This window comes from Arthrobacter sp. NPDC093125 (assembly GCF_044754225.1).
Lineage (GTDB): Bacteria > Actinomycetota > Actinomycetes > Actinomycetales > Micrococcaceae > Arthrobacter.
Genome location: NZ_JBIVOQ010000005.1, coordinates 55,397 through 113,067 on the forward strand (window position 1 = coordinate 55,397; position 57,671 = coordinate 113,067).

General features: G+C 63.1%; 50 protein-coding genes, 2 tRNA genes and 1 riboswitch (2 of these 53 running past the window's edge). Of the genes, 41 read left to right on the forward strand and 11 right to left on the reverse strand.

Annotated elements, in window-relative coordinates:
• Positions 1–18: the start of an endonuclease/exonuclease/phosphatase family protein gene (locus ACIP9X_RS11890; RefSeq protein ID WP_400479947.1), read on the reverse strand. 1,113 nt of this gene lie to the left of the window's left edge; 18 of the gene's 1,131 nt are visible here — the first part of the coding sequence; it begins with the start codon at positions 16–18; its stop codon lies beyond the left edge, outside the window.
• A 374-nt stretch (positions 19–392) separates the two neighbouring features.
• On the opposite strand from ACIP9X_RS11890, the gene ileS reads away from it, so the two are divergent.
• Genes ileS through ndk form a run of 4 tightly spaced genes read left to right on the forward strand, consistent with a single transcriptional unit; the run spans position 393 to position 6,001 of the window.
• Entirely contained in the window at positions 393–3,722 is a 3,330-nt protein-coding gene (gene ileS, locus ACIP9X_RS11895) for an isoleucine--tRNA ligase (protein WP_400479948.1), read from the forward strand.
• 3 nt (positions 3,723–3,725) lie between these two features.
• A complete protein-coding gene (locus ACIP9X_RS11900) occupies positions 3,726–5,087 on the forward strand; it encodes a bifunctional folylpolyglutamate synthase/dihydrofolate synthase (protein ID WP_400479949.1) in 1,362 nt (453 codons plus the stop codon).
• On the forward strand, positions 5,087–5,548 hold the full coding sequence (locus tag ACIP9X_RS11905) for a DUF4233 domain-containing protein (RefSeq protein ID WP_400479950.1): 462 nt from the start codon (positions 5,087–5,089) through the stop codon (positions 5,546–5,548). The genes ACIP9X_RS11900 and ACIP9X_RS11905 overlap by 1 nt, the downstream gene beginning before the upstream one ends.
• A gap of 39 nt (positions 5,549–5,587) precedes the next feature.
• The gene (ndk, locus tag ACIP9X_RS11910; protein ID WP_400479951.1) at positions 5,588–6,001 is read left to right on the forward strand and encodes a nucleoside-diphosphate kinase; all 414 of its coding nucleotides are present in this window, start codon (positions 5,588–5,590) and stop codon (positions 5,999–6,001) included.
• 136 nt (positions 6,002–6,137) lie between these two features.
• Here ndk and ACIP9X_RS11915 read toward each other — a convergent pair whose 3' ends face one another.
• Positions 6,138–6,821 carry a vitamin K epoxide reductase family protein gene (locus ACIP9X_RS11915; RefSeq protein ID WP_400479952.1) on the reverse strand — a complete coding sequence of 228 codons (684 nt, stop codon included), beginning with the start codon at positions 6,819–6,821 and terminating at the stop codon, positions 6,138–6,140.
• Positions 6,822–7,284: 463 nt separating this feature from the next.
• On the opposite strand from ACIP9X_RS11915, the gene ACIP9X_RS11920 reads away from it, so the two are divergent.
• The 12 genes from ACIP9X_RS11920 (at position 7,285) to ACIP9X_RS11975 (ending at position 20,836) form a co-directional block, all read left to right on the forward strand.
• Entirely contained in the window at positions 7,285–10,668 is a 3,384-nt protein-coding gene (locus tag ACIP9X_RS11920; protein ID WP_400479953.1) for an Rne/Rng family ribonuclease, read from the forward strand.
• Between the two features lie 175 nt (positions 10,669–10,843).
• A riboswitch (TPP riboswitch) is annotated at positions 10,844–10,941 on the forward strand.
• Between the two features lie 46 nt (positions 10,942–10,987).
• The gene (thiD, locus tag ACIP9X_RS11925) at positions 10,988–12,526 is read left to right on the forward strand and encodes a bifunctional hydroxymethylpyrimidine kinase/phosphomethylpyrimidine kinase (protein WP_400480151.1); all 1,539 of its coding nucleotides are present in this window, start codon (positions 10,988–10,990) and stop codon (positions 12,524–12,526) included.
• Between the two features lie 334 nt (positions 12,527–12,860).
• Complete coding sequence (rplU, locus tag ACIP9X_RS11930; RefSeq protein ID WP_079596325.1) at positions 12,861–13,169, forward strand: 50S ribosomal protein L21; 309 nt, start codon at positions 12,861–12,863, stop codon at positions 13,167–13,169.
• 59 nt (positions 13,170–13,228) lie between these two features.
• Positions 13,229–13,492, forward strand: a complete 264-nt coding sequence (gene rpmA / locus ACIP9X_RS11935) for a 50S ribosomal protein L27 (protein WP_003803426.1) — start codon at positions 13,229–13,231, stop codon at positions 13,490–13,492.
• Positions 13,493–13,609: 117 nt separating this feature from the next.
• The gene (gene obgE / locus ACIP9X_RS11940) at positions 13,610–15,199 is read left to right on the forward strand and encodes a GTPase ObgE (protein ID WP_400479954.1); all 1,590 of its coding nucleotides are present in this window, start codon (positions 13,610–13,612) and stop codon (positions 15,197–15,199) included.
• A gap of 64 nt (positions 15,200–15,263) precedes the next feature.
• The gene (proB, locus tag ACIP9X_RS11945; RefSeq protein ID WP_400480152.1) at positions 15,264–16,361 is read left to right on the forward strand and encodes a glutamate 5-kinase; all 1,098 of its coding nucleotides are present in this window, start codon (positions 15,264–15,266) and stop codon (positions 16,359–16,361) included.
• Between the two features lie 26 nt (positions 16,362–16,387).
• Positions 16,388–17,737: a glutamate-5-semialdehyde dehydrogenase gene (locus tag ACIP9X_RS11950; protein WP_400479955.1), complete on the forward strand. Its 1,350-nt coding sequence runs from the start codon at positions 16,388–16,390 to the stop codon at positions 17,735–17,737.
• Between the two features lie 103 nt (positions 17,738–17,840).
• The gene (locus ACIP9X_RS11955; RefSeq protein ID WP_400479956.1) at positions 17,841–18,065 is read left to right on the forward strand and encodes a hypothetical protein; all 225 of its coding nucleotides are present in this window, start codon (positions 17,841–17,843) and stop codon (positions 18,063–18,065) included.
• 13 nt (positions 18,066–18,078) lie between these two features.
• On the forward strand, positions 18,079–18,738 hold the full coding sequence (gene nadD / locus ACIP9X_RS11960; protein WP_400479957.1) for a nicotinate-nucleotide adenylyltransferase: 660 nt from the start codon (positions 18,079–18,081) through the stop codon (positions 18,736–18,738).
• 7 nt (positions 18,739–18,745) lie between these two features.
• Positions 18,746–20,158 carry a hypothetical protein gene (locus ACIP9X_RS11965; RefSeq protein ID WP_400479958.1) on the forward strand — a complete coding sequence of 471 codons (1,413 nt, stop codon included), beginning with the start codon at positions 18,746–18,748 and terminating at the stop codon, positions 20,156–20,158.
• A gap of 43 nt (positions 20,159–20,201) precedes the next feature.
• Positions 20,202–20,612, forward strand: a complete 411-nt coding sequence (gene rsfS, locus ACIP9X_RS11970; protein WP_400479959.1) for a ribosome silencing factor — start codon at positions 20,202–20,204, stop codon at positions 20,610–20,612.
• A 151-nt stretch (positions 20,613–20,763) separates the two neighbouring features.
• Positions 20,764–20,836, forward strand: a tRNA-Ala gene (locus tag ACIP9X_RS11975).
• A 57-nt stretch (positions 20,837–20,893) separates the two neighbouring features.
• Here the strand turns inward: ACIP9X_RS11975 and ACIP9X_RS11980 are convergent.
• Complete coding sequence (locus ACIP9X_RS11980) at positions 20,894–21,283, reverse strand: hypothetical protein (protein ID WP_400479960.1); 390 nt, start codon at positions 21,281–21,283, stop codon at positions 20,894–20,896.
• 242 nt (positions 21,284–21,525) lie between these two features.
• Here ACIP9X_RS11980 and ACIP9X_RS11985 point away from each other — a divergent pair.
• The 4 genes from ACIP9X_RS11985 (at position 21,526) to ACIP9X_RS12000 (ending at position 25,485) form a co-directional block, all read left to right on the forward strand.
• Positions 21,526–21,601 (forward strand) — tRNA-Ala (locus ACIP9X_RS11985).
• A 130-nt stretch (positions 21,602–21,731) separates the two neighbouring features.
• Complete coding sequence (locus tag ACIP9X_RS11990) at positions 21,732–22,889, forward strand: NAD(P)-binding domain-containing protein (protein WP_400479961.1); 1,158 nt, start codon at positions 21,732–21,734, stop codon at positions 22,887–22,889.
• A gap of 75 nt (positions 22,890–22,964) precedes the next feature.
• The gene (locus ACIP9X_RS11995) at positions 22,965–24,107 is read left to right on the forward strand and encodes a class I SAM-dependent methyltransferase (RefSeq protein ID WP_400479962.1); all 1,143 of its coding nucleotides are present in this window, start codon (positions 22,965–22,967) and stop codon (positions 24,105–24,107) included.
• Positions 24,108–24,285: 178 nt separating this feature from the next.
• Positions 24,286–25,485 carry an ROK family protein gene (locus ACIP9X_RS12000; RefSeq protein WP_400479963.1) on the forward strand — a complete coding sequence of 400 codons (1,200 nt, stop codon included), beginning with the start codon at positions 24,286–24,288 and terminating at the stop codon, positions 25,483–25,485.
• Positions 25,486–25,518: 33 nt separating this feature from the next.
• On the opposite strand, the gene ACIP9X_RS12005 is transcribed toward ACIP9X_RS12000, so the two are convergent.
• Positions 25,519–25,716 (reverse strand): hypothetical protein, encoded by a 198-nt coding sequence (locus tag ACIP9X_RS12005; protein ID WP_400479964.1) that lies wholly within the window; start codon positions 25,714–25,716, stop codon positions 25,519–25,521.
• Positions 25,717–26,124: 408 nt separating this feature from the next.
• Here ACIP9X_RS12005 and ACIP9X_RS12010 point away from each other — a divergent pair, with 408 nt between their 5' ends.
• Positions 26,125–27,090, forward strand: coding sequence for a methylenetetrahydrofolate reductase (locus ACIP9X_RS12010; RefSeq protein ID WP_400479965.1), 966 nt, complete (start codon positions 26,125–26,127; stop codon positions 27,088–27,090).
• Between the two features lie 76 nt (positions 27,091–27,166).
• Positions 27,167–29,497 carry a 5-methyltetrahydropteroyltriglutamate--homocysteine S-methyltransferase gene (gene metE / locus ACIP9X_RS12015; protein WP_400479966.1) on the forward strand — a complete coding sequence of 777 codons (2,331 nt, stop codon included), beginning with the start codon at positions 27,167–27,169 and terminating at the stop codon, positions 29,495–29,497.
• Between the two features lie 106 nt (positions 29,498–29,603).
• Here metE and ACIP9X_RS12020 read toward each other — a convergent pair whose 3' ends face one another.
• Both ACIP9X_RS12020 and ACIP9X_RS12025 read right to left on the reverse strand, forming a co-directional pair.
• Positions 29,604–30,110, reverse strand: coding sequence for a DUF2004 domain-containing protein (locus tag ACIP9X_RS12020; protein ID WP_400479967.1), 507 nt, complete (start codon positions 30,108–30,110; stop codon positions 29,604–29,606).
• Positions 30,111–30,155: 45 nt separating this feature from the next.
• Entirely contained in the window at positions 30,156–31,073 is a 918-nt protein-coding gene (locus ACIP9X_RS12025; RefSeq protein WP_400479968.1) for a LysR family transcriptional regulator, read from the reverse strand.
• A gap of 505 nt (positions 31,074–31,578) precedes the next feature.
• Here ACIP9X_RS12025 and nrdH point away from each other — a divergent pair.
• The 5 genes from nrdH (at position 31,579) to ACIP9X_RS12050 (ending at position 36,936) form a co-directional block, all read left to right on the forward strand.
• Complete coding sequence (gene nrdH / locus ACIP9X_RS12030; protein WP_076802586.1) at positions 31,579–31,824, forward strand: glutaredoxin-like protein NrdH; 246 nt, start codon at positions 31,579–31,581, stop codon at positions 31,822–31,824.
• A 54-nt stretch (positions 31,825–31,878) separates the two neighbouring features.
• Positions 31,879–32,397, forward strand: coding sequence for a class Ib ribonucleoside-diphosphate reductase assembly flavoprotein NrdI (gene nrdI, locus ACIP9X_RS12035; protein WP_400479969.1), 519 nt, complete (start codon positions 31,879–31,881; stop codon positions 32,395–32,397).
• A gap of 26 nt (positions 32,398–32,423) precedes the next feature.
• Positions 32,424–34,580 carry a class 1b ribonucleoside-diphosphate reductase subunit alpha gene (gene nrdE / locus ACIP9X_RS12040; protein ID WP_400479970.1) on the forward strand — a complete coding sequence of 719 codons (2,157 nt, stop codon included), beginning with the start codon at positions 32,424–32,426 and terminating at the stop codon, positions 34,578–34,580.
• A 91-nt stretch (positions 34,581–34,671) separates the two neighbouring features.
• A complete protein-coding gene (gene nrdF, locus ACIP9X_RS12045) occupies positions 34,672–35,646 on the forward strand; it encodes a class 1b ribonucleoside-diphosphate reductase subunit beta (RefSeq protein ID WP_400479971.1) in 975 nt (324 codons plus the stop codon).
• Between the two features lie 183 nt (positions 35,647–35,829).
• Positions 35,830–36,936, forward strand: a complete 1,107-nt coding sequence (locus ACIP9X_RS12050; RefSeq protein ID WP_400479972.1) for a DUF3039 domain-containing protein — start codon at positions 35,830–35,832, stop codon at positions 36,934–36,936.
• Positions 36,937–37,037: 101 nt separating this feature from the next.
• Here the strand turns inward: ACIP9X_RS12050 and ACIP9X_RS12055 are convergent, their stop codons facing one another.
• Entirely contained in the window at positions 37,038–37,469 is a 432-nt protein-coding gene (locus tag ACIP9X_RS12055) for a helix-turn-helix domain-containing protein (RefSeq protein ID WP_400479973.1), read from the reverse strand.
• 626 nt (positions 37,470–38,095) lie between these two features.
• Between ACIP9X_RS12055 and ACIP9X_RS12060 the strand changes: the two genes are divergently transcribed.
• A complete protein-coding gene (locus ACIP9X_RS12060; protein ID WP_400480153.1) occupies positions 38,096–38,617 on the forward strand; it encodes an HNH endonuclease signature motif containing protein in 522 nt (173 codons plus the stop codon).
• Positions 38,618–38,862: 245 nt separating this feature from the next.
• Here ACIP9X_RS12060 and ACIP9X_RS12065 read toward each other — a convergent pair whose 3' ends face one another.
• Entirely contained in the window at positions 38,863–40,272 is a 1,410-nt protein-coding gene (locus ACIP9X_RS12065; RefSeq protein WP_400479974.1) for a competence protein CoiA, read from the reverse strand.
• A gap of 629 nt (positions 40,273–40,901) precedes the next feature.
• Between ACIP9X_RS12065 and ACIP9X_RS12070 the strand changes: the two genes are divergently transcribed.
• The 4 genes from ACIP9X_RS12070 to ACIP9X_RS12085 all read left to right on the forward strand — a co-directional run bounded on the left by ACIP9X_RS12070 (position 40,902) and on the right by ACIP9X_RS12085 (position 46,673).
• Positions 40,902–44,510, forward strand: coding sequence for a DEAD/DEAH box helicase (locus ACIP9X_RS12070; protein ID WP_400479975.1), 3,609 nt, complete (start codon positions 40,902–40,904; stop codon positions 44,508–44,510).
• An 88-nt stretch (positions 44,511–44,598) separates the two neighbouring features.
• Positions 44,599–45,726, forward strand: coding sequence for a type ISP restriction/modification enzyme (locus tag ACIP9X_RS12075; RefSeq protein ID WP_400479976.1), 1,128 nt, complete (start codon positions 44,599–44,601; stop codon positions 45,724–45,726).
• Between the two features lie 174 nt (positions 45,727–45,900).
• Positions 45,901–46,089, forward strand: a complete 189-nt coding sequence (locus tag ACIP9X_RS12080) for a YegP family protein (RefSeq protein ID WP_400479977.1) — start codon at positions 45,901–45,903, stop codon at positions 46,087–46,089.
• Positions 46,090–46,340: 251 nt separating this feature from the next.
• The gene (locus ACIP9X_RS12085; RefSeq protein ID WP_400479978.1) at positions 46,341–46,673 is read left to right on the forward strand and encodes an Lsr2 family protein; all 333 of its coding nucleotides are present in this window, start codon (positions 46,341–46,343) and stop codon (positions 46,671–46,673) included.
• A gap of 33 nt (positions 46,674–46,706) precedes the next feature.
• Here the strand turns inward: ACIP9X_RS12085 and ACIP9X_RS12090 are convergent, their stop codons facing one another.
• Positions 46,707–46,952 (reverse strand): hypothetical protein, encoded by a 246-nt coding sequence (locus tag ACIP9X_RS12090; protein ID WP_400479979.1) that lies wholly within the window; start codon positions 46,950–46,952, stop codon positions 46,707–46,709.
• Between the two features lie 107 nt (positions 46,953–47,059).
• Between ACIP9X_RS12090 and ACIP9X_RS12095 the strand changes: the two genes are divergently transcribed.
• The 5 genes from ACIP9X_RS12095 to ACIP9X_RS12115 all read left to right on the forward strand — a co-directional run bounded on the left by ACIP9X_RS12095 (position 47,060) and on the right by ACIP9X_RS12115 (position 52,381).
• Complete coding sequence (locus ACIP9X_RS12095) at positions 47,060–48,784, forward strand: hypothetical protein (RefSeq protein ID WP_400479980.1); 1,725 nt, start codon at positions 47,060–47,062, stop codon at positions 48,782–48,784.
• 583 nt (positions 48,785–49,367) lie between these two features.
• Positions 49,368–50,294: an ABC transporter ATP-binding protein gene (locus tag ACIP9X_RS12100; protein WP_400479981.1), complete on the forward strand. Its 927-nt coding sequence runs from the start codon at positions 49,368–49,370 to the stop codon at positions 50,292–50,294.
• Positions 50,295–50,296: 2 nt separating this feature from the next.
• Entirely contained in the window at positions 50,297–51,535 is a 1,239-nt protein-coding gene (locus tag ACIP9X_RS12105; protein WP_400479982.1) for an ABC transporter permease, read from the forward strand.
• Entirely contained in the window at positions 51,532–51,810 is a 279-nt protein-coding gene (locus ACIP9X_RS12110; protein ID WP_400479983.1) for a hypothetical protein, read from the forward strand. The genes ACIP9X_RS12105 and ACIP9X_RS12110 overlap by 4 nt, the downstream gene beginning before the upstream one ends.
• A complete protein-coding gene (locus ACIP9X_RS12115; protein WP_400479984.1) occupies positions 51,785–52,381 on the forward strand; it encodes a hypothetical protein in 597 nt (198 codons plus the stop codon). The genes ACIP9X_RS12110 and ACIP9X_RS12115 overlap by 26 nt, the downstream gene beginning before the upstream one ends.
• Before the next feature lie 45 nt (positions 52,382–52,426).
• On the opposite strand, the gene ACIP9X_RS12120 is transcribed toward ACIP9X_RS12115, so the two are convergent.
• Positions 52,427–53,191 carry a DUF4241 domain-containing protein gene (locus ACIP9X_RS12120; protein WP_400479985.1) on the reverse strand — a complete coding sequence of 255 codons (765 nt, stop codon included), beginning with the start codon at positions 53,189–53,191 and terminating at the stop codon, positions 52,427–52,429.
• 115 nt (positions 53,192–53,306) lie between these two features.
• Here ACIP9X_RS12120 and ACIP9X_RS12125 point away from each other — a divergent pair, with 115 nt between their 5' ends.
• Positions 53,307–54,035, forward strand: coding sequence for a PspA/IM30 family protein (locus ACIP9X_RS12125; RefSeq protein ID WP_400479986.1), 729 nt, complete (start codon positions 53,307–53,309; stop codon positions 54,033–54,035).
• A gap of 292 nt (positions 54,036–54,327) precedes the next feature.
• Here the strand turns inward: ACIP9X_RS12125 and ACIP9X_RS12130 are convergent, their stop codons facing one another.
• Complete coding sequence (locus tag ACIP9X_RS12130; protein WP_400479987.1) at positions 54,328–55,221, reverse strand: LysR family transcriptional regulator; 894 nt, start codon at positions 55,219–55,221, stop codon at positions 54,328–54,330.
• A gap of 280 nt (positions 55,222–55,501) precedes the next feature.
• On the opposite strand from ACIP9X_RS12130, the gene ACIP9X_RS12135 reads away from it, so the two are divergent.
• The 3 genes in view from ACIP9X_RS12135 to ACIP9X_RS12145 are tightly spaced (each overlapping or abutting the next) and all read left to right on the forward strand, a layout consistent with a single transcriptional unit that may run on beyond the window.
• Positions 55,502–56,926, forward strand: a complete 1,425-nt coding sequence (locus ACIP9X_RS12135; RefSeq protein ID WP_400479988.1) for an NAD-dependent succinate-semialdehyde dehydrogenase — start codon at positions 55,502–55,504, stop codon at positions 56,924–56,926.
• Positions 56,923–57,321 carry a 4-carboxymuconolactone decarboxylase gene (gene pcaC / locus ACIP9X_RS12140; RefSeq protein ID WP_400479989.1) on the forward strand — a complete coding sequence of 133 codons (399 nt, stop codon included), beginning with the start codon at positions 56,923–56,925 and terminating at the stop codon, positions 57,319–57,321. The genes ACIP9X_RS12135 and pcaC overlap by 4 nt, the downstream gene beginning before the upstream one ends.
• On the forward strand, positions 57,318–57,671 hold the start of the coding sequence (locus ACIP9X_RS12145) for an NAD(P)-dependent oxidoreductase (RefSeq protein WP_400479990.1). 549 nt of this gene lie beyond the right edge of the window; 354 of the gene's 903 nt are visible here — the first part of the coding sequence; the start codon lies at positions 57,318–57,320; its stop codon lies off the right edge, out of view. Before pcaC ends, ACIP9X_RS12145 begins: the two co-directional genes overlap by 4 nt.

The following is a 57,671-nucleotide window of genomic DNA, read 5'->3' on the forward strand; positions in this document are numbered from 1 at the left end:
GGAGCCGGGAACGTTCATGGGAATGAGTCTAGGCATGACGGGGGCTTGGAGGCCCGCTAAGGGGAGCCCATGGGTTAGGGAGTCCGGAACCACAGCCGTTAGACTGGTGCCAGCAGCTTTGACCCGGCCATCACCGGCGAGCTTCCGGAAGAACGCCCTGCCGCATCGGGAATGCAGGCAGCAGGGTCAGTAGAACCGGACGGGTAAGCCCGTCACAGCAGTCAATGAGCGGCCGGTGCCGGAACAGCTCCTTCGGGAGCCTGCTTCAGCGCCGGTAAGTGAGGTGGTACCGCGGTACCGGCGCGTTGGACGGCGAAAGCCGGGCAACAGAGCACGGGCCGTCCTCGCATCCTGAATGATCCTTGTTCACCAGCTCAACCCAGGATGTCGAGATGACCTATTATCCCAAGGCCTCTGCCGCCCCGTCAGGCGCCAACACCTCCGGCGTATCCACCTCCGTGAAGTTTCCGGAGATCGAGGAGCGCATCCTCAAGTACTGGGACGAGGACGGCACCTTCCAGGCGAGCATCGACCAGCGCAGCGCTGACCTTCCCGGCGGCACGCCCGGCAGCAACGAGTTCGTCTTCTACGACGGTCCGCCCTTCGCCAATGGCCTGCCCCACTACGGCCACCTGCTGACCGGCTACGCCAAGGACCTCGTGGGCCGCTACCAGACCCAGCGCGGCAAGCGCGTCGAACGCCGCTTCGGCTGGGACACCCACGGGCTGCCTGCCGAGCTGGAAGCCATGAAGCAGCTGGGCATGACGGACAAGACCCAGATCGAGGCCATGGGCATCGACAAGTTCAACGACGCCTGCCGCGCCTCGGTCATGAAGTACGCCAACGAGTGGAAGGCGTACGTCACCCGCCAGGCCCGCTGGGTAGACTTCGACAACGATTACAAGACCCTCAACGTCGAGTACATGGAGTCGGTGCTCTGGGCCTTCAAGCAGCTGCACGAGAAGGGCCTGACCTACAACGGCTACCGCGTGCTGCCGTACTGCTGGAAGGACGAGACGCCGCTGTCCAACCATGAGCTGCGCATGGACGACGACGTCTACAAGAACCGCCAGGACCAGACCGTCACGGTGACATTCCCCATCAAGGCAGGGGAGTCGGAGCTCTCCCGGCAGCTGGCCGGCGTCCAGGCGCTCGCCTGGACCACCACGCCCTGGACACTGCCCACCAACGCCGCGCTCGCCGTCGGGCCTTCCATCACGTACGCCGTGCTGCCCGCGGGGCCGAACGGCATCAAGGCTGCCTCGGCGGAGGCGCCGGTGGCCGGCAGATTCCTGCTCGCCGAAGACCTGCTGGGCACCTATGCGAAGGACCTGGGGTACGACGACCCCGCTGCCGCCGCCGCCGCTGTCACCTCCACGCACACCGGGGCAGAGCTTGCGGGCCTCAAGTACGAGCCCCTCTGGCACGACTTCGCCGACACGGAAAAGTACGGCACTCAGAACGCCTGGCAGATCCTCGTCGCCGACTACGTCACCACCACCGACGGCACCGGCATCGTCCACCAGGCGCCTGCCTACGGTGAGGACGACCAAGCGATCTGCGAGGAAGCCGGCATCCCGGTGGTTCTCTCCGTGGATGAGGGTGCCAAGTTCCTGCCGCTGTTCAAGCACGGGGACCTCCACGACATTGCCGGCCTGCAGGTCTTCGAGGCCAACAAGCCCATCACCCAGGTGCTCCGCGCCCAGGGCCGCCTGGTCCGCCAGGCCAGCTACGAGCACAGCTACCCGCACTGCTGGCGCTGCCGCAACCCGCTGATCTACCGCGCCGTCTCCTCCTGGTACGTCGAGGTCACCAAGTTCCGCGACCGCATGTCCGAACTGAACCAGGAGATCAACTGGATTCCCGGGAACGTCAAGGACGGCCAGTTCGGCAAGTGGCTGGAAAACGCCCGCGACTGGTCCATCAGCCGCAACCGCTACTGGGGCAGCCCCATCCCGGTCTGGCAGTCCAGCGACCCCGAGTACCCGCGCACCGACGTCTACGGCTCCCTCGCCGACATCGAAGCCGACTTCGGCCGCCTGCCGCGGAACAAGGACGGCCAGGTGGACCTGCACCGCCCGTTCATCGACGAGCTTACCCGGCCCAACCCGGACGACCCCCGCACCCCGGAAGAGGGCCAGTCCGTCATGCGCCGCGTCGAGGACGTGCTGGACGTCTGGTTCGATTCCGGTTCCATGCCGTACGGCCAGGTGCACTACCCGTTCGAAAACGAAGCCTGGTTCGACACCCACAACCCTGCCGACTTCATCGTGGAGTACATCGGCCAGACGCGCGGCTGGTTCTACATGCTGCACATCCTGTCCACGGCGCTCTTTGACCGCCCGGCCTTCCGGAACGTCATCAGCCACGGCATCGTGCTCGGCTCCGACGGGCAGAAGATGTCCAAGAGCCTCCGGAACTACCCCGACGTCTCAGAGGTGCTGGACCGCGACGGTTCCGACGCGATGCGCTGGTTCCTGATGTCGAGCCCCATCCTGCGCGGCGGCAACCTCGTGGTCACCGAGCAGGGCATCCGCGACGGCGTCCGCCAGGTCATCCTGCCGCTGTGGAACGTGTACAGCTTCTTCACGCTGTACACCAACGCCGCCAAGGGGGGTCAGGGCTACGACGCGCAGCTGCGGTACGACGGCTACACGGACACGCTGGACCAGTACCTGCTGGCCAACACCGGCGACCTGGTCCGCAACATGACGGCACAGCTGGACACCTACGACATTTCCGGAGCCTGCGACGAACTCCGCAGCTACCTGGACATGCTTACCAACTGGTACGTCCGCCGAAGCCGCCAGCGCTTCTTCGACGAGAGCGTCGATGCCTTCGACGCGCTCTACACCGCCCTTGAGGCCGTGTGCCGGGTGGCCGCTTCGCTGCTGCCGCTCGTCACCGAGGAAATCTGGCGCGGCCTGACCGGGGGCCGCTCCGTGCACCTTGCAGACTGGCCCGATGCCGCGCTGTTCCCTGCCAACGCCGAACTCGTCGAGGCCATGGACCGGGTCCAGCAGATCTGCTCCACCGGCTCCTCCCTGCGCAAGGCCGCGAACCTGCGGGTGCGCCTGCCGCTGCAGGAACTCACTGTGGTGGCACCCGGCGCGGACGCGCTGGAAGGGTTTGCCGCCGTCGTCGCCGATGAGCTGAACCTCCGCTCGGTGCGCATGCTCGACGCCGCCAGTGCCTCCCCGGAGGAGTTCGGCATCGAACAGAAGCTTGTGGTCAACGCCCGTGCCGCCGGACCGCGCCTGGGGAAGAATGTCCAGCAGGCCATCAAGGGGTCGAAGTCCGGCGACTGGTCCGTCTCAGAAGCCGGCGTTGTGACTGCCGGCGGCCTCGAGCTTGAGCCGCAGGAATACACACTGGAGACCGTTGTGGCAGCGTCCGACGGCGGCTCGGCAACTGCGTCTTCTGCTGCCGCAGTGTTGCCCACCGGCGGTTTCGTCGTGTTGAACACCGAGGTGACGCCCGAACTTGAGGCCGAGGGCCTGGCCAGGGACATGGTCCGCTCCATCCAGCAGGCGCGCAAGGACGCCGGGCTGAATGTCAGCGACCGGATCCGCACCACGATCTCGGCGCCCATGAACCTCGTCGATGCCCTCAAGGCCCATGAAAACCTCGTGGTGACCGAAACGCTTACGGTGGAACTCGGCTTGTCCTCCAGCGGGGACGACTCAGAACTGCAGATCGCCGTCGAAAAAGTGGAGGCCTAGGACATGAGTGACGAATTCTCTGTGGAGAGCGTCTACGCCGAGCTGCTGGGCAGGGCGCCGGAAAACAAGATGGAGCCGCGGCTGGCACCGCTGTTCCGCGCCATGGATGTGCTGGGGGAGCCGAACAAGGCCTTTCCGATCATCCACATCACCGGCACCAACGGAAAAACGTCCACTGCCCGGATGATCGAGGCCGGCCTGCGCGCCCACGGCCTCAGCACCGGCCGCTACACGAGCCCGCACCTATCCAAGGTCACAGAGCGCATCAGCGTGGACGGGGAGCCGGTGTCCGATGAGACGTTCGTGCGCATCTGGGACGAGATCCGGCCCTACCTGCAGATCGTGGACGACGAACTCACGGCCGAGGGCCAGCCCAGGCTCACGTACTTCGAGTGCCTGACCATCCTTGCCTTCGCCGTCTTCGCTGACCAGCCGGTCAATGTGGCCATCATGGAAGTGGGCCTTGGCGGCATCACCGACGCCACCAATGTCGGCGACGGCCAGGTGTCCGTCGTGACACCCATTTCCCTGGACCACACCGACCTGCTCGGGGACACCACCGAGGACATCGCGTACGAGAAGGCTGGCATCATCAAGCCCGGCGGCTTCCTCATCAGCGCCGCCCAGCCCGTGGACGCTGCACAGGTGCTGCTGGACAAGGCGAAAGAGGTGCAGGTGCCGTTCCGCTTCGAAGGGGTGGAATTCGGCGTCGAGTCCCGGCGGGTCGCCGTGGGCGGACAGATCGTGACCGTGCAGGGCATCGCCGGGCGCTACCCGGACCTCATGGTTCCGCTGCACGGAGCCCACCAGGCCGAGAACGCAGCCGTCGCGGTGGCCGCGCTGGAAGCGTTCCTGGGCGGCGGGGAGAAGGAGCTGTCCGCAGAGGTCCTGCAGGACGCCTTCGCCACCGTCTCCTCCCCGGGACGGCTGGAAGTGGTGCGGACGGCCCCCACCATCATCGTGGACGCGGCCCACAATCCGGACGGCATCCGTGCCTCCTCCGAAGCGATCCACGAGGCCTTCAGCTTCAGCAAACTGGTGGTGGTCGTCGGCGTCCTCAAGGAAAAGGACGCCGAGGAAATCCTGCGCCAGCTCAAGGAGTCGCTGGGCGATCTCGCGGAGGAATTCTGCTTCACCCAGTCCAACTCCCCGCGGGCGGTGCCTGCCGCGGAACTGGCGGAGATCGCCGTCGACCTCGGCTTTGGCGAGGAGAACATCCACATTGCTGAAAAGCTGGACGATGCCCTGGAGTGGGCCGTGGAACGCGCCGAAGCCAACGAGGACCTCGCGGGCGGCGTGCTCGTGACCGGCTCGATCACCCTGGTGGCTGATGCCCGCATTCTGCTCGGAAAGGCGGCTGCCTGATGGCACGGCTGACCAAGGCGCAGCGCGAATGGCGGCCGGGCATGCCGAAAAAGCGGCGCTCCACGAAGATCATGTTTGCCTCCACGGTACTGCTGCTGGAAGCGTTTGTGGTCTTCTTCGCCACGCTCGCCGTGTTCGGACTGCGCCGCAACGATGTGTCCCCGGTCCTGATTCTGTCCGTGGGCATCGCGCTGAGCATCGTCCTGGTGCTGGCCTGCGCTGTCCTGTCAAAGCCTTGGGGCGTGGGGCTCGGGTGGATTCTGCAGCTGGTGCTCATTCTGTGCGGCTTCGTTGAACCCATGATGTTCCTGGTCGGCGCCCTGTTTGCGCTGGCCTGGTGGTACGGGATCAGGACCGGCATCCGGATCGACCGGGAAGCAGCGCAGAGGGCCCGGGAGCAGGCCGAATGGGACGCCGCGCACCCGGACGGGCCGGGCAACGAAGCCGGCCAGACCCCGTAGACTTACCCTGAACCCAAAAACAACCGCATTGGAGCAGCTGTGAGCATTGAGCGCACCCTCGTCCTGATCAAGCCCGACGGCGTCGCACGGAACCTGACCGGCGAAATCATCAGCCGCGTCGAGTCCAAGGGGTACACCCTGGCCGACCTCAAGAAGGTCAGCGCCACCCGCGAGCTGCTCGAGCAGCACTATGAAGAGCACCTGGGCAAGGCGTTCTACGAGCCGCTCGTGGAATTCATGCTGAGCGGCCCGGTGGTCGCGGCGATCTTCGAAGGCCACCGGGTCATCGAGGGCTTCCGCTCCTTGGCCGGCACCACCGACCCGACGACGGCGGCCCCCGGCACCATCCGCGGTGACTTCGGCCGCGACTGGGGCGTGAAGGTCCAGCAGAACCTCGTCCACGGCTCCGACTCCGTGGACTCGGCTGAGCGCGAAATCAAGATCTGGTTCTAACCGCCCAACCGCGGCCTGCTTAAGCTCCCGCCGGTTAAGCGCGAACGTACACTTGTGGCCCCTGACTCCGCGGAGTCAGGGGCCACAAGTGTACGTTCGCGCTGTCTGCTGTGCGCTGTCCGAATGGGTGTTGGGGCTAGAAGCCGGAGGTGCCGATGAAGACCTGGATGAAGGCGAAGAAGATGCTGGCGATGACTGCCACGTAAAGCAGCGCGGTGATGATCCACCCGGAGTCGCCAAGGAGTCTGGCCACTCCGGCGGGTGCCGGGATAGCCCCGCGGACGACGTTGCGGACCGTGACCCAGACGAACAGCGGAATCATGGCGGCCCACACCACCATGCAGAACGGGCACAGAACGCGGATTTCATACAGCGCCTGGAACCAGAGCCACACGACGAAGGCGAACCCCAGCGTCACGCCGGTCTGCAGTCCGAGCCAGTACCAGCGGGCGAACTTGGCTCCGGAAAGCAGCGCCATTCCTGTGGTGATGATGACGGCGAAGGCCACGATGCCGATGAACATATTGGGGAAGCCGAACACCGAGCTCTGCGGGGTCTGCATCACCTGGCCGCAGGAAATCCACGGGTTCACGTCGCAGACGGTGGTGTGGTTCGGGTCCTTGAGGACCTCAAGCTTTTCCAGCACGAGGATGGCCGACGCCAGCCAACCCACCACGCCTGTGATCAGCAGCAGCCACCCGAACGGACGGTCGCGTGTCATGGCCGGCAAGGAAGCGCCGGAAGCGGCGGGAGTGCGCTCGGAGTCGTCGGCGAATGCGTGCTCGGAATCCGTGCCTGTGGATGGGGAAATGCTGGGCATGGCGGTGGCGTCCTTTGTCTGGGGTGCTCCTGCCCAGATTGTATCGCCGCAGGCTGGGTGTCAGCTTGGGACCGCCTTGCTGCCCGTGCCCGTTTGACCGTGTTTGTCACACAATGACGCCGTTTTTCAACAGCAGTATGAGAGAATGAACGTGGCTGGAGCACGAACCACATTCGGGTTCCGGTCCGGCGGCTTGTTCCCAAGACCGCCAATGAGAAGCAGTGCAGGCCCGGAAGACGGTCATCCGGCCTCCCGCATTCCATTGGACGGCACCTGGTTGTGACAGCAGAAACAACGGGTTCCAGTAACATCCCCGCCGGCCTTTCAGGGCTGCCGCACCCCAATGCCGGTGCGAACCTGAGGGTATCCAATTGACTTCTGTCAACGCCTGCGGGTTTTGACAATATGTGCCCCAATGGGTGCCGGATGTGGCGGCATATCAGGGGCAGGAGTGTTGCCACATATGGATAATGACCAGGTAGTAGCCGTTAATGAGGATCCGGCCGAGAAGGAAGAGCCGGTAGCCGCAGAAGCACCCAAGAAAGCCACCCGGACCAGGCGCAAGGCAGCGCCCAAGGCAGAAGAGCCGGAGGCCCAGGTTTCGCTGCCCGAGCCCGAAGTGCAGGAACCCGTCCTCGCCGCGCCTTCACTGTCGGCCGAGCCCGATGTGTCAGGCCCGGTCGGGGCTGCCCACTCTGAGGTAACAGAGGTGGAAGCTGCCGTGGCCGAGGCGAAAGCCCCGGTACGGCGCACTCGTGCCCGCAAGAAGGTCGCCGAGGAGCCGCTGCCCGCCTTTGCTGACACGGCCGAGGCTGAGCCGGCTCCGGCCGCTGCGGAGATTGCTGAACCTGAAGCCAAACCTGTGCGCCGCCGCCGCGTCGCCAAGGCGAAGACCGGCGAGACCGCAGAAGCGCAATCCGCGGATGCGGAGACAACAGACGCGCAGACAACAGTCGCGGAGACCACACCAGCAGAGCCCGCCCTGGCTCCTGAAGCACCTGCGGCTGCGCCGGCGGTGGAAACCCGGGTGGAAGAAACGCCGGTGGCAGACATCCGGGCTGAAGCAGCTGCCGCCGTCGAAAGCGCGGAGGCAGAGGCGGAGGCCGCCAAGGCTGAACAGACTGAGGAAGCGCCCGCGCCGGCCACTACGGCAGGACTGTTCCTTGAGCCGGCATCCGTGACCTCCATCATCTTCCAGGCTCCCGACCTCAACACCGTGATCCGTCCGGCCGCTCCTGCCGCCAGCGCGCAGGAAGCTGAAGCCGGCGATGGCGAGGACGAACAGGACGACGACGGCGGACGCCGCCGGCGCCGCAGCCGCGGACGCCGCGGACGGACCCGGAACGACCGTGAGGTCACCGAGGACTCAGACGAGGACACTGAAGGCATTGACGCTGCCGAGGACGGCGACGAGGAGACAGCAGGCCAGGTCGAGGAAGGCGTCACTTCGCGCCGCCGCCGCCGGCGCCGCCGCGGGGACCAGGACCTTGAGCTCACCGGCGGGGGAGACGACGATCCCCCCAACACCGTCACGCGGGTGCGCGCTCCGCGCACCCCCAGTGAACCGGCTGTCAGCAACCGGGTTACCAGCGTCAAGGGTTCCACCAGGCTCGAAGCGAAGAAGCAGCGCCGCCGCGAATCCCGCGACACAGGCCGCCGCCGCACCGTCATCACCGAGGCCGAGTTCCTGGCCCGGCGCGAATCTGTGGACCGCCAGATGATTGTGCGCCAGCGCGACGACAGAATTCAGATCGGCGTCCTGGAAGACGGCGTGCTGGCCGAGCACTTCGTGTCCAAGACGCAGCAGGATTCCCTGATCGGCAACGTCTACCTCGGCAAGGTCCAGAATGTGCTGCCCTCGATGGAGGCCGCCTTCGTCGACATCGGACGCGGACGCAATGCTGTGCTGTACGCCGGCGAAGTGAACTGGGAAGCAGTCAACCTCGAAGGCAAGCAGCGCCGGATCGAGAACGCCCTGAAGTCCGGCGATTCCGTCCTGGTGCAGGTCACCAAGGATCCCGTCGGCCACAAGGGCGCGCGCCTGACCAGCCAGATCTCCCTGCCCGGGCGTTACCTTGTGTACGTGCCCGGCGGTTCCATGACGGGCATCTCGCGCAAGCTTCCCGACGTCGAACGCAACCGGCTGAAGCGGATCCTCAAGGACCGCCTTCCGGAGGACGCGGGCGTCATCGTCCGCACCGCTGCCGAAGGCGCATCCGAGGAAGAGCTCACCCACGACATCAACCGCCTCCGGGCGCAGTGGGAAGGCATCGAAAGCCAGTCGACGTCCACCAAGGTCCTCGCCCCCGAGCTGCTCTATGGCGAACCCGACCTGACCATCAAGGTGGTCCGTGACGTCTTCAACGAGGACTTCTCCAAGCTGATCGTCTCCGGCGATGAAGCGTGGGACACCATCGAGGCCTACGTCACCTACGTTGCCCCGGACCTCGTCGGCCGGCTTGAAAAGTGGACCAAGGACCAGGACATCTTCGCTGCCTGGCGGATCGACGAGCAGATCCACAAGGCGCTGGAGCGCAAGGTGTTCCTGCCCTCAGGCGGATCCCTGGTGATCGACCGCACCGAAGCCATGACCGTGGTGGACGTCAACACCGGAAAGTTCACCGGCAGCGGCGGCAACCTCGAGGAAACCGTCACCAAGAACAACCTGGAAGCGGCTGAGGAAGTCGTCCGGCAGCTGCGACTGCGGGACATCGGCGGCATCATCGTGATCGACTTCATCGACATGGTCCTGGAGTCGAACCGTGACCTCGTGCTGCGCCGCATGGTGGAGTGCCTGGGCCGCGACCGGACCAAGCACCAGGTGGCCGAGGTGACCTCGCTGGGCCTCGTGCAGATGACCCGCAAGCGCATGGGCACCGGCCTGCTGGAAGTCTTTGGCGAGCAGTGCGAGGTCTGTGCAGGCCGCGGTGTTGTCACCCATGACGAGCCCGTCGAGCACCGCCGCGCCAATGTCGTGGCAGCTGAACACCACGTTCCGCGCAGCGAGCACCAGCCTGCTGTGCGCACCGAGCGCAAGAGCCGGCGCCGCGGCAAGGGCGGACAGGGACCGGCTGAGACGGGTCCCGCCGCACCGGCCGCCGTGCACCACGAGCCCAGCGAAGCGGAGCGGCACGCCAAGGCCGAGGCAACGCGGGCGGCACTTGCCAACATCGCGGCGGCTGCGCACGCCGCGCACCTCCATGAGGACGCGGCCCACCAGGCAGCTTCCGGTGAGCAGCGCCCGGTTCCTGCCGCGTCGGCGCCCGCTCCGGAGAGCCCGGCGGTACACCGCAGCCCCGAGACGGAAAGTGTTTCGGGCCGGCCCGGCGCCGTGCTCACCTTCGGCGGGGAGAAGGTAGTGCTTCCCTTCGTGGAGCACACCGAGCCTCCGGCCGTGAAGCCTGCGCTGACCCTTGACCGGCTCGAGGAAGCCTTTGCGCACCTCGGCGAGCCGGCACCGGAAGGCTCAAAGGCGGCCGAGCGTCCGACGACGGACGAGTCGCCCAAGGCGGCCGAGCCTTCAAAGACAGCTGAGCCTGGGAAGGCCGCCGACCTGCCAGCCCCGGCATCTGCTGCAACGCAGGCATCCATTGACAGCGACAGGGACCGGTTCGCTGACCATTCAGACGTGGCCGTCCGGACCCGCCGTCCGCGCCGCAACCGCAGTGCCAGCCGGGCGCAAGGTGCCGCTAACGAGACGTCCGTAGAGCACCACGAGGCTGTGCCCGTGGCCGCTGCCGGCCACTCGCACGAGGCCAAAGCCCCGGCGCCGGACAAGCCCGCGGCTCCCCAGGTTGCGGATGAACCCATCATTCTGGGCGTAGGCGTACCCGCTTCCGAGCTGTAGAGGGGCATTCAGACGGGACTCAGTTCCCGGCTGCCGCTCCTCCGGCGGCTTTCCAGAAAGAGCGGGCCGGTGCTGCAACAGCAGCGCCGGCCCGCTGGTTTAACCGCCCGCTGCTAAGGACTGACGGTCGCAAACCGACACGCAGCGCCGCGGACGGAGGGACCGGCTAGGCTGGGGGACTGACACGGGGTGCCGAGCACGGAGCCGGCTGAGATCCAAACCCGTTGAACCTGACCGGTTAGTACCGGCGAAGGGATGTCTTTCTTTGTCTGCAACATCTGCCCTGCCCCTGACAGCTGCCCCGCTTTCGATCGCCACGATGTCTTTTGGTGCAGACATCAGCGGAGAAGCGGCTCCCGTCCACGTTCCGTCCGCCACCCGGCGAGTTCCCCGGGTCCTGGCCATCGCCGGATCAGATCCTTCCGGCGGCGCCGGCATCCAGGCCGACCTGAAAAGTATTGCAGCCCACGGAGGCTACGGGATGGCCGCCATCACCGCGCTGACAGCACAAAACACCCGGGGAGTCAGCGGCGTCCACGTGCCGCCGGCTGACTTCATCGCCGCGCAGCTCGCGGCGGTCAGCGACGACATCGCCGTGGACGCGGTGAAGATCGGCATGCTGGGTGACGCGGAGGTGATCACCGCGGTCCGGAGCTGGCTCGAGAAGGTGCGTCCCGGCGTCGTTGTTCTGGATCCCGTCATGGTTGCCACGAGCGGAGACCGCCTCCTGCAGGAATCCGCCGAGGGGGCACTGCGGGCGCTGCTGCCCCTCGCGGACCTCATCACCCCTAACCTTGCCGAACTGAGCATGCTGCTGGGTGAACAGGAAGCGGCCACCTGGTCCGAGGCCCTGGAACAGGGAAAACGGCTTTCGGCCGAAACCGGGGCGACTGTCCTCGTTAAAGGCGGCCACCTCGAGGACGCTGAGTGCCCGGATGCCCTGGTGAACCCAGGCGGGGCATTGTCGGCGGATGTTGTGGTGGTTGAGGGGCAGCGCGTAGGCACCCGCAACAGCCACGGCACTGGGTGCTCGCTGTCCGCAGCGATGGCGACCGTGCAGGCCCGGCTGGGGGACTGGGAACAGGCCCTCCGAACCGTCAAGCCCTGGCTGGAAGGCGCCCTGCGCGCCTCTGAACAGCTCGAGGTTGGCCACGGCAACGGCCCGATCCACCACTTCCACCATCTGCCGCCGGCGGACCGCACGGCCGATGGCAGCTTCGCCGCGCTGCTCCAGGCAGAGTCCGCCGCAGACCTGACGGCGATTTACGGTCTGGATTTCATCCGCGGGCTGTCGGAGGGGACCCTTCCGGAAAACCAGTTTGCCTACTACCTCGCGCAGGATGCCATCTACCTCAACGGTTATTCGCGGGTCCTCGCCAGGGCCAGTGCCCTCGCCCCCACCGAAGCGGAGCAGCTGTTCTGGGCGCGTTCCTCCCAGCAGTGCCTCGAGGTCGAGTCCGAACTGCACCGAAATTGGCTCAGCACCCGTACAGTCCCTGGCGACCTTGGTCCGGTGACGAAGGCTTACGTGGACCACCTGGTCGCGGCGTCGGCATCCGGCAGCTACGGCGTGCTGGTCGCGGCGGCGCTCCCGTGCTTCTGGCTCTACGCCGAAGTCGGGCAGACCCTGCATACCGGATTCCTGGCTGCCGGCGCCCCGGAACGACACCCCTACGCGGAATGGTTGCGGACCTACGCCGACGAGGGCTTTGCGGCAGCGACCCGGCAGGCCATCGCGATCACGGACGCAGCGGGGCGAAAAGCGTCCGGGGCGGAACGCGGAGAGATGCTCACGGCCTTCCGGCACTCGTGCCGGTTTGAGGTTGAGTTCTTCGACGCGCCACGCCGCTACAGCTGAGCGGGAGCGGACAGTTAAGCCGGTAAGATAAACGCGCATGGTCACGGCAGGCTCGGTGCGAAAGCCCCTGTGGTGCTTATCACGGACAACCCGCCGGGACCAGCCTCATTTGCGGCCGAGGGCAAAATTAGCGTAATCTAGATCTTCGGTGCTTACGCCAACACTTGGGTTATGACCCCGGGAACGGACCATTCGGGACTGTTCTTGGGTTAGCTCACGGATTCCCCCGGGGAATCCACGGCGTTGAGGCACAGCGAGAGCCAGGCCCTACACAATTGGACCCGGGTTCCGCACGCAAATTTAGTAATAAACGTCGAGAGAAGTGAGTTCCCAAGTGGTGTACGCGATTGTCCGCGCAGGCGGCCGCCAAGAGAAGGTTTCCGTTGGAGACTTCGTTACCCTGAACCGCGTCGCCGGTGGAGCCGGCAGCACCATTGAGCTGCCCGCACTGCTCCTGGTTGACGGTGACAAGGTCACGTCTGCTGCGGCGGACCTGGCCAAGGTAACTGTTACGGCTGAGATCCTTCAGGACCTGCGTGGTCCGAAGATCGTCATCCAGAAGTTCAAGAACAAGACCGGTTACAAGAAGCGCCAGGGTCACCGTCAGGAACTGACCAAGGTCAAGATCACCGGTATCCAGTAACTTCTGTTACTGATCAGGTTTCCAGCAGATTCCCCAGAATTTAGAGGCAGGCATTCCAAATGGCACATAAAAAGGGCGCGAGCTCCACTCGCAACGGTCGTGACTCCAACGCACAGTACCTCGGCGTCAAGCGCTTCGGCGGCCAGGTAGTTTCCGCAGGCGAAATCATCGTTCGCCAGCGCGGCACCCACTTCCACCCCGGTGCAGGCGTTGGCCGCGGTGGCGACGACACCCTGTTCGCACTGCAGGCCGGCGCTGTCGAATTCGGCACCCGCCGCGGCCGTCGAGTCGTGAACATCGTTGCTGCTGCAGCTGCAGAGTAACAACTGAACTAAACCGGTGGAGCGGGCCATGATGGCCCGCTCCACTGGTCTTTTAACCGCATTACAATCAATTTGGACGTTCCAACACGGCCAAATTAAGCACAGAGGAGATTCACCGTGGCGAGCTTTGTAGACCGCGTAGTACTGCACGTATCCGGCGGTACCGGCGGCCACGGCTGTGTCTCTGTCCACCGCGAGAAGTTCAAGCCTCTCGGCGGACCCGACGGCGGCAACGGCGGCAACGGCGGCGACGTCATCCTGCGGGTAGACTTCCAAACCACTACGCTGCTGGACTACCACCACGCCCCTCACCGCCACGCCACCAACGGCGGTCCGGGCATGGGCGACTGGCGCGGCGGCAAGAACGGCGAGACCCTGATCCTGCCGGTCCCGGACGGCACGGTCGTCAAGACCAAAGACGGTAAAGTCCTCGCCGACCTCGTGGGCGAAGGCACTGAGTACATTGCAGCCGCCGGTGGCCTGGGCGGGCTAGGCAACGCAGCCCTGTCCTCCCAGAAGCGGCGCGCACCGGGCTTCGCCCTGCTCGGCATCGAGGGCGAGTCCGCCGACATCGTGCTGGAACTGAAGTCCATCGCTGATATCGCACTGGTCGGGTTTCCCTCCGCCGGTAAGTCGAGCCTGATCGCGGCCATGTCCGCTGCCCGGCCCAAAATTGCCGATTACCCCTTCACTACGCTCATTCCGAACCTTGGCGTTGTGCAGGCTGGCGACGTGAGGTTCACCATCGCGGACGTCCCCGGGCTCATCGAAGGCGCAAGCGAAGGCAAGGGCCTGGGGCACAACTTCCTGCGACACGTGGAACGGTGCGCTGCTTTGGTGCACGTTTTGGACTGCGGTACGCTGGAATCTGACCGAGATCCACTCTCCGACCTCGCCATTATCGAAGCCGAACTCGAAAAATATGCCGTTGACATGAGCTATGCCGGCAATGACGGCGAGGTTGTTCCGCTTAACCACCGGCCCCGTTTGGTCGCACTGAACAAGGTGGACCTGCCGGACGGCAAGGACATGGCCGAGTTCGTCCGTCCCGAGCTGGAATCCAGGGGCTACCGCGTGTTCGAGGTTTCCGCCACGAGCCACGAGGGCCTTCGGCAGCTTGGATTTGCCATGGCGGAGATCGTCAAGGCCGCCCGTGACTCGGTGGCGGCCACACCGCCGAAGGTGCATGCCCCGGTACTGCGCCCCCGTGCGGTGAACGAGACCGGCTTCAAGATCCGCCGCGAAGAAAAGAACCTGGAGCCGCTGTTCCGGGTGTTGGGTGAAAAGCCTGTGCGGTGGGTCAAGCAGACTGACTTCACGAATGAGGAAGCCATCGGCTACCTCGCCGACAGGCTTGCGAAGCTTGGCGTGGAAACCGAGCTGTTCAAGCAGGGCGCCAAGCCCGGCGACACCGTGGTAATCGGTGACGACGACGGCGTGGTGTTCGACTGGGAGCCGACGATGATGGCCGGTGCCGAACTGCTGGCATCGCCGCGCGGTACAGATATCCGCTTCGCAGACGTCGGCGACCGCCCCACCCGGACCCAGAAGCGCGAGGAACAGATCGAACGCCGGGAGGCGAAGGCTGCGGCGCGTGCCGAGCTGGAAGCCGAACGCAAGGCGGGCATCTGGACAGAGTCAGTCAGCGGGCGCCGTGCCGCACGGCCGCTCAAGGAGAGTGGACTGAACACCCAACATGAGGAGTGAACCCGCACACGTGTCTGATACGTCCGGAATTGTCATCGAGGAGCCCAAGACCGACCGCCGGAGCATGCTCGCCAGAGCGCGGCGCATCGTCGTCAAGGTCGGATCGTCGTCGCTCACCAGCATCAAGGGCGGAATTTCCGAAGAGGCGCTGATCGAACTCTCCAACACGCTCGCTGCCAAGACCAACGAGGGCACCGAGATCATCCTGGTCTCCTCGGGTGCCATCTCCGCGGGGCTCGCGCCGCTCGGCCTTGAGAAGCGTCCGCGTGACCTTGCCACCCAGCAGGCGGCAGCCAGCGTGGGTCAGGGACTGCTCATGGCCCGTTACACCCACGCGTTCGCCGCCCACGGTGTAACCGTGAGCCAGGTGCTGCTGACGGCGGATGACCTGATGCGGCGCAGCCACCACCTGAATGCGTTCCGGGCACTGAACCGGCTTCTGAACCTCGGCGTCGTGCCCGTCGTCAACGAGAACGACACCGTCGCCACGCACAAGATCCGGTTCGGCGACAACGACCGCCTCTCCGCACTTGTTGCCCACCTGGTGCGCGCGGACGCGCTGATCCTCCTGTCCGACGTCGACTCCCTCTATGACGGACCTCCCTCCAGCGGTGCCAAGCGGATTCCGCAGGTTGACGGACCGGAGGACCTTGAAGGCGTCAACATCGGGAAGACCGGTAAAGCCGGCGTCGGTACCGGCGGCATGCAGACGAAGGTCGAGGCCGCCATCATGGCCGCCGACTCAGGCATTCCGGCTTTGGTCACGTCCACGGGAAATGCCGCCGCGGCCCTCGCCGGCGAGGACGTGGGAACCTGGTTCTCCGTGAACAGCGGCCGCAAGTCCGTGCGCATGATGTGGCTCGCCCACCTCGCGCATGTGCAAGGCCGGCTGCTTCTCGACAACGGCGCCGTAAAGGCTGTGCGGGACAAGGGCGCTTCCCTGCTGCCGGCAGGCATTACGGCCGTTGAAGGCCACTTCGAATCCGGCGACGCCGTAGAAATGGTTGCGCCCGACGGTACCGTGATCGCCCGCGGGCTGGTCAACTACTCGGCCGATGAACTGCCGCAGATGCTGGGGCGTTCCACCGTGGAACTGGGGGAGTCCCTGGGCCGCGGCTTTGACCGTGAAGTTGTTCACGTTGATGACCTGGTTCTGGTCTGACGGACAGACTCACCTAGACTTGAATGATGACTGAGGCACTGATGAACCAAGCAGCAGAGACACCCACCGACGCTACGCAGGTCCCTTCCATGCCGGAAAACAGCCAGCCCACGCCGGCCGAGGTTGAGTCGGCCGTGTACGCCGTCGCGGACCGCGCCCGAGAGGCAGCCCGCAGCATGTCCCGCGCCAACCGTGCGCTGAAGGATAAGGGACTGCGCGCCATCGGCAGCGCCCTGCTCGAGCGGAAGGCCGAAATTCTCGCAGCCAACGTTAAGGACGTCGAAAACGGGCGTGCCAACGGAACCTCCGCGGCACTGCTCGACCGGCTGACCCTGAACGAGGCCCGCATCGAGGCCCTTGCAGCCGCCCTGGAAAACCTCGCCGGACTGCCCGACCCTGTCGGCAATGTGGTCCGCGGCCAGACCCTGCCCAACGGCCTGCGCCTGCGCCAGGTCAACGTGCCCATGGGCGTAGTGGCGGCCATCTACGAAGCGCGCCCCAACGTCACGGTTGATATCGCAGGCCTGGCGCTGAAGAGCGGCAACGCCGTGATCCTGCGCGGCGGAACTGCCGCAGCAGCCACCAACGAAGCCCTCATCGGGGTGCTGCGCGAGGCACTCGTCTCCATCGGCCTGCCCGCCGACGCCGTCCAGACCGTGGACCAGTACGGCCGCGAGGGTGCCAACGTGCTGATGCGCGCCCGCGGCAGGGTCGACGTGCTGATTCCCCGGGGTGGCCGTGAATTGATCCAGACGGTGATCAACAACTCCTCCGTTCCGGTCATCGAGACCGGAGAGGGCAACGTCCACATCTTCATCGACGAGTCCGCCGGCGAAGACATGGCCGTGGAAATCCTCCTGAACGCCAAGACCCAGCGTCCGAGCGTGTGCAACACAGTGGAAACCCTCCTGGTCCACTCCAAGTCGGACGTCCTCCCGGCGGTGGCCTCGGCCCTGGCCAAGGCCGGTGTCCGCCTCCACGCCGATGAGCGTGTCCTGGCGGCACTGCCGGCGTCGGTGGAAGCCGTGCCTGCCACCGATGAGGACTGGGCCACCGAGTACATGGACCTGGACCTCGCGGTTGCCATGGTGGACAGCCTCGACGACGCGGTGCAGCACATCCGCACCTGGACCTCGGGCCACACCGAGGCGATTCTCACCAACGATCTGGCCAACGCCGAGCGGTTCATCGCGGAGATTGATTCGGCCGCGGTGATCGTGAACGCGTCCACGCGCTTTACCGACGGCGGCGAGCTTGGTCTCGGGGCGGAAGTCGGCATCTCCACGCAGAAGCTTCACGCACGGGGGCCCATGGGCCTGACGGAGCTCACCACCACGAAATGGATTGTCCAGGGTGAGGGCCAGGTCCGCGGCTAGCACCGCCGTTATCCGCACCGGCAAAGCGGTAACATAGTACAGAAGTCCGGAACGGCGGGAATTTCCGCCGTCGTCATCCTTTTATTCATTCCTAGGGGAGAAAATGCTGCTCCAGCAGATCGCCGCGTCAGTTGCAGGACACGAAGAGAAGGCCCCGCTGTGGGCCGAGCCATGGGTCTTTGGCGTGTCGATGTTCGCACTCCTTCTGGTGATGATGTTTGTGACGCTCTCCTACACGAACCTGGGCAACCGCCACAGCGCTGTTGACGAGCACGCGGACCCGCACCGCCAGCACCCCAACAAGCACGACCACGGCCAGGGCCACTAACATTTCTGCCGCATTGCACCACGGCAGCCGGCAACGCCGGTTGAGGCTGGGCGTGATGGGTGGGACGTTTGACCCCATTCATCACGGCCACCTCGTGGCTGCCAGCGAGGTCGCCGCAAAGTTCGGGCTGGACGAAGTAGTGTTCGTCCCGACCGGCCAGCCGTGGCAGAAGTCCAGCAAGAAAGTCAGCGAACCGGAGCACCGCTACCTGATGACCGTCATTGCCACGGCATCAAACCCGCGGTTTACGGTCAGCCGTGTAGACGTGGACCGTCCCGGACCCACATACACCATCGATACCCTGCGGGATCTGCGGCGCCAGCGCCCGGACGCCGACCTGTTCTTCATCACCGGCGCGGACGCCCTGGCGCAGATCCTGTCCTGGAAAGACATCGATGAGCTCTGGTCCCTGGCGCACTTCGTTGGGGTCACCCGCCCCGGCCACGAACTTGACGGCATGGGCCGCAAGGATGTCAGCCTCCTGACGGTGCCGGCCATGGCGATTTCCTCAACGGACTGCCGTGCACGAGTGGCCGCCCACAACCCGGTCTGGTACCTCGTTCCCGACGGGGTTGTTCAGTACATCGCGAAATACGGACTGTACGCCGCGCCGCCGGCCGAACAAGACAGCTCCGCGCTTACCGAGACAGACGCAACCGCCAGCACTGAATGAGTTTTCAATGAGTCAGGAACAGCCACCCATCCGCAGCCGCCGTGAACTTCGGAAGGCCAGAGATGCAGCCCAGGGCAAGGTCCGGGAGGCCGGCACCACCGGTGCCGGCGAGGTAGCCCCTGCCTCGAAAGCGGCGGCCGCGGGCCAGCCTGCAGCCAAAGCCCCTGCCGCGAACCAGCCTGCGGCTGCCAAAGCGCCCGCCGGCCAGGCAGCGGCCAAAGCTCCTGCCGCAAAGCAGCCGGCTGCTCCAGCCAACACCGGCCGTGTCCGCCGTGTAGCACCGGGACCGGTGGATTCGGTCCCCGCGGGTCAGGCGGCCGAGCGCTCGTCGCAGGTCCGGGCCAGGGACCGTGCCGCTTTGCGCACCATCAAGGAACTTGCGGAAAAGGAAGGGCAGCTGTCCGGGGGAGGGCCGCCCACGCGCCGCCAGCTGAGGCTGATGGAGCTGGAAAAGGCCGTGACCTCGGCCATTCCCGTGGTGCCGCCTGCTTCCGGCCAACCAAATCCTGCTGCGCCTGCCCAGGGTAAAACCCCTGCAGGTCCGGCGGTTTCTGCTCCGTCAGCCGCACCGGCACGGCCAGCCGTCCAGGGGCAGGCTCCCGCCCAGCCGAAGACGGCTCCCCAGGCGGCCGCGGAGACCCCGCCTGGCATTCCCAACGAATTGCCCGAGGGCATGACTGTTGAGCAGGCCCTCGAAGCCCGTGCGCTCATCGCCGAACAGGCGAAGAACCAGATCGCCAAGATGGAGCACATTGCGGCGACCGATCCTGAAGCCGTGGACCCTGAGATCCTGGCCCAGCAGATCGCGCTGGCGGAACGCGCGGCGATCCTCAACAAGCGGGCCATGGCGAAACAGAAACTCGCCGAAAAGAACACGCCGGCACAGCCGGACAACGGTCCGTCCACTGCCAGCAACCTGGCGATGGTGACGCCGCTGGAGTTTGTCCAGGTGCCGGGCGTGGAGCGCCCGGTCATGAAGCGCCCGGCCACGTCCTACGTTCCTGTCGTCACCAATCCCGGACCGCGCGTACCGGCACGCGGAACCAAGCCGCCAAAGGCCCCCCGTTCAGCCGGCAGTGCACCTTCAACGGGGCGTTCGCGCGTCATCGCACGTGCTGAGGCCGCGGCACGGGCGGCGTCTTCGCCCCCAGCGGCGAAGCCAGCAGCCCGGCAGGCCCCGGCCCCGCAGTCCGCCGCGGCCCCGCCGGCAGCTGCGCCGGACACAGAGTCGAACGAAGAGTTTGCCGCGCTCCCTCCGGTGTCGGCGAAATCCGCCTACGGGCTGGACCCGCTGGACGCCGCCACAGCCGGCCTCGGCCGGGCCAACCGGCTACGGCTGCTGCAGGTGGGAGTACTTGCCCTCGGGCTAATGGCACTCATGGCCGGCATCATCATGATCATCAGCGGACTCTCACGCTGACTTCAGCAACAACACCAGGTTTAACACCACTACAAGGAGTCCCGTGACTGCATCTGATTCATCCATTGCCACAGCCCGACATGCAGCGAAGGCCGCAGCAGACAAGATTGCCCAGGACATTGTGGCTCTGGACGTCAGCGACCGCCTTGCCCTCGCGGATGTCTTCCTGATCGCTTCGGCACCCAGCGAACGCCAGGTCAACGCCATCGTCGACGGCATCGAAGAGGAGCTCCTCAAGCAGGACCTTCGGCCGGTGCGTCGCGAGGGGCGGTCCGCCGGACGCTGGGTACTTCTCGACTATTCGGACGTGGTGATCCACGTCCAGCACGAGGAGGACCGCGTTTTCTACGCGCTTGAGCGGTTGTGGAAGGATTGCCCCGTCGTGGACCTGCATCTCGGGGATGACACCTCAGCGAAAACGGCAGCGGGCTCCGAAACCGAACAGTCCAGCTGAGCCAGGAGTTAATTACGGAGCCGGCCGGGAATATGCCCGATTTGGAATTTTCGGAATCGCTGTTCTAAGATATTTGAGTTGCTTCGGAGAAATCCGGACTGTGGACCGGGCCTGACAGCGGAAGCTGAAGGCGACGAAGCAGCAAAAATACGGGGCTGTGGCGCAGCTGGTAGCGCACCTGCATGGCATGCAGGGGGTCAGGGGTTCGAGTCCCCTCAGCTCCACCGGTAACCGCCGGAACCAGATTCAAGATCTGGTTCCGGCGGTTTTTTGTTTGCTGCCTAGCTTTCCGGCGCATCCGGACGCTGGCTCGGCAGGTATCCCTGGCGCCTTGCTTCCCGCACCAGCAGCCGGATGTTCGCGAACAGCACGGCTTTCACGGCTGCCGGATCCGGCCGGTGCCCAAGTTTCAGCGCGTGTTCGAGTTTGCGGCAGTACCCTTCCAGCCTCAGCGCGCCCGCCATGGCGGATGTCACTCTCAGGCTGACCAGACCTTCGATGGCGTCGGTCTGGTCCTCGCTGGCGAGCCCGCGCAGGATCGTCGCGGCGCGGACGGGCAGCAACTGCAGGTAGTCGTCGATAAACGCCTGAGCCACGCCCGGGTTGGCTTCGTCTGCCAGGGAGCGCAGAACACGGCTGTCCAGCACCGGCAGGTCCTGATCATCAGCCACCGCAGCCTCCCTCGTCTCCATGACCGCACCCCTGTGGAGCGGCTGTCTTGAATACTCCAGCATCGATCTCAAGGCCATGGAAGAGTTCCCGCAACTTCGGCTCAAGACTGTCCATGGCGGGCGGAATGTCCCTCCAGCACCGCCTGCGGGACAGCTGTGGGCCCTCGATTTCGCATCCGGCGGGGTTGTGCATTACGCTATTCAGGTTGCTTCCGGGAAACACCAGCCGGGGATCAATGTACGGGGCTGTGGCGCAGCTGGTAGCGCACCTGCATGGCATGCAGGGGGTCAGGGGTTCGAGTCCCCTCAGCTCCACCACGCAGACAAGGGAAGGACCGTCCGGAAGGACGGTCCTTCTTTTTTTGGGGTCAACGGAACGAAGGGGACTCCCAGGCAGATCGGCCGACACATCGCCGATTAGGATGAGGACTGTGAACCGGAAGCTTCCTTGCTGAACTCCTTGTCGAACGCGGTGCCTGCGCCTGCCAGGACTGCCGATGTTCTGGTCATCGGTGCGGGGCAGGCGGGGCTGTCGGCGGCCTACCATCTGGCCCGCCGCGGCTTCCTGCCCGCCGGACCTGAAGCAGACTCCTCTCTGACCTACCGTGTCCTCGACGCCGAAGAAGGTCCGGGCGGAGCCTGGCGCCACCGCTGGAGGACTCTTCGGATGGCCACCGTCAACGGGATCAGCGATCTGCCGGGGATACCGCAGCCGGAGGTTGACCCCGCCGAGCCCAGCTCTGCGTTTCTCACCCGGTATTTTGACGCCTACGAGCGTCAACTGGGCCTCGCCATCGAGCGGCCCGTGAGGGTCGCCGCAGTATCCCGCGAGGACGATGCGCCGGCCGGGCGCCTGCGGGTGGGGACGTCCGACGGCGAGTGGTCTGTTCGCGCGGTCATCAACGCCACGGGTACATGGACACGGCCGTTCTGGCCCATCTATCCGGGCCGGTCCACCTTCAAAGGGCGGCAGCTGCACGTGGCCGATTACGTTTCCGCTGAGGAGTTCCGGGGCCGGCATGTCATCGTGGTCGGCGGCGGTATCTCTGCCGTCGGGCTGCTGGACGAAATCTCGCGCGCGACCTCCACCAGTTGGTTCACCCGGAGGGAACCTGTTTGGCGCGACACCGAGTTCGACCGCAAGGCGGGACACGACGCCGTCGCCCTCGTGGAGGAGCGCGTCCGGCTGGGTCTTCCGCCCCAGAGCGTTGTCTCCGTCACCGGACTCCTCTGGACGCCGACGCTCCGCGCGGCTGCGGCGCGGGGCGTCCTAAAGCGGCGTCCCATGTTCAGCGCCATAGAGCCCGACGGCGTCCGGCTGGCAGACGGAGGATTCCTCGCCGCCGATGTCATCCTGTGGGCTACCGGCTTCCGCGCCGAGCTGGAACACCTGGCGCCGCTGCACCTGCGCGGGCCTGGCGGCGGCATCGCCATGAACGGCACCCAGGTGGCAGCGGAACCGCGTGTGCATCTGGTGGGCTACGGGCCGTCGTCGTCCACCATCGGCGCCAACCGTGCCGGACGCGCCGCCGTCACCGCGCTTCTGAATTTTTTCGGCGCAGCCGTTGCAGCGGGACGGCAATCGGTGAAGCCGGATGCACGGTAAGTTTGCCCGGGGTGTCTTCCCGGTTGGCAGGAACATCGGGCACAGAGAGCGGCAACGAAGAGGCGGCAGCAGTACGTGACGGAAAACAGTCTGATGAATCTCCTGGGTGGACTGCGGAGACACCCCGATGTCGAGGCGCCGAACCTGCAGGCATGGGACGCCACGGACACGCTCCTGCTGGAGGCCGCGGCGGACCATCTGACGCCGGAAAGCACCGTCACGGTCATCGGTGACCGTTACGGGGCACTCACCCTCGGCATGCTTGCCGGGGCATCATTCCAGGCACCGGCGCGGGTTCGGGTGCACCAGGATCTCATCACAGGGGAACGGGCGCTGCGGAACAACGCGGCTGCGCTTGGCGTCGACGGCGGCTTTGAGCAGCTGCCCCTTGAAGAAGGCCTCCTGCGTGATGCCGACCTCGTTCTGCTGCAGCTGCCCAGAACCCTTGGCGAGCTCGAGGAGATTTCCGACGCCGTCGCGCGGTACGCGCCGCCGGGGACGGTGCTGCTGGCCGGCGGCCGCGTAAAGCATATGTCCCTCGGGATGAATACCGTTCTGGGGCGTTACTTCGAAACGGTCCAGCCTCAGCTGGCACGCCAGAAGTCCCGGCTCCTTGTGGCCTCCGTACCGCGGGCCGTGCAGCCGCAACCTCCGTACCCGGTGACCGAGCACAACGCGGAGCTTGACCTCAAGGTCTGCGCCCACGGCGCTGTCTTTGCCGGTACGCGGCTGGATATCGGCACACGGTTCTTATTGAAGTTTCTTCCGGAACTTCCCGCGGCAAGCACGGCGGTGGACCTGGGGTGCGGGACCGGGATACTGGCTGCAATGTACGCGCGCACCCACCCGGCGTCGGCAGTTATAGCGACAGACCGCTCAGCAGCCGCCACCGCTTCCGCCGCAGCCACGGCCGCGGCGAACGGCCTGGGCGGGCAAATCAGCGTGCTGCAGGATGATGCCATGGAGTCGGCCCCGGCGGGCAGTGCCGACCTTGTGCTGCTAAATCCTCCTTTCCACCTGGGTGCCAGCGTGCACGCAGGCGCCGGCATCAAGATGTTCGAGGCGGCTGCCCGTGTGCTGGCTCCGGGCGGGGAGCTGTGGACAGTCTTCAACAGCCACCTGCCGTACCTGCCCGCCCTGGAGAGCCTGGTGGGACCCACCCGCGTCAAAGGCAGAAACCCGAAATTCACGGTGGCCGTGAGCGTCAAAAGGCAGTAAGCCAGGCCTTCCTTGCGGCCAGGTCGCTCCTGGTCCAGCCCCGGGCGTGGGACATACCCGTATACCCGCAGGTAACGTACGATTCAGTCATCGATAGCTTCCCGCCCGACGATGCTTAGGGGATTCATTGACCGAGATCCGCCAACCCTCACCGAGGCGCGGAACCAACCTGCCCCGCATGGGTGACTTCAACCTGACAGTCATCCTCGACGCGGTCCGGCGCTCGTCCGGAGGGCTCAGCCGCGTCGAGCTGGCGCAGATCGTCGGCCTGTCCCCACAGACCATCTCCAACATTTCCCGCCGGCTGCTGGACCAGAACCTCATAGTCGAAGCGGGCAAGGAGGGGAGCGGACCAGGCAAACCGCGGACCATCCTTCGCCTGAACCCTTCCGGAATGTACGCGGTGGGGGTGCACCTGGATCCGGCCGTGTCGACGTTTGTGCTGTTGGATCTCGTCGGTGCGGTGGTGCAGCACTCACAGATCAGGACTCCGGATAACGGCAAACCTGATGCCGTCATCGGCGCCATTGCGGCTGAAATCGAACAACTGACCCAGTCGTCCGGTGTGGACCGGACCAAGATCGCCGGGCTGGGCGTCGCCGCCCCGGGTCCCATCGACCATGACCACGGAACCGTCGTGGAGCCCCCGCTGCTGAGCGGCTGGGACCGTGTTCCGCTACGGAGCGCCCTGGCGGACGCCACCGGCCTGGAGGTCCTGATGGACAAGGATGTGACCAGCGCCGCCGTCGCGGAGACCTGGGCGGGCGGGGCCAGCGGCACCGGCAGCTTCATTTTCATGTACATGGGCACCGGCATCGGCTGCGGCATCGTGCTCAATGACGAGGTGGTCCGCGGCACCTCGGGCAACGCCGGGGAAATCGGCCACATCATCGTCGACCCGGACGGTCCGCCCTGTGACTGCGGCCTGCGAGGGTGTGTGAAGTCTTCCTGCATCCCGCAGGTCCTAGTGGCTGACGCCCGGGCTGCGGGAGTTCTTGAGGGGACCGGCCCGTTGTCCGGTCCGGCGGTGCAGGAAGGCTTCGCCCGGCTGTGCGAGGCTGCCGAGACCGGAAACAGCGCGGCTGCCGCCATCATTGACAGGTCCGCCGTGCTGGTCGCCCGCGCTGCCGCCGTTGTGGCCAACACGCTCGACGTTGACCGCGTGGTTTTCGGCGGGCCGTTCTGGGGTCCGCTGTCCAAGCGCTACCTTGAGCTGGTTCCCGAACTGATCCGGCAAAACAGCGATGCGGGAAACATTCACGGCATCGAAGTGGTGGGAACCGGGGTGGGGGAGGACGTGGGCGCAGTGGGTGCTGCGTCCCTGGTTCTGGAGCACACGCTCGCGCCCCGGGCCCAGCGCCTGCTGCTTGAGGGATGAACCCGGCGCCTCAGTTATTCTGCGTGGGAAGATTCAGTCGATGTCTTCGACGATGGTTCCGTAGGGGATGGTGTCATCGAGGTGCGCCTGGTGGCCGCGCGGGACATAGAGCACACGGACACCGTGGAGCTTGTCGGCGGCGGACTGCATGAGGACCGGACGTACCATGTCAACAAAGCTCTCGTCCTTGTCGGCAAGATATTCCTGGTAGCTCGGCGGTAGCTGGATCATGGCAAAAGAATAGACCTGATCCTGCTCCAAAGGGAGGGCCTTGCGGGGCAGCAGCGAACAAAATTCTGCAGCAGGCGGTAAACCAGGCGTAAGAATGCGTCTTAATTCGACTTCCGGCTTGAACCGGTCCTGTGGCTGCTCCTAGAGTTCTATACAAGTTACCGAGGTAACGTGTCAGCGATCCTCCGCTGCGGTGGTGCCACACGGCATCCGCCAAGGAGGGTGTGGGTGCCCCCATGTGGGCCTGACATTTGCTCACGGACTTGCTTCTTTTCAGGCGTAACAGTCGCGGCTGCGCCCTGCCGAAGTTGGTTCCGTGTTCCCCAAACTCAATTCATTGACCGCATACTGCACGGGCCTCACCGCCAGGGCAGTCCCGCCTTCAATGGCCCATAGCCAAGGACGCAAATGTCACCACCTAGCCTTATTGAGACACATCCAAATCTTTCTGACGCTGCCCCCGTTGCGCTGTCCTATGAACTTTTTCCGCCGCGTTCGCCTGCGGCGGCCGAAACGCTCTGGACCACCATCCGGGAGCTTGAAACCACTGACCCTGACTACGTCAGCGTCACGTATGGTGCCAGCGGCTCCAACCGGGACACCGCCGTCGAACTTATCAACCGGCTCGTGCTGGAGACCACTCTCCGGCCGTTGGCCCACCTGACCTGTGTGGGAAACACGCCGACCGAACTTGCCGAGATCATCGGCGAGCTCCTCGACGCCGGCGTCCGCGGCATTCTGGCCCTTCGCGGGGACCAGCCCAAGGACAGCGGCGAACCCGTCAGCGGCTCTCTGCGCTACGCCCAGGACCTGATCGAACTCATCCGGCGCGTGGAGCAGCGGCGGTCGGCCCTGCTGTGCGCCGGCAAGGTGGCCGTGGGCGTGGCAGCCTACCCCACGCGACACCCCGAATCCCCGAGCGAGGCGCACGACGTCGAGGTGCTGCTGGCCAAGCAGCGTTCCGGTGCGGATTTCGCCATCACCCAGGTGTTCTTCCGCCCGGAGCAGTACGCGGACCTCATCGCCAGGGCGCGCCGGGCGGGCGTCACCATCCCCATCATCCCGGGCGTCATGCCGCTCACGAGCCTGCGGCGGCTGAAGCGCCTCGGCGAGCTGACCGGCGTCGAACCTGCGCCGGAACTCATCGCACGGCTGGCCGCCGCCGATTCGGACGCAGAGCGCACGCGCATCGGCGTCAGCGCCACGGTGGACCTGGCCAACGCTGCCCTGGACGCCGGAGCCCCCGGCCTCCACCTGTACACGTTCAACGAACACCAGAGCGCCATGGAAGTCCTCGACAAGCTCTCGCTTGCCAGGCCGGCACGCGCCACCAGCCGCCTCAACGCAATGGGCCGCCGTCAGCTGGCCAGCTGACACCACTGCCAGCTGACACCCGCGCACTGACAACCAAGACCTGCAAAAACTTTCCCAACGATTCAAGGAATCTGCCATGACTGAACAGAACACCGCGTTCCCGTCCGCCTCCATCCTCGGATACCCCCGCATCGGCCGCCGCCGCGAACTCAAGAAGGCCGTCGAAGCCTACTGGGCCGGCAAGATCGACGCCGCCGCCCTTGACGCCGCCGCCAAGGAAATCCAGCTGGGCACCGCCAAGCGCCTGCAGGCCCTGGGCCTGACCGAGCCGGCCGCCGTTCCGGGCACGTTCTCCTACTACGACCAGGTGCTCGACGCCGCTGCGCACGTCGGTGCAGTTCCGGCCCGCTTCGGCAACCTCCTCAACGCCGAGGGACAGCTGGACATCGACGGCTACTTCACCCTGGCCCGCGGCAACAAGGACCAGCAGCCGCTGGAAATGACCAAGTGGTTTGACACCAACTACCACTACCTGGTGCCGGAAATCGGCCCGGAGACCAACTTCACGCTGACCTCGAACCGCATCGTTGAAGAGTTCGAATACGCGTTGGCCAACGGCGTGGAAACCCGCCCCTACATCGTGGGCCCCGTCACCTTCCTGCTGCTGAGCAAGGCTTCCGACGACGCCCCCGCCGGCTTCAGCCCGCTGTCACGCCTCGAGGACGTCCTGCCGGTCTACACCGCCCTGCTCGAGAAGCTGGCCGCCGCCGGCGCCAGCTGGGTGCAGCTGGACGAGCCCGCCCTGGTGGTTGACCAGGACACCCCGGAGCAGGAGATCCAGGCAGCGGTTGCCCGCTCCTACGAGGTCCTCTCCACTGCGGCCAAGCGCCCCCAGCTGTTCGTCTCCACGCCGTACGGCGCCCTGAACGGCCAGCTCGGCACCCTCGCCGCCACCAACATCGACGCCCTGCACATCGATGTCTTCAAGGGCGCCGTCCCCTCCGCCGCGGCACTGGCAGCACTGGGCTCCAAGACCCTGGTTGCCGGCGTCGTGGACGGCCACAACATCTGGCGCAACGACCTGCAGGCCTCGGCGGACAAGATCGCCGAACTGCGCAAGAGCGTGGCCAAGCTGGCCATCAGCACCTCCACCTCCACCCAGCACGTCCCGCACGACGTCGAGGAAGAAGTTCAGCTGTCGGAGCAGCTGCGCAGCTGGCTGGCTTTCGCCGACCAGAAGGCCGTCGAGGTCGTCACCCTGGCCGGTCTGCTGACCGACGCTGCAGCCGTGCAGCCTGCCATCGACGAAGCCAGCCGCATCATCGCCTCCCGCGCCCAGGCCGAAGGCGTGCAGCGTGCCGACGTCCGTGCCCGCACCGCGGCCCTGACCTCCGCCGACTTCAACCGCTCCGAGTACGGTGTGCGTGAAGCAGCACAGGAGAAGGCTCTCGCCCTGCCGCCGCTGCCCACCACCACCATCGGTTCGTTCCCGCAGACGTCCGAGATCCGCACCGCCCGTGCCCGCGCCAACAAGGGTGACCTCACCACGGAGCAGTACGAGCAGCTCATGAAGGATGAGATCAAGCGTGTCGTGGACCTGCAGGAAGAGCTTGGCTTCGATGTCCTGGTGCACGGCGAGCCCGAGCGCAACGACATGGTCCAGTACTTTGCCGAAAACCTTGAAGGCTTCGACGTCACGGTCCACGGCTGGGTCCAGTCCTACGGCTCACGCTGCACCCGTCCGTCCATCCTCTGGGGCGACGTGACACGCAGCGCCCCCATTACGGTGGAGTGGGCCAAGTACGCGCAGTCCCTGACCAACAAGTTCATGAAGGGCATGCTCACCGGACCGGTCACGATCCTCGCCTGGTCGTTCGTCCGCGATGACCAGCCGCTGGGGGAGACCGCCAACCAGGTTGCCCTGGCCCTGCGCGACGAGATCGCCGACCTCGAGGCCGCCGGCATCAAGATCATCCAGGTGGACGAGCCCGCACTGCGCGAGCTACTGCCGCTGCGCAAGGCCGACCAGCCCGCGTACCTGGACTGGTCCGTCAACTCGTTCCGCCTGTCCACCGCCGGCGTAGCTGACGAAACCCAGATCCACACGCACCTGTGCTACTCGGAATTCGGTGCCATCATCGACGCCATCGACGGCCTGGACGCCGACGTGACCTCAATCGAGGCGGCCCGCTCCCGCATGGAGGTCGTCCACGACCTCGAGTCCCACGGCTTTGGCCGCGGCGTGGGCCCGGGCGTGTACGACATCCACTCGCCGCGTGTTCCGGGTGAGCAGGAAGTGACCGAGCTTCTCAGCACGGCCGTCAAGCACGTTCCGTCGCGCCAGCTCTGGGTCAACCCGGACTGCGGCCTGAAGACCCGCGGCTACGCCGAGACCGAAGAGTCCCTGCGCAACCTGGTTAAGGCCACCAAGACAGTCCGCGCCGAAGTGCTCGAAGGCGCAAAATAGGAATGTAGCCGCTGATCGAGCTTGAGACGCCGACGGCGGGCGGTCACCTTGGGGTGACCGCCCGCCGTCGGCGTTTAACTGGAGCCGTGGTTGAGCTTGCCGAACCTCAGGACTCCCAGACGATCTCGTCGTCCACGACGCCGTCCTCATCCGCCGACGCCACCAGCACCTCGTCAGTGAAGTGCTGGCCGAGAGTGAAGTCGAGGACGAAGTAGCGTTCGGGCTGGCCGGGGAAAATGCCGACGTGACCCAGTTTCAGGGCCTTAAGGAAGACTGCGCTGGTGAGCTGGCTCTTGTCCGTAACGCCGAAAACCTTCTGCAGGTACTCGTCCTTGAGCGCGTTGCTGTGGAAGCGGAGATACTCGTGGGGGCTCGTGCCTTCCTGCTCCAGCTCTTCGGCGATCATCTCGCGGACCTCGTCCACGAGCTCGGGGAGGTAGCGCAGGCGGTAGTCCACCTTGTGCATGGCGGCCTCATCGAAGTGGTCATTCGCCGTGATGTTCAGGTCCAGCTCAAGTCGCTGGCCGGCCAGCTCATGCTCAGTGGCAATGTTGTGGTCACTGCCGTGGTTGAGCTCGATCTCTCCGAAGTGCTGGCTGGCTACCTTGGTCATATCTTCAACATAGACCCGAAAAGCGGAGCATTCCAGCATCGGTCCCTATTTATCTGAAGAGCTCAGACTGGCGAGGGTGTCGGCCAGGAGGTCAACGAAGAGCTGCACCCGGGCGGTTTTCCTCTCATTGATCAGCAACGCAAAGACGTTCCGGGCCAGCCGGATCTCCGGGACATCGAGCACCACCACGCCAGGCGGGCGGTGCCGCAACGCAAGCTCGGGCACCAATGCCGCTCCCAGGCCGGCGGCGGCCATTTCCAGGCTCGCGTGGAAGTCATCGCTGTAGGCAACGACGCGCGGATGCAGGTTGCAGCTGGCAAAGAGCCGTTCAATCACTGTTGCGTCGCTCGTGCCCGGGTGGTGCATGATCCACGGCATGTCCGAGAGATGGTCTGCCGCAACCTTGGCCTCGGTGCGGAAGCCCCAGCCGCTGGGCAGGACCACACGGAAGTTGTCGTCGCCGATCCACTGCCGGTTGATGGTGTGAGGCCACGCGAGTCCCGACTGGCCCACCTGGTACACAAGCGCCACATCCACGTCCCCGCCGGTGCGGAGCCCCTGGATGGTCTGCGCCGGCTCGGCAACTGAAACGCGCAGGTCGATGCCAAGATCCTTCCAGGCCGGCTTCTTCAGAATCGCGGGAAGAACATAGGTGGCGAGGCTGGGAAAGATGCCGAGCCGCAGCTCCTGGCTCGTGGTGTCGTGGGTCTTGGAGGCGGCGGCCATCAGGGCCTCAATGTCGGTGAGCACCTTTGCGGCATGCCGGGCCATCACGAATGCGGCGTCGGTGGGGACCACGCTGCGGGCCGCCCGCTGGAACAGGCGGACTCCGGTGTCCCGCTCCAGGGCGGTCATCTGCTGGGACACGGCGGAGGCCGTGTAGCCAAGCCGGCTCGCTGCAGCCGCGAAGGATCCCAGCCTGGTCACTTCCAGCAGGGTCCTCAGATGTACGGGGTTGACCACCAGCCCACACTACTCCGCCTCAAACACAGGCGGGAAAACAACGGGTGGCTGCAGTCCGGGTTCGCTTGATCACATTCAAGGGCCGGAAGGTTGCCTTCAGCCCTGTTCGTTGTGCCCGGCACCACAGCAAAACGGCCCCCGCACCTGCCGCGACACGCCGTGCTACCCAGCGACACGCTGGCGTTTAAATGTGTGCAACTACTCCACAGGGTGTGGATGCCGTACGCCAAAATCGCGGAAATCCGGACATTTTGAAGCCCCCGGCCTGTGGATTAAAAGTGCATTAAATGACATACTTGTAATACATCATCTTGGGGTCTCATCCGAGGCCGTGCACTACATGTAGTATCGACATACAGATTGAGCGGGAGACCGGCGCAGCCAGTACTGGACAGTAGGTCCGGCAGAGTCCACCGCAATGATGGCAGAGATTTTGAATACAGAGACCCGAACCAGGTCTTAGAAGAGTGCAGCAGCAGTGACTTCAACAAAGGGGACAGGAACCATGACCGTTACGGTTTACACCAAGCCGGCCTGTGTACAGTGCAACGCGACGTACCGTGCGCTGGATAAGAAGGGCATCGCCTACCAGAGCGTGGACATCTCCCAGGACGCGGACGCCCTTGAGCGCCTGAAGTCGCTCGGTTACATGCAGGCCCCGGTCGTGGTTACGGACCAGGACCATTGGTCAGGTTTCCGCCCGGACAAGATCGAAGAGCTGGCGCTGAGCGCCTCTGCTTCGGTGGCATAGGGCGGCACCACGCCGTTTCAGGCAGAGAATTCCCAAGTAGGTGAGGTGACTCCCATGGCCGCGCCGGCACTAGCCGATGCGCCGGTCGCAGCCCAGGCTGCTGACGCGACGCCTTTGAACAGGACGCCCGTGAACCAGACGCCTGTCACCCAGACACACAGCCGCCTCATCTACTTCTCCTCGGCCTCCGAGAACACCAGGCGCTTCATCGAGAAACTGGGTTCGGACGCCGCGAGGATCCCGCTGCATGCGAAGGACGAGTCCCTCGTTGCCTGTGAGCCGTTCGTGCTCGTGGTCCCCACGTACGGCGGAACCGGCGGCGAAGGCTCCGTACCCAAGCAGGTCATCAGGTTCCTGAACAACCCGCAGAACCGCGGCCTGCTCCGGGGCGTTATTGGGGCCGGCAACACGAATTTCGGTGACAACTACTGCATGGCGGGCGACATCATTGCGGCCAAGTGCAAGGTTCCGCACCTGTACCGCTTTGAACTTATGGGCACGCCAGAAGACGTGACCCGCGTACAAAAAGGATTGGAAGAGTTTTGGACACGACTGTCGCAGACACAGAAGTAACCAGGCCCGGAGGGAAGGAAGCGTCCATGGACACGGCTGTTGAAAAGCAGGAGAAGCCGGCGCTCCCTGCCGCCTACAAGGGTCTGGGCTACCACGAGCTGAACGCCATGCTGAACCTGTACGGTCCCAACGGCGAGATCCAGTTCGAGGCGGACCGCGAGGCGGCCCACCAGTACTTCCTGCAGCACGTGAACAACAACACGGTCTTCTTCCACGACCTCGAGGAAAAGCTCGACTACCTGGTGAAGAACCAGTACTACGAGCGCGAGACCCTCGACCAGTACACGATGAACTTCATCCGTGAGCTCTTCAACCGCGCGTACAAGAAGAAGTTCCGCTTCGAGACCTTCCTGGGCGCCTTCAAGTTCTACACGTCCTACACGCTGAAGACGTTCGACGGCAAGCGTTTCCTGGAGCGCTACGAGGACCGTGTGTGCATGGTCGCCCTGCACCTGGCCCGCGGCAATGAGGAACTGGCAACCCAGATGGTCGACGAGATCATCGAGGGCCGCTTCCAGCCCGCCACCCCGACGTTCCTGAACGCCGGCAAGAAGCAGCGCGGCGAGCTCGTCTCCTGCTTCCTGCTCCGCATCGAGGACAACATGGAGTCGATCGGCCGCTCCATCAACTCCGCGCTGCAGCTGTCCAAGCGCGGCGGCGGCGTGGCGTTCGCGCTGACCAACATCCGCGAGGTCGGTGCGCCGATCAAGCAGATCGAGAACCAGTCCTCCGGAGTCATCCCCGTGATGAAGCTTCTCGAAGACAGCTTCTCCTACGCCAACCAGCTCGGCGCCCGCCAGGGTGCCGGCGCCGTGTACCTGCACGCGCACCACCCGGACATCTACCGGTTCCTGGACACCAAGCGGGAGAACGCGGACGAGAAGATCCGCATCAAGACCCTCTCGCTCGGCGTCGTGATTCCGGACATCACATTCGAGCTGGCCAAGCGGGACGAGGACATGTACCTGTTCTCGCCGTACGACGTCGAACGCGTCTACGGGATGCCGTTCTCCGACGTCTCGGTTACCGAGAAGTACTACGAGATGGTGGACGATTCCCGGATCAAGAAGACCAAGATCAAGGCGCGCGAGTTCTTCCAGACCCTCGCCGAGATCCAGTTCGAATCCGGCTACCCGTACATCATGTTCGAGGACACCGTGAACCGGGAAAACCCGATCGGCGGCAAGATCATCATGTCCAACCTGTGCTCCGAGATCCTCCAGGTCTCCCAGCCCACGACGTACCACGATGACCTGTCCTACGACGAGACCGGCAAGGACATCTCCTGCAACCTGGGTTCGCTGAACATCGCCAAGACCATGGACTCGCCGGACTTCGGCCGCACCATCGAGACGGCGATCCGTTCGCTCTCGGCTGTGTCCGACATGTCCAACATCACCTCGGTGCCGTCCATCGCGAAGGGCAACGACCAGTCGCACGCCATCGGCCTCGGCCAGATGAACCTGCACGGCTACCTGGCGCGTGAGCGGGTCCACTACGGCTCCGAAGAGGGCCTGGACTTCACCAACATCTACTTCTACTCGGTGGTGTTCCACGCCATCCGTGCGTCCAACCTGCTGGCCATCGAGACCGGCCAGACGTTTGGCGGCTTCGAGAAGTCCAAGTACGCCTCGGGGGAGTTCTTCGACAAGTACACGGAGCAGGAGTGGGTGCCGCAGACCGCGAAGGTGCGGGAGCTCTTCAAGAACGTGCACATCCCCACGCAGGATGACTGGCGCGAGCTGAAGGCCTCCGTCATGGAGCACGGCATCTACAACCAGAACCTGCAGGCGGTTCCGCCGACGGGCTCGATCTCGTACATCAACAACTCGACCTCCTCGATCCACCCGGTGGCGTCCAAGATTGAGATCCGCAAGGAAGGCAAGCTGGGCCGCGTGTACTACCCGGCGCCGTATCTCACCAACGACAACCTGGAGTACTACCAGGACGCGTACGAGATCGGCTACGAGAAGGTCATCGACACCTACGCCGCAGCCACGCAGCACGTGGACCAGGGCCTGTCCCTGACGCTGTTCTTCAAGGACACCGCCACCACTCGCGACATCAACAAGGCCCAGATCTACGCCTGGAAGAAGGGCATCAAGACCATCTACTACATCCGTCTCCGCCAGCTCGCGCTGGAGGGCACGGAGGTGGACGGCTGCGTCAGCTGCATGCTTTAATCTTCAACTAAATCCTCACGGTACGACGGCGGGCGCCCGCCCGCCGTCGTACGCTTTAACTAAGAACCCACCCAACTTTTTAGGGGATGACATGACCGAGAAGGTCAAGCTTTTGACGCACGTCGAGGCGATCAACTGGAACCGCATCCAGGATGACAAGGACGTTGACGTCTGGAACCGGCTGGTGAACAACTTCTGGCTGCCGGAGAAGGTGCCGCTGTCCAACGACGTCCAGTCGTGGAATACGCTGACCCCGGCCGAACAGCAGCTCACCATGCGCGTGTTCACGGGCCTGACCCTGCTGGACACCATCCAGGGCACCGTCGGCGCCGTTTCGCTGATTCCGGATGCGCTTACACCGCACGAGGAAGCTGTGTACACGAACATCGCCTTCATGGAGTCCGTGCACGCCAAGAGCTACTCCTCAATCTTCTCCACGCTAGCTTCCACCAAGGAGATCGACGAGGCGTTCCGCTGGTCCACCGAGAACGAGAACCTTCAGAAGAAGGCCCACATCGTCATGGACTACTACCAGGGCGACGATCCATTGAAGCGCAAAGTGGCCTCGACGTTGCTGGAGAGCTTCCTGTTCTATTCGGGCTTCTACCTGCCGATGTACTGGTCGTCGCGCGCCAAGCTGACGAACACGGCAGACCTGATCCGCCTGATCATCCGTGACGAGGCCGTGCACGGCTACTACATCGGCTACAAGTTTCAGAAGGGCCTGGAGAAGGTTTCCGAGGCGCGCCGGCAGGAGATCAAGGATTACACCTTCGAACTGCTCTTCGAGCTGTACGAGAACGAGGTCCAGTACACGCATGACCTCTACGACGGCGTCGGCCTGGCCGAGGACGTCAAGAAGTTCCTGCACTACAACGCCAACAAGGCGCTGATGAACCTAGGCTACGAAGCCATGTTCCCGGCTTCAGTCACGGACGTGAACCCGGCTATCCTGTCGGCCCTGTCTCCGAACGCCGACGAGAACCACGACTTCTTCTCGGGTTCGGGATCCTCGTACGTGATCGGCAAGGCCGTCAATACCGAGGATGAGGACTGGGACTTCTAGTACGTTGTGAGATCGGAGGCTAGTTGGCGGTTCAACGACTAGTTGGCGATTTGGGACCGGAGATTTGGCGAAAACCGGCCTATCTGGCGGCTTTGCATGAAAGTCTCGAAGCTTGTTTCAGCATTTGGAGCCAACAGGGAATATGGAGGTAGCTCGCCTGTGGCGTGGCCAACTATGCGCGTCTTGAAAGAACTTACCCGAGGCTGGGAGGACATTCGTCAGCGTTCCTTAATTGCCGGGGGCGACTGGAAAAGCCTTCCGGCGCTATCAGAACTCTCTCATCCCGCCATCCAAGTGTGTCAGGACTTTGACACGAACCCGGCAAGTCCAAAGTACGAACGCCACAAGGAGGCTACGCAGGCTGCCGGGTACCCCGTTGTGGAGGCAAGAGACCTGAAGACCGGACCAGGGTGGCGTGCAGCCGTAATTGTTCAGGACGGTGTTTCGTGGATCGTCCACGCCGATACCCACGATCGATTTCACGCTGGGGTCTCTAGCCGTTTCGGTGGTCAGCTTCGGGAGGTAACTGAGCCAACCGAGCTGGATTTCGCTTTGAGGAAGCTCAAGCTGGCCGAGACGGAAGTGATGAGGTCGGTGAAGGAGTGGCAGGAACACATCATTCTTGTGACGCTCACGGCGTTCCGCAAGGCGTTCAAGGAGCATCCGGACGGTCGGGAAGTTAAAGTGATGCTTCCGTGCCCCCCTTCGGCCTTGTTGCAGTCCGGAATCCCTGCAGTAGACATGGAGCTCACCATCTCCGTGATCGCTGAGGAACCTCAGGGCACTGAAGAAGGCCACGAAATCGGGGAGACACTTGCCGAGGTCAACCTCAAGTTCGATTCGTGGAAATTTGTGGGTGCTCAGGGCGGATCTTCGGCATATGCGCGGGGTGTCGAGACTATTCTCCTGACTACGATCCTGCCTATTCTGGATAGTCGCGAGGAAACGTGGACGAAGGAACCGGCGGCTCACTATGGCTTGGATGGAAGCTTGAGGTTCAGCATCGAAATGTCGAGGATGCGCGCCCTCCAGATTGTTTTTGCTGCAGAAAATGAGGGACTCTCTGCTGAAGCTTCAGGGCAGGCAACTCGAGCCGATGTCCACCATTTTGTTACAGGCGAAGCACTGAAATCCGCTATTGCTGAGCAAAAGCCACTACGGGCTGCTTGTGGTTATTGGTTCGTCCCAGCAAGGTTTCCCGATGGCCTTCCTTTGTGCGATGACTGTTCGAAGCAGGGTCTAGTCATACGGTTTCTTGAGCAGATGGGGGCAGGGCCGCTGCAACGTTGAGGCGAACTCGGATGCGGCCTCACCATGACGCGCAAAACAAAACCGGTCGGTCCCAACTGAAGGGGGCCGACCGGTTTTTGAATCTTTGGGGATTTACGAAGCTAGTAGCCGAGCTTCCGGGCTGTGTCTGGATCGACGCCAGCGACGGCCGGTATCAACTGACCAATCGCCTGTGATCGGTTCGCGAATGCAGCAGCAACATCGCGAGATGCCTGCGCCTGGCGATCTTTCAAAGCAAAAACCGATTCTGCTGAGATTCGTTGGTCACGGGCTCCCACCACGCGGGAACAGAGTTCACCTTCCGCGATCATTTTTAGAATAGTGGGGCGGCTTACGTTTAGGACTTGAGCCGCTTCATTGGGGGTAAGCTCCTCGCATTGGGACAGGACTTGAACGGTGAGACCGCGGCGCACAAGGCCGAGGACCTCCTGAAATGCCTCAGTTATCTTCGACTCCGGGTCAAGATTTCTAACTGCCTCTTCAACTGCGTTTATTTCGGCAGTTGGGACCGTGTTGGCCGGGATGGTTTTCATTACTTATCGCCTACTTCTTCTCTGCTCGCCTTGGCTATGTCATGTGTAGCAGGTGTCGTAAATGTAGCAACTGAAAGCCCGTGCGGGCAAGCTCAGGACATGCTTTCTGACTCTCGTTGAGGAGGGGTACCACTGAGAACCAGGAAGGGATGCCGCGGCTGGTCGGGTTTGCCTGTAGTGGGACTCCGGGCTGAGCGGCGGCTCCGGGTCGACTATAGTGACCCCACCCGCCGCCGTAACGAACACGCAGCAGTCACTATAGGCAGGCAGGTACTACATGCGCGACGTCCAACCGGGCTTGGTCCTGGACCAGATCCAGTGCCCCCGGCGCCTCACTGTACTGAGGCGGATACTGCGGGTCGTCGGTTCCACATACGTCCTGCGATCTTCTGCCGTCAACCGGCCGGAGCTGAGTCCGTGATGAGCGGATGTGCCGTCTATGTCCAAGAAGTGGCTGTAAGGCCGTCACTCCACCAGCGCTCATCGAGTCCGCCTCCCTCGTAAAGTGCGCTGCACCACGACGAGTGAAGCGAACAGGGCATTGGTTGGCCGTGACCTCATGATCGACTTGTAGACTCAACTGGAGTTTGCAAGGCAAAAGCGGTGCTGAATTGTGGGGGGACATGATGAGTTCACCTGGACGGAATATACCAGCCGGGCTTGCTCGAAAGATTAAAGAAGAAGCTGGCTACAGGTGTGCCATCCCCACTTGCAGGGGGACCTCTGGCCTAGAGATGGCGCATATCGTACCGTGGGCGAAAGTGAAGGAACACTCGTTCGACAATCTGATCCTCCTATGCGCTGTCTGTCACATACGCTTTGACCGTGGGGAGATTCCAGCGGCTTCTGTGCGTCAGTACAAAGCCAACCTCGGACTCCTTAGCCATCGATACACGCAGATGGAGTTGAGGCTGTTATCGGCCTTTGTTGGTAAGGGCTCTGGCACCATGATCCATTTGGCCGTTGATCCCTTCTTCTTCCTCTCGCTATGCACTGAAGGGCTGGTATCCGCCGCTGGCTATGGGAGAGTTACGACCATGGGCCCGAATAGCCCGGAGATAAGAGCGGCATACGTGTATAAGCTCACTGAACAGGGCACTCGTTTCGTGGAAACGATGGCGACAGCAGGCAACCTGGAAGCCCTTTAGACAACGTCCCCCCGTACGCTTTGGGAATGCTTGTGCCGCTAACGACCTGATCTGTGGAGAGTAGTCCTGGTGGCCCCCGTTCCGATGGTCGAGAGGTTGGCAGCCAACTGTGGGGAACCCGGTGCTTTCCGGTTAGGCGCTCGGAGGAGGTTCCCACGTCATATCTGTTGCACGGTGATTACTCTGCGGACACGTAGTCCTGGGAGTGTCGAGGTCTTAGCGCCGACAGTAAACCACGGGAACCGTCATTTACCTCGGTAGGGGTAAGCTTTGCCCATAAATCTTCGTCTGGCCTCCGCGATGCCTTCTGGCGAGTGGAGCTCGGCCCATGTCTTTTTGCGGTCTGTTTGCAGTTCGTCCGGCACCGCGGGCCTGTCTTCGTAGGTTGTTACGACGGGCGCGTGGATGGGTGGTCGTTGCTTTTGACGTTTTCCCTTTCGCGGGTCAGGGTGCGTTGGTTGTTTGGTGTCCGTTCTCGTCCTTTTCAGCAGGGGGGCGCTGATCAGTGACCATTTCTCTACTCGGATGCATGAAATGAACATCTGACCAATTAGGGCGTCGCACTCAAGGCAGACGAAAGCGCTGTATTCCGCGGCTTTCGTTTTGCTGAGCCGGGTCTTGATTAACGCTTTCTCCACGTCAGCCTGGGTGGCCCTCATCCAGATGTTTAGGACTTTATGGACGTCGGGGTGGTTCTCGTAACGCTTGACTCCGACTTCGCGTTTCAACGCCAGCGGCGGAGCTGACGTGTGCTGGACGCCGGGCCGGGCTGATTGGGCGTTCCAGAGCAGCAACGGGTGTTCGCAGCTCCAGCATTGGGTCATTGTCGCCCAGACGAACGGCCCTTCTTCGGTGTGCACAGTGTGGGCCCCGTACGCTGTCTCGGGTGAAGCGCTGTTGCTGTTCATCTCCTCGATTCGTGTCTCAATGGATTCGAGACGCCGTCGTTCCTCCTCCCTTACCCGTGCCTCGCGCTCGACCTCCCGCCGTTGAGCAGCAATCTGCTCGTCGGGACTTCCATAACCCCACCCAGGCCCGCGTTCGAGTATCGAGTCGACAAACAGCCCGAGGGTGTCGGCGGTTGAAAAGTCAGCAAAAGCGTTCAGGTTCATCAGTTCAGCCGGATGTTCCGGGACCTCTGAACTCTTCCCGAAACCCGTTACGACGATGGGAATCTTGATCGGGGAGTAGTCCAAGGGGCGGGGGATAATCCAGACAGGGAACACGCCATCGTTGAAGTACCGCTGGCTCCTGAGGTGGTATGTCCCCGGAGTCTGGGAAGAAAGTTGGACCTCAAAGGCTACTCGGTGGCGCTTCTCGTCCGACTCAGCCAGGACGTCGATGATCCATTCCCGGGATGGATGTGGGTACTCGAGGACAGCGTGCCAGCCATCTAGGGAGTTTATTCGGTCGCGTAATGCAGCCTTCATGGCCAGGTGTTGGGGCGATTCGCCGCCATGATCGACGTTGCATTCAGCGATTCGATGATGAGCGAAGAAGAAGGTCGCGCCGCGGGATTTGGCTATCGCCCTGATGCCGCACAAGGGCATGACCATGCGTTTGAGCTGGTCCGACTGCTTCAACTCTGTCCAGGACTCGCGTGAATGCTTCGAGGCATCGACTCGTTCTCCGTCAAGAATGGCTATTAGCGGCATGCTTCCCCCAGATGTTGCCGGCGATCGTATACCCGCGGCTTTGGAGGAGATTGCACCACATCCGTATGGCTGTACGTCAAGAGGCAGCGGCACGGTGCGTGGGCGATGCTTCGCTTAGGCCTTCGCCCTTATGTTGCTGTTCTTGCCCTTATCGGCCTAGCTACCCTACTTCGCCCTTGCCTTTCACCGTCGTTCGGACTGAGTGCTGTGTCCAGCGAGGTTGAACATTAACAATTTTGGGACAACATTTTCCTGACCTTAACAATTGTTAATTTGTGCTCTCTGGACCAGGGCGAGGAGCGTGTAGAGGTCCTCGTCGTTCCGGTACTCCGGGTCGGAGAACCGGCCCCCGAGAGGGTCGTACAGCCGCCAGCCGACGGGCAGCAGCAGGACGCCGGCGAGGAAGATCCAGACGTTGTGTGTCCGGCGCCTCAGCTGTCGCCGGGCGTACAGACCGCTTCAGCTCGGCGGTACGCAGCCGAAGGAAGATGGTGGCCAGGACCAGGGCGTACACCGCCAAGCCGGCCACGACGATCGTGAAGACGGCGGCCAGGATTCCGAGGATGCCAGACAGCGGCGTGACGCCGTGAGAATTCAGTCGGCCCGTTGGCATAGGGCAAGATACGTTTATGGGTTCCGCTAATTTCGAAGACGTCCTCGACAAGCTGTATTTCGCCGCAAGTGACCAGCACGACAAGGGTACGAAATTCGAACAGCTCATGAAGCGATACCTTGAGCTTGAACCCAAGTACGCCGACCAGTTCTCGGATGTCTGGCTCTGGAGCGAGTGGCCGGGCCGTAACGGGCATGTCGACACCGGCATCGACCTGGTCGCCAAAGACCGGTACACGGGTGAACTGACCGGGATCCAGTGCAAGTTCTACGACCCGGCGCGGACCCTGGACAAGAAGCAGATTGACTCGTTCTTCACCGCGGTCGGCAAGACAGACTTCTCCTACGGCATGGTCGTCTCAACGACGGACAAGTGGTCCAAGCACGCCGAGGACGCGCTGGAGGGGCAGTCCAAGCCGATGACCCGGCTGCGCTTCGCCGACTTGGCGGCCTCCACCATCGACTGGTCCGAGTTCAGCATCGATGCGCCCGAGCAGATGAAGCAGTTGGGCGGCAAGGAACCCCGCAAGTACCAGCGCGAAGCCATCGAAGACGTCAAGAAGGGATTCGCTGTAAGCGACCGCGGCCGGCTGATCATGGCCTGTGGCACCGGCAAGACCTACACCTCTCTGAAGATGGTCGAAGAGATCGTGCCCATCGGCGGATCCGTTCTGTTCCTGGTCCCCTCCATCGCGCTGCTGCAGCAGACCCTGAACGAGTGGACCGCCCAGGCGACCGTCCCGCTGCGGCCCCTGGCTGTCTGCTCCGACACCAAGGTCGGCCGCAAAGAGCACGAGGACGTCAGCGTCCACGACCTGGCGTTTCCCGCCACCACTGACCCGGTAAAGCTCCTGAACCGGGCGAAGATCAGCACCGGCCATGAAGCTATCACAGTGGTGTTCTCCACTTACCAGTCCATAGACGTCATTCACCAGGCACAGAAGGAGGGCCTGTCGGAATTCGACCTCATCGTCTGCGACGAGGCCCACCGGACCACCGGCATCACCGAAGCGACCCACGACGACTCCGCGTTCGTCCGGGTGCATGACAACACCTACATTGAGTCCGGCAAACGGCTCTACATGTCAGCCACGCCGCGGATCTACGTCCAGGAATCGAAGGCGAAGGCCGCCCAGGACGACGTCAACGTCTACTCCATGGACGACGAGGCCGTGTACGGCCCCGAGTTCCATCACCTCGGATTCGGCAAGGCCGTGGAGATGGGCCACCTGGCCGACTATAAGGTCCTGGTCCTCGCCGTGAATGAGGAAGCAGTCAGCAAGTCATTCCAAGGCCTCTTCGAGGAGAACGGCGACCTGAACCTGGACGATGCGGCCCGGATCGTCGGCTGCTGGAACGGACTGTCCAAGCGCGGCGTCAGCGGCGAACGACTGGAGATCACCGACTCCTCTCCGATGCGGCGTGCCGTCGCTTTCGCCCGCAACATCAAAGAATCCAAAAAACTGGCCGCTGACTTCGAACTTGTCGGCCGGCAGCTGCTCGTCAACCGGGGCGAGTCCGAGGCGCCTGCGCTGAAGCTGGAAGCCGACCACGTCGACGGCACCTTCAACGTCTTGGAGCGCTCCGCCAAGCTCGACTGGCTCAAGGCCGAAGACACCGCCACCGCCGATGGGGATGACACCTGCCGGATCCTCTCCAATGCCCGCTGCCTCTCTGAAGGCGTCGATGTCCCCTCCCTGGACGCGGTGCTGTTCCTGAACCCCCGCAACTCCCAGGTCGACGTCGTCCAGTCCGTCGGGCGCGTCATGCGCAAAGCGGAAGGCAAAGAGTACGGCTACATCATCCTGCCGATCGCCGTGCCGGCCTCACAGGACCCCGAGACGGCCCTTAACGACAACAAGAAGTACAAGGTCGTCTGGGATGTCCTGCAGGCCCTGCGCGCCCACGATGACCGGTTCGAAGCGATGATCAACAAGCTCGAGCTGAACAGGAACGCCAACGACAAGATCGACGTCATCACGGTGGCAGACCCGTTTGGCGACGGGCCTGTTGGCCCGGGCGGGGAGCGCAACCAGGGCACGGGCACGGAGGCACTGTTCCACCTGGCCGGCGCCGACCAGTGGCGCAACGCCATTTTCGCCCGCATGGTCCGGAAGGTCGGGGACCGACGCTACTGGGAATCCTGGGCCAAGGACGTCAAAGAAATCGCCGACCGGCACGTGCTCCGAATCCGGACCATCCTGGAAGGCGAAGACAAGCGGCCGAGGGAAGAATTCAGCGTCTTCCTGCAGGGCCTGCGCGGGAACCTGAACGACTCGATCACCGAGTCGGACGCCATTGACATGCTCTCCCAGCACCTGATTACCAAGCCCGTGTTCGAGGCCCTGTTCGAGGGGTACTCGTTCGCGGCCAACAACCCGGTTTCGCAGGTCATGGACTCCATGGTCGACATCTTGGAAAAGTACAACCTTGACTCCGAGGTCGCCAGCCTCGAATCCTTCTACCGGTCCGTCCGGGTCCGCGCCGAAGGGATCACGAACGCCGAAGGCAAGCAGAAGATCGTCACCGAGCTCTATGAGAAGTTTTTCAACCTCGCCTTCCCCCGCACCGCTGAATCCCTCGGCATCGTCTACACCCCACTGGAGGTCGTGGACTTCATCATCCGGGCCGTCGACGACGTCTTGGCCAAGGACTTCGGCGCCTCCATTAGCGACGAAGGCGTCCACGTCCTGGACCCGTTCACCGGCACCGGCACGTTCATCGTGCGTCTGCTGCAGTCGGGCCGGATCAGACCGGTGGACCTGCTCCGCAAATACACGCAGGAGCTTCACGCCAATGAACTGCTGCTCATGGCCTACTACATAGCCGCGATCAACATCGAGGCCACCGTGCACGGTCTGCTCGAGGAAAAAGCGGCGACAGAAGGCCAGGACGCCGGAGACGTGCCTTACCTCCCGTTCGACGGCATCGTCCTGACCGACACCTTCCAGATGACCGAAGATGGGGACACTCTCGACGACTTCGTCTTCACCTCCAACAACGACCGTGTCAAAGCCCAGAACGCTTTGGACATCCGGGTCATCATCGGAAACCCGCCCTACTCTGTCGGCCAGTCCAGCGGCAACGACAACAACGCCAACCTCAAGTACCCCACCCTGGACGCTTCTATCGCGGCCACGTATGCACAGGCATCCACAGCCGGCCTGAAGCGTAACCTCTACGACAGCTACATCAGGGCCATCCGGTGGGCATCTAAGAGGATCATTTCTTCGGAGGGCGGTGGCGTCGTCGCATTCGTAACCAACGGTGGCTACATCGACGCGAATAACGCCGACGGGCTCCGGAAGACGCTCACATCAGAGTTTCATCAGATCTACGTCTTCAATCTACGGGGCAATCAGCGGACCTCCGGCGAGGAGAGCCGGAGAGAGGGCGGGAAGGTCTTTAATTCCGGCAGCCGCGCCACCGTCGCAATCCTGATACTGGTGAAGAAGCCCGGTCCTGTGAATGAGTGCCAACTCAATTACTGGGACATCGGTGACTACCTCACACGGTCCGAGAAGCTGGAAATTGTCGCAGGTGCCATCGCTGGAAACCATTCCTTGGGCCAGTGTTGCCCCGAACCAGAATGGCGACTGGATCAACCACCGCAACGACATCTTTGAGTCATTCATGCCGCTCAGCTCAAAAGACGGAGCGGCCGGCGTCCTTCGGACGCATTCGATTGGCGTGAGCACAAGTAGAGACGCTTGGGTGTACAACTCGTCGCGGGAGAAGTTGATCAAGAACGTGAGCGCGACTGTGGAGTTCTACAACGACGTTCTGCGCGCCGCTGACCAGCGCGGCAACCGAGATCTCCTGGATTCTGAACGTGATCCCAGCCGTATTAGCTGGTCGGCAGGGCTCGCCTCACGAATGCGCCGTGGGCAGGATCTCGCATTTGTTCCAAAGGCTGTCCGTATTGGCCAGTACCGCCCCTTCGAAAAGCAGAACCTCTACTTCAGCCCAGACCTCAACGAACGTCTGGGTGCCATGCCAACCATTTTTCCGGCATCGCCTGCTTCCAACTTCGGCATATCTCTTACGGGGGTAAGTAGCCACTACGCCTTCACTGTGTACATGGCTAAGACCACCCCTAACCTGCACCTTCTCGACTCAGCACAATTTTTTCCCCGATATGTCTATGCGAACGCGATCTCTAGTGAAAGCAATTTGCTTGACGGCCTTGAGGAAGCAAGCGGTCAGAGAATAGACAATGTGACCGATGCGGCGCTCGTTGGGTTCCGTTCTGCCTATGGCGAAGATGTCACGAAGGATGATATTTTCTACTACCTTTACGGGGTTCTCCACTCTCGCGAGTACCGTGAGCGCTTTGCCGCGGACCTGAAGAAGATGCTTCCACGCATTCCCCAAGTCCAAGGGCTTGATAAGTTCCAGGCCTTCGTCGACGCCGGCAAGAGGCTCTCTGACCTGCACATCGGTTACGAGTCGCTGGAGCCGTTCGCGATCCAAGAGGTGTCCACCGGCTTGGCGATGGAGCAGGACGAGTACGCCAGGTATGCGGTCAAGAAGATGAAGTACGCCGGCAAGGCCGGGTCCTGGGACAAGACCCGGGTCGTCTACAACTCGCACATCACTCTGGAGGGCATCCCGGACGAGGCGCAGCGTTACATGCTGGGCTCCCGCTCTGCCCTAGACTGGATTATCGAGCGGTATCAGGTCAAGACCGACAAGACATCGGGCATCGTGAATGACCCGAACGACTGGTCACGTGAGCACGAACAGCCCCGCTACATCATCGACCTGATTGGTCGCATCGTGGCATTGAGCCTGGAGACCAACCGGATCGTGGACGCACTGCCGGAGCTAGGGTTGCCGTAATTGGGCAGTCTTTGCCCGGGCAACCGACTCCTCGAGCCCGATACCTGGAAGCGGAGTACTCTGCTGGACACCTGTGAACCGCTAGGATGAGCCCGTCGGCCTCTATTCAAAGCCGGTGAAGGATGCTGGGGAGATTCTGCGCCTGCGGGGGCAATACAGAGACGAGGGGACATTATGGCGGGGAAGTACGAGATTTTTGCTGACGAACAGGGCGGCTTTAGATTTCGGCTGAAGGCATCCAACGGAGATGTGGCAGTCACCTCAGAGAGCTACAAGACTATGACCAGTGTCCGCCAAGGGATCGAGAGGGTCAGGAGAAACGCAGTAACCGAGAAGGTTGAGGACCTGACTCAGGACAGGTAAGCATGGCCGCGGAGTGACGCGCTGACAGTAAGGATGCGACAGCAGTTAGTTGCGTCCCGAAAGACTGACTCGAAAATGAGTGCTGGGGATTTCCTCGCCGGCCATTTTGCCGATGGGAGGATTGAACCTATTTCTCACCAAAGTTTTCGCGTTCCCCTTCCGATGGTCCTCCTAAGACTGGTGGTTTGGATCACGTTCTCCTGCCAGCGTTGCATCGCATCGTAAGGGTGCTGGCTAGTTACGATTTTCGGATGGCTACACGCACCGTAATTGAACTTATTGATGACCTAGACGGATCGGAGGCGACCGAGACTGTCCGTTTCGCCCTGGATGGCACCGAGTACGAAATCGACTTGGCGGAGCAAAACGCTGAAGAGCTCCGCGACCTGCTGACCCGCTTTGTTTACGCAGGCCGGAAGGCGGCAAGGAGCAGCAACAAGCTGACCGCCGCTGTCCGCCGCCTCTCCCCGGCAGCTGACACGAAAGCAGTCCGTGCCTGGGCGGCCGAGAACGGCATCGAAATCAACGCCCGCGGTCGCATCAAGGATGACGTTGTGGAGCGCTACTTGGCCTCGATGAGCTGAGGGCTTCAAGCTGAACCGGGTGTCGCAGGTCGATTATCTGTCAGTGATTGCTCGGCGTCCTCGAACGCCGCGGGGACTCCTGCCTTCCCGCCACGCGGGAAGGAGCTCGTTCAGCTTCTGGTCCTTGCCCGGGTCCAGCCTGCCGGCGCGGTAGTCGATCCGCTGCCCGTGCAGCCACACGTCCAGAGTCCGTTCGTGGGTGTCATCAATTTCTGGTGCCTCGGCCAGTGTCCTCCGGAGCCCCGGAGGTCCTGCAGCTCCGCCAGCCGCTGCTGCCAACGTGCTTCGTCCCCTTCCTTGCGGGCCGCGCGAGAATGTAGGAATGAGTTCACAAATGCCGGCGCCCAGTTTCGCGACGCAGGTTGAAGATCAGTGGAAAGGTTCAATTGTCAGAAAACGACGGTACGAACAATGTCTCTGATGACCCGCTTCCTTCGGCTTCAATGGATACTCCCGAATCAGGTATCAGCGCGCCACCTGATGAAACGCAGGATGAGCTGAAGAAGGCCTTTAGGTCGTTAGGGTACGGATGCCGCTGGTACGACCAGCTCTACAATGCTCTTCGCTTCCTCCAGTATTCGTGGCTTGGGAGGCGACTCCCCGCTAGTTGGCGTCGTCGTTTCTATTACATGAGCAATTACCTTGTGCAGTTCCACGAGGTAAAGCGCACCCTGGTCACAGGGGGGCATAGGTTCGATGGGCCGCTGAATGTACCGGATGATGAACATGTTTCCATCCCAGGGCTGTGGGTGGTTGAGTACTTCCCACCGAGCTTGATTGATGACCTAGATAGGGCTATCAAGTCGAACCATTGGGACAATCGTCGGCACATCGGCAGGGGGGAGTCCAGTTTAGAGACACTCAAGGATTCCAGGCAGGGTTCGGGTCCTACATGGTGGCGGATTGCTGATATTGCTAGTCCCGGCGCAGGCTATTCCTTTCCAGATGGTTACCGTGAGAAGCTGCCCAAGGAATTCAAAGCCGTGGAACTAAAGGGCGTGCCGATTGGCCAAGGGCTTACAGCAGTAATCGCTTACTTCCACCTCAGTGAGTCGGGTTATGCTTCCGTGGATAAGATCTGGCATCAGAATCACCAGCCATCACTTGCCCGAACCAAGGGCCGACTAGTTGTTGCCGAAGGTGCAAGATGGACTGCCTTCCGGAAGACTCAAGCTGCCCGCAACGAACTTCACAGCATTGCGCGGGACTGGCTCAAAGCACGTTGTCCAGGAACGTTCGCGCAGACGGGAGAACATCAACCATTGATGGATCTCTTACTGCTCAGCGAGTTTGATCCGGCTTCAGAGGAGCGGCCGGATAGGGAATCAAATGATCGTATGCGCGCCCTTGGGTTGACGGACTCACACGTGACTTGGCGGACGTCAACAGAGCTTCCGGGCCTCCTGCTTGAGCAGTCACGTGAGGAACTCGCTCCGGGCTTGCGAAAGCGCACATGGGCCCTTTGGGGAAAGCGTGGCACGGTCGAGGCTGCCGCTGATTTGCGGTTTTACGTAAGTGACGTTAATGGCGCAATTGCGCACCATGTGGATAGCCATATGGGCGATTTCGTAGTTCGCCTTGGCCTGTCAGAGTTCCTCGACCTGTTGAAAGCGGAAAGTGCAACGATGCGGGACAGCGCTCGTGCTCACCATGGAAAATTCAGTCGCCGCGATTTAAAACGCCTACGGCAACGTTTCCTAACAGCAAGCCTGGACCTTTCCAGCATTGAGCGCGACGTCAAGCAGTACAACAGCAACCGCTGGCGAGATCGGGAAGCGTGGTTCGTAATGGACTACGCGCCCTGGATCCGAAGGCAAGACGACGAAGCTGGCAGGAAGCCCTTCAAGCCGATCCAGGTCAACAAGGATCTCCGAAAACGACAGATCAAGGGTGTCCAAGACCTTGTCGTTGCTGACAGGAGTTACCGAGAGATACTGTCCACAGTCGCGTCGCTCGGCGCGTCCATCGACTCCTTCATGGTTCAGCGCTACGCAATTTGGATCGCGATTGGCTCAGCGATTGTCGCGCTGGTAACCCTATGGTTTTCCTTACTGAAGCCCGATGAAGCTTCCGCAATCATTGAAGCCTGGGTGACTTCAATCCTGCAGTGACTCCGATCAATTACGCCAGGACGTCGACTATCGGTAAATGAACCAGAATCGTACGTTCAAGCCAGGATCAGGATGTTCAGTCAGGGGGAGCCGAAAGCGTTGCCCTGCATGTGTGAAGCATCGCGGGGACGTTCGATTGGAGCTGCAGGGTCCGAATAAAGCCATACTTTAAAACCTCTTTCGGTGAGGCCCACGGAGACTCTAGATGCCACCCTGAAATGGTGGTTAGCCAGAACTAAATGACTTTGCCGTCCAGGAAACTTGTTTCATGGGCTGAACATGCAAGGGCTTTTTCTCAACCAAGCCAGCAGGCCTATTTTCCTCTTTCCGCGCATCGAACTGCGCATACATCAACACCGCTTTCCGTCGGTGTTGCGATGATGGTTGGAAACGGCCCGGCTAGCAGTCAGTGGCCGAGCAGGAAAGCGCTCATGCGAGTCTTACATTGTCCCCCCATCTCGGACGGCCTTCAGCATATCCGTCGCCGTGCAGGGCGCCAGGGGCTGGGTCCGCAACAGCTATTAACCAGCCGCTTCCCATGCCTAGGAAAATGACTATCCCGGGTGACAGATAGGCTGGCAGCATGACGTTGGGGGACGCGGCGGAGCCGCTTGTGCACATTCAAAACTTCCGGATGGATTTCGGGGACACCATGGTCATAGAGGACTTGTCCTTTGATGTGAGGGCGGGGGAGACCTTCGGGTTCCTGGGCTCTAACGGATCCGGAAAGACCACGACGCTGCGGGCCCTGCTGGGCATCTACCTGCCCACGGCCGGGACCCTGCACATCGGCGGGAAAGTGTTCGAACCCCGTGACGGCGCCCGCCTCGGCTACCTGCCCGAGGAGCGCGGCCTGTACAAGAAGGAAGCCGCCCTGGACGTGATGGTCTACTTCGGCCGGCTCAAAGGCCTGTCCAAGACGGCAGCCAAAACCTGGTCTTTGGACTACCTGGAGCGGGTCGGGCTTGCAGACAAGGCCGCGGTCCGGCTGGACAAGCTCTCCGGCGGCCAGCAGCAAAAGGTCCAGCTCGGCGTGACCATCATGAACGACCCCGAGCTGCTCATCCTGGACGAACCGACCAAGGGCTTCGATCCGGTGAACCGGCGGCTGCTGATGGACATCATCGAGGAGCAGAAGTTGGCCGGCGCGACCGTCATCATGGTCACCCACCAGATGGAGGAAGTGGAGCGGCTCTGCGACCGGGTCATCCTGCTCAAGGACGGCACCGCCCGCGCCTATGGGACCGTCTCCGAGGTGCAGGAGCAGTTCGGCGGGACCGTGTACCGGCTCAGCTACGGGGGCATCCTGCCCGCCTCGACCCTGTACGACGTCGTCACCGATGTTGGCGGACGGGCCGAGCTCGCTCCACGGGCGGGGGCCACCGACGCGGCGGTCGTTCGCGAGCTGGTGGACGCCGGCGTCGCGGTGGGCTCCTTCACCGCCGCCCGGATCTCTTTGGAGGAGATCTTCATCCAGGTCTACGGCGAACAGCAGATGGCAGAGGTCTAGCAATGGCATTTTCACAGCACAACCTGGGCACCGTTGTCGGGTTCGAGTTCATGCGGACCATCAAGAAGAAGGGCTTTGCGATCGCCACCCTGTCGATCCCGGTCCTCTTGGTGCTGCTCTTCGTCCTAATCTACGCCTCCAACTCCAGCACCGAGGCCAGCGCTGACGCACAGAAGAACTCTTCGATTGCCTTCACGTATACCGACGCCTCCGGCATCATTACGGCCGCCATGGCCCAAGCCGCCGGCGGGAAGACCGCCACAGACCCGGACGCGGCCATCGCCGCGGTGAAGGACGGCAGCAGCGAGGCGTACTTCGCCTACCCGGCGGACCCGTCCACGGAGCCGGTGAAGGTCTACGGAGCCGACAAAGGCATGTTCGAGAACGGCAAGTACGAGGCCGTGGCCGAGCAGCTGCTCAACGCGGCCGCCCAGTCCCAGGTCGCCAACCCGCGGCTGACCGCGGCCCTAGCGGAGGATGTGGCCTTCGAATCCGAAATCTACCGGGACGGGAAGCCCTCCGGCGGCGTCGGGGCGGTCATTCCGCCGATGCTGTTCCTGGTCCTGTTCTACGTCGCCATGATCCTGCTCTCCAACCAGATGCTGAACTCCACCCTGGAGGAGAAGGAGAACCGGGTCACCGAGATGATCCTGACGACCCTGAACCCGACCACCCTGATCACCGGCAAGATCATCTCCCTGTTCGCCGTCGGACTCGTCCAGATGCTCGTCTTCGTCACGCCGATTGCCGCCGGCTACCTGCTGTTCCGCGATTCCCTGGCCCTGCCGGAAATGGACCTGTCCACACTGGTCTTCGAACCCGGGCCCCTCATCATCGGCGCGCTGCTGCTCCTGGGCGGGTTCACCCTGTTCACCGGCGTCCTCGTGGCCATCGGAGCGATCATGCCTACCGCGAAGGAAGCCGGCACCATCTTCGGCCCGCTCATGGCCGCGATGTTCATCCCCTTCTACACGTTCAGCCTGATCATCTCCGACCCCAAGTCCCTCATCGTGCAGGTGTTCACCTACTTCCCGTTGACCGCCCCGGTCACCGCCATGCTCCGCAACGGCTTCGGCACCCTCTCCGGCACGGAGGCCACCATCGTCATCGCCGAACTGTTCATCGTCGGGCTCCTCATCCTCCGCCTCGCCGTCCACCTCTTCCGGTACGGCTCCATCGAATACGGCAAGAAACTCTCCATCGCCGGGACCTTCCGCCGCAAAGAACTCGCGGCCAAATGAGCCCGTTCATCGTCCTGCCCGTCCCAGTGGGCATCCTCTGGTTGGGCCACGCGGGCCTGACTATCGTGCACGGCCCCGCTTCCTGGTACACCCGCTGGATCCTCTTCGCTGGGCTGCCGGTCTTAGCTATAGCGATGCTCCTCTCGGGCGGAATGGTTGGTTTCGTATTCGCGCTAATAGCCGCCCTGACGTGGCTGGGGATAATCCTCCTGGAGGTGTTTCTCACGATCGGGTTGATGGTGTGGAGGGATGCTCGGGCGGAAAAGGCACTTTGAAACGCCGGGAAATCTGGGGACCGCCCTCCTAGTCGCAGCGGCCCTCGGTGCATGGGCAGATCACGCTATCTATGAGGCGTATCGGGCCGCTGCGAGGGACGACCTGCTGCTCTACATAGGCATGCCTGCGGACTCGATCTCCTCTTGGTTCCGGATTGCGGCGCTCCTGTCCGGCGGCGCCGGACTGTCGCTCCTTCTTCCGGCGTTGATCGGCCGCATTCCCAAGAAGATCCCACGACGCACCGCCGGCTGGATCACCGGAGTGGCGGTCGCGGCCGCCGTGCCCTACTTCGGCCTCATATTTCTCTTCGCAGCCCTTGGGGCGTTCGGCATCGGTGACACCTTGAAGTTCGTGGCCGCGGACGGAACCTCGGTGCTCGTGTCCCAGGACGGGTTCGACGGCGACACTGTCATCATCTACACACAGCACGACGAGTATCACTACAAGAGGGTCAGCGACGCTCCGGAGATCTCCGGCTGGCCGCGGGTGAAAGACCAGGACTGCCAGCTGGCCACCGACGGCGGGTTGACCCTCATCTGCGGGGCTACGAGGCTGGACATCGACCGTTAGGCGCCTCGTCCGGAACACAGCCGAAAGGCTGCGCATAGAGCATCATCAGGAAAGGCCTAAACGCCCTAGCAGCCTGGCCACCCTGCTCTTCTTCTTCGCCGGTTCCGGGGCGGGATCGTCAATCGATGGAACATCGTCATCGTCGTCTGGTTCATCGTCAAACTTTCCAGCGACTGCGAGGTCAATGTGGATGCCTGTCAGATTGCCCTGGGCGTCTCTGGTTTGGAGGAGCCAGTAGAAGCCATCACCCCAGCCCGAGTGAGACAGCACGACATTCTCGCCGCTCTGTGCCAGGGGCATGACAATGTTGGCGGTGCCCGCAGGGTATGGTCCGTCGGCGTCCATGAGGTTGAACCAGGAGTTGGGGCTATCCGATTCGAATAGCCCGTCGTACCAGGTAGATGGGTCGGGCATGCATCGCCGCACCGCTTCTGCATCGACGAAGGCCACGGTGCCAGCGTCCACTCCCACCGTGAAGTACTCGCCGGGAGGAGGCGGACCGTCGGGACCGGGGGCAGCTTCGACGGTTACGGGATCAGCGTCCGAGAGAACGAGTGAGAGGTATGCCTCACGCAGGTGCGAGCCGTCCTGTTCGGGCGAAACGTCCGCTACTGTGACGCGAACCGGGTAGTCTCCTGGAGTGAGGCTGACAACTACGGGGTAATCGAGGCCCGCGAAGGGGTCGCAGACGCCCAGCTTTCCGGACGGCAGCCGCAGTTGGCCCAGGTCATGAACGGTCAGCTTGCCCCTCGCGCCGGTACTAAGAGGCGCCATCCCCTGCCGAAGGGCGTAGAAGTCGGTTATATCCATCTGGCAATCCTCGTCGGTAATCGCCGGGCAGGTGGCACGACGCGCAGGGCGGCATCTGGTCCCGGTCGTGCCGTACACATAAAATTTGAACCCCACGATCGATAGAAAGACCCCAGTGAAGCAGAGTATTTTCGCCCGCGTTGCCCAGCTCGCCAAGGCCAACCTGAACGCCCTCCTGGATTCCGCCGAAGACCCGCAGAAGATGCTCGACCAAATGGTCCGGGACTACTCGGCGAACATCCGTGAAGCCGAGGCCGCCGTCGCCCAGACCATCGGCAACCTCCGCATGGCCGAAGACGACCACGCCCGCGCGGTGAACGACGCCAGCACGTGGGGCAATAAGGCCATCGCCGCATCCCGGAAAGCCGACGAGTTCCGTGCCGCCGGGAACAGCGTGGACGCCGACAAGTTCGATGCCCTCGCCAAGCTCGCCCTTCAGCGGCAGATGACCGCCGAATCCACCGCCAAGGCCCAGGAACCGTCCTTGGCCACCCAGAACGAGGTCGTCGACAAGCTCAAGCAGGGCCTGGACCAGATGCGCACTAAGCTCGGGGAGCTGACCGCCAAGCGCAACCAGCTCGTCAACCGCTCCCGTGTCGCCGCCGCCCAGTCCCAGGTCCACGACGCCCTCAAGTCCTTGAATGCCGGAGACCCCACGTCGGCCATAGGTCGGTACGAGGAGAACATACGCCGCCAGGAAGCCACGGTCCGCGGCCAGCAGGAACTCGCTGCCTCATCCCTGGACGCCCAGTTCGCCTCCCTCGAAGACCTCGGAGAGCAGACCGAAGTGGAAGCACGGCTCGCCGCGCTCAAGTCCATGGACCGCAAGGCCATCGACTACTAGGAGACCATCCATAGGGCCTTTGACCCCACCTTACGGGCCACCGCAGTGATGAAGTCATCGCTTTTCGCTAGGCATCTTGAGGTAGTCGGTCCTGTTCCTCGGAGCGGCGCTCCTTTTACCAACGGGAAGGCATCGAGCTTGTTGCTCTCCCAGAATTCGCCACCGCCGAGTAGGCAGCAGGACCGCCTCTCCCGCATGTAAACCAACAAGTGCCGGGCGCTGTCTTTGATCCCAATACGCGGGGCTTTTACCTTCGGCGGTACGGGATGCTGCTGATCCTGGTGGTCGGACTTTAGGCGGCTGCGGGGACGGTCTGCTTTGCGGTGTTGAGGTGGTCCTTGAGTTCGGTGATGAAGGCTTTAAGGTTCGCGGAACGGCAATCCCGCCGCCACATCAGCCACGTTTCTGCCGTGCCGAGACTGCCTTCGATCTCATGCACCTGAACACGGCTTGCTCCGGGCAGCGTCTCGAGGAGGGATTTGGGCATCATGCAGATCCCGCCGCCGGCCGCTACGCACGCGAGCATGCTGTAGTACGAGGAGATCTCCACGATCCTTCCAGGAACCATTCCTTGGGAATCAAGCCAATCCTCAAAGCGCTGGCGGTAGGAGCAAATGGTGCCAAACATGAACGCCGTCGGGTGGGAGGCCTTGAAGTCGTCGTCGATTTCTGTGACCGTCTGCGGGGTGAGGATCACGAGGTCCTCGGCAAATGCCCTAATCCCCGTCAGTGAGGGCACGGCTGGCTTTCCGTCAGAGAATGCTGCCGTGAGTTGCCCGTTCAGCAGATGATCGAACAGCACTCCCGATGAGCCTGCTTCGAGCTCCACGTCGACCGCGGGGTAACGGAGATGGAAGCTGGCCAGGATCGGCGGTATTCGCACCGCCGCAGTGCTTTCAAGGGCGCCGAGACGGAACTTGCCGCGGGGTTCGCCCTGGGCCGTGAAGGCTTTGGCGTCGTTGCACATGTCGATGATCTTTTGGGCATGATCCCGAAAGATCTCCCCGTCGGCTGAGAGGGAGCTTTGCCGCTTGTCCCGGACCAGGAGCTTGACCCCAAGTTCCCGCTCCAACTGCTGGATCCGGGTGGAAACGTTCGAAGGGGCGCGAAGAAGCTTATTGGCGGCTTTGGTGATGCTGCCTGTCTCCGCCACGGCAAGAAAGATTTCCAGCTGCGAGATCTCCATTGTCCTCGTTCTCTCTAACTGAAGTGATGCGCGTTGAAGCATCATGTTTAGAGAATGATGACAGCCTTAGCGCAGCAATTCAAGCGTCTGTATACGAGGTGCCGCTTCATCGCCCACCAAAAGAGCTGTATGGAGCAAGGGAAAAAGCGGGAGAGGCACCCCCTCCTCCCATCGTTCTGTTTTGGAGAAGTGACACTTCGGAAACTTCTTATTTATCAAAGTGTCGAAGGCTTCTAGAGTCGTTGTTAGCCCCATCACACGATCTTGAAGGAACACCATTATGGGCACCATCGAAGTTGCCGTCGCGAAGTCGACGAACCCGGCCACCGGCGAAGACGTTGCGACCTACCCCTACTTGGACGAGCAGGCCGTGGCGAACGTTGTCCGGTCAGCCGCTGAGGGATTCGCTAACTGGCGCGACACAACTCCTGCAGCGCGGGCCGAGGTTTTCCGCCGTCTTGCGGAACTGCTGCGCCGGGACATGGCCAAGCTCGCCAACGTGATCACCGCCGAAATGGGCAAGCCCGTTACGCAGGCCCAGGCAGAGGTCACCAAGTGCGCGAACATGCTGGACTGGTATGCCGAGAACGGGCCGGCCATGCTGGAAGACACGGCGACGACCATCGGCCCGGAAGCCTACGTCTCCTACCTGCCCACCGGCACGGTGTTGGCGATCATGCCGTGGAACTTCCCCGTCTGGCAGATCTTCCGGGGCGCCGCCCCCATCATCCTCGGCGGCAACGGCTACCTCCTTAAGCCCGCGTCGAATGTCGTCGGCTGCGCCTTGGCGCTGGAGTCACTGTGGGAGGAAGCAGGGCTTCCGAAGGGCACCTTCGCGGTAGTGAACTGCGACCGTGACCAGGTCCCGGCGATCATCCACAATCCGGCCATCACGGGTGTCGCAGTGACCGGCGGGACCGTTGCCGGGCAAAGCGTGGCAGCGGAGGCCGGCCGTGCCCTGAAGAAGGTCATCCTGGAACTTGGTGGATCGGACCCGTTCATCGTTCTGGCCGACGCCGACCTGGACAAGGCGGTCGACGCTGCGGCCACCGGGCGCATGGTGAACGCGGGCCAAGTGTGCATCTCGGCCAAGCGAATCATCGTCGAACGCCCCGTCTATGCCGAGTTCACCGCCAAACTGGCACGACGGGTCGAAAGCTTCAAAGTCGGGGACCCTAGCGACCCGGAAACCTTCGTCGGCCCGATGGCCAAAGAAGAAGGCCTGCTGGACGTGGACGACCAGGTCAAGCGCTCCGTTGCCGAAGGAGCGGAGCTTCTGACCGGTGGCCACCGCATCCCCGGCCCCGGGTCCTTCTACGCCCCGACCGTCCTGGCCGGCGTCACCGAAGCCATGACCGCCTTCAAAGAGGAGATCTTCGGGCCGGTCGCCACTGTCATCGCCGCCGAAGACGCAGAGGACGCCTTGGCCAAGGCCAACAACTCCGAGTTCGGGCTCAGCGCCGCTATCTGGACTGCCGACAGTGCGAAGGCCCGCGCCATGGCCCGGAAGATCGACGCCGGCGGGGTCTTCATCAACGGGCTCTCCGTCTCGGACCCCCGGATCCCGATCGGCGGGGTGAAGAAGAGCGGTTTCGGCCGGGAACTGTCCTACCTGGGCGTCCACGAATTCACCAATATCCAGGCGGTGTGGGACCAGACCCCGCTAAACGCCGCCAAGGAAGCAGCACAAGGAGTAGCACAATGAGCACCACGACCATCAACCAGGAACTGTTCGACAAGGGCCTTGCCACCCGGCGCGAAGTCCTCGGCGACGAATACGTCCAGCGCAGCCTGGACAGCGCCGACGAGTTCTCCATGCCCATGCAGGAACTCGTCACCCAGTACTGCTGGGGCGACGTCTGGAACCGCCCAGGCCTGGAACGCGCAGAGCGCAGCCTGATCAACCTGGCCATGATCAGCGCCCTGAACCGGCCCCACGAACTGAAGGTCCACGTCCGCGGCGCGGTCCGCAACGGTGTCACCAAGGAGCAGATTAAGGAAGTCTTCCTCCAGGTCGCCATCTATTGCGGCGCCCCCGCCGCTTTGGAAAGCTTCCGCCTCGCCCGTGAAGTCTTCAAAGAAATGGAAGCCGAAGCATGAGCACCATCGGCTTCATCGGCCTGGGCAACATGGGCTTCCCCATGGCCTCCCGGCTCGCCGACGCGAACCACACCCTGATCGTGGACGACCGCGACAAGGGCGTGGTTCAGCGGTTCCAGGACCAGCACCCCACGTCACGCACGGCCCCGGACGCCAAAGCCTGGCAGGACGCGGACATCATCATCACGATGCTGCCCAACTCCGACATCGTCGAAGCCGTCCTGACCGGGGGAGTAGCCGCGGCCGCCTCGTTGAACACCCTGTTCATCGACATGTCCTCCTCCGAACCCATCCGCTCCCGCGATTTGGGCGCCCGGCTCGAACACCAGGGCATGCGCTACCTGGACGCC

Coding starts and splice junctions, on each gene's coding strand:
- ileS (WP_400479948.1), top strand. CDS start 393: ATGACCTATTATCCCAAGGCCTCTGCCGCCCCGTCAGGCGCCAACACC.
- ACIP9X_RS11900 (WP_400479949.1), top strand. CDS start 3,726: ATGAGTGACGAATTCTCTGTGGAGAGCGTCTACGCCGAGCTGCTGGGC.
- ACIP9X_RS11905 (WP_400479950.1), top strand. CDS start 5,087: ATGGCACGGCTGACCAAGGCGCAGCGCGAATGGCGGCCGGGCATGCCG.
- ACIP9X_RS11915 (WP_400479952.1), bottom strand. CDS start 6,821: ATGCCCAGCATTTCCCCATCCACAGGCACGGATTCCGAGCACGCATTC.
- ACIP9X_RS11920 (WP_400479953.1), top strand. CDS start 7,285: ATGGATAATGACCAGGTAGTAGCCGTTAATGAGGATCCGGCCGAGAAG.
- thiD (WP_400480151.1), top strand. CDS start 10,988: ATGTCTTTTGGTGCAGACATCAGCGGAGAAGCGGCTCCCGTCCACGTT.
- rpmA (WP_003803426.1), top strand. CDS start 13,229: ATGGCACATAAAAAGGGCGCGAGCTCCACTCGCAACGGTCGTGACTCC.
- proB (WP_400480152.1), top strand. CDS start 15,264: ATGCTCGCCAGAGCGCGGCGCATCGTCGTCAAGGTCGGATCGTCGTCG.
- ACIP9X_RS11950 (WP_400479955.1), top strand. CDS start 16,388: ATGACTGAGGCACTGATGAACCAAGCAGCAGAGACACCCACCGACGCT.
- ACIP9X_RS11955 (WP_400479956.1), top strand. CDS start 17,841: ATGCTGCTCCAGCAGATCGCCGCGTCAGTTGCAGGACACGAAGAGAAG.
- ACIP9X_RS11965 (WP_400479958.1), top strand. CDS start 18,746: ATGAGTCAGGAACAGCCACCCATCCGCAGCCGCCGTGAACTTCGGAAG.
- ACIP9X_RS12000 (WP_400479963.1), top strand. CDS start 24,286: ATGGGTGACTTCAACCTGACAGTCATCCTCGACGCGGTCCGGCGCTCG.
- ACIP9X_RS12005 (WP_400479964.1), bottom strand. CDS start 25,716: ATGATCCAGCTACCGCCGAGCTACCAGGAATATCTTGCCGACAAGGAC.
- ACIP9X_RS12010 (WP_400479965.1), top strand. CDS start 26,125: ATGTCACCACCTAGCCTTATTGAGACACATCCAAATCTTTCTGACGCT.
- metE (WP_400479966.1), top strand. CDS start 27,167: ATGACTGAACAGAACACCGCGTTCCCGTCCGCCTCCATCCTCGGATAC.
- ACIP9X_RS12020 (WP_400479967.1), bottom strand. CDS start 30,110: ATGACCAAGGTAGCCAGCCAGCACTTCGGAGAGATCGAGCTCAACCAC.
- nrdH (WP_076802586.1), top strand. CDS start 31,579: ATGACCGTTACGGTTTACACCAAGCCGGCCTGTGTACAGTGCAACGCG.
- nrdI (WP_400479969.1), top strand. CDS start 31,879: ATGGCCGCGCCGGCACTAGCCGATGCGCCGGTCGCAGCCCAGGCTGCT.
- nrdE (WP_400479970.1), top strand. CDS start 32,424: ATGGACACGGCTGTTGAAAAGCAGGAGAAGCCGGCGCTCCCTGCCGCC.
- nrdF (WP_400479971.1), top strand. CDS start 34,672: ATGACCGAGAAGGTCAAGCTTTTGACGCACGTCGAGGCGATCAACTGG.
- ACIP9X_RS12055 (WP_400479973.1), bottom strand. CDS start 37,469: ATGAAAACCATCCCGGCCAACACGGTCCCAACTGCCGAAATAAACGCA.
- ACIP9X_RS12060 (WP_400480153.1), top strand. CDS start 38,096: ATGAGTTCACCTGGACGGAATATACCAGCCGGGCTTGCTCGAAAGATT.
- ACIP9X_RS12065 (WP_400479974.1), bottom strand. CDS start 40,272: ATGCCGCTAATAGCCATTCTTGACGGAGAACGAGTCGATGCCTCGAAG.
- ACIP9X_RS12070 (WP_400479975.1), top strand. CDS start 40,902: ATGGGTTCCGCTAATTTCGAAGACGTCCTCGACAAGCTGTATTTCGCC.
- ACIP9X_RS12080 (WP_400479977.1), top strand. CDS start 45,901: ATGGCGGGGAAGTACGAGATTTTTGCTGACGAACAGGGCGGCTTTAGA.
- ACIP9X_RS12085 (WP_400479978.1), top strand. CDS start 46,341: ATGGCTACACGCACCGTAATTGAACTTATTGATGACCTAGACGGATCG.
- ACIP9X_RS12100 (WP_400479981.1), top strand. CDS start 49,368: ATGACGTTGGGGGACGCGGCGGAGCCGCTTGTGCACATTCAAAACTTC.
- ACIP9X_RS12105 (WP_400479982.1), top strand. CDS start 50,297: ATGGCATTTTCACAGCACAACCTGGGCACCGTTGTCGGGTTCGAGTTC.
- ACIP9X_RS12110 (WP_400479983.1), top strand. CDS start 51,532: ATGAGCCCGTTCATCGTCCTGCCCGTCCCAGTGGGCATCCTCTGGTTG.
- ACIP9X_RS12115 (WP_400479984.1), top strand. CDS start 51,785: ATGCTCGGGCGGAAAAGGCACTTTGAAACGCCGGGAAATCTGGGGACC.
- ACIP9X_RS12120 (WP_400479985.1), bottom strand. CDS start 53,191: ATGGATATAACCGACTTCTACGCCCTTCGGCAGGGGATGGCGCCTCTT.
- ACIP9X_RS12130 (WP_400479987.1), bottom strand. CDS start 55,221: ATGGAGATCTCGCAGCTGGAAATCTTTCTTGCCGTGGCGGAGACAGGC.
- ACIP9X_RS12135 (WP_400479988.1), top strand. CDS start 55,502: ATGGGCACCATCGAAGTTGCCGTCGCGAAGTCGACGAACCCGGCCACC.
- pcaC (WP_400479989.1), top strand. CDS start 56,923: ATGAGCACCACGACCATCAACCAGGAACTGTTCGACAAGGGCCTTGCC.